General features: G+C 37.3%; 54 protein-coding genes, 2 tRNA genes and 1 pseudogene (2 of these 57 cut by a window edge). 35 read left to right on the top strand and 22 right to left on the bottom strand.

Annotated features, from left to right (window positions below):
• From CDL10_RS10030 to CDL10_RS09985, 10 genes are all read left to right on the top strand, one after another.
• On the top strand, nucleotides 1–606 hold the 3' portion of the coding sequence (locus CDL10_RS10030) for a beta-ketoacyl-[acyl-carrier-protein] synthase family protein (protein WP_100678400.1). 585 nt of this gene lie to the left of the window's left edge; only the last 606 of its 1,191 coding nucleotides appear in the window; its start codon lies off the left edge, out of view; its stop codon occupies nucleotides 604–606.
• A 4-nt stretch (nucleotides 607–610) separates the two neighbouring features.
• Entirely contained in the window at nucleotides 611–1,675 is a 1,065-nt protein-coding gene (locus CDL10_RS10025) for a beta-ketoacyl synthase N-terminal-like domain-containing protein (RefSeq protein ID WP_100678399.1), read from the top strand.
• 17 nt (nucleotides 1,676–1,692) lie between these two features.
• On the top strand, nucleotides 1,693–2,034 hold the full coding sequence (locus CDL10_RS10020) for a hypothetical protein (RefSeq protein ID WP_100678398.1): 342 nt from the start codon (nucleotides 1,693–1,695) through the stop codon (nucleotides 2,032–2,034).
• A 48-nt stretch (nucleotides 2,035–2,082) separates the two neighbouring features.
• Complete coding sequence (locus CDL10_RS10015; RefSeq protein ID WP_243389332.1) at nucleotides 2,083–2,826, top strand: polysaccharide deacetylase family protein; 744 nt, start codon at nucleotides 2,083–2,085, stop codon at nucleotides 2,824–2,826.
• On the top strand, nucleotides 2,819–3,460 hold the full coding sequence (locus CDL10_RS10010; RefSeq protein ID WP_100678396.1) for a LolA family protein: 642 nt from the start codon (nucleotides 2,819–2,821) through the stop codon (nucleotides 3,458–3,460). The genes CDL10_RS10015 and CDL10_RS10010 overlap by 8 nt, the downstream gene beginning before the upstream one ends.
• Nucleotides 3,426–4,049 carry a hypothetical protein gene (locus tag CDL10_RS10005; protein ID WP_133119485.1) on the top strand — a complete coding sequence of 208 codons (624 nt, stop codon included), beginning with the start codon at nucleotides 3,426–3,428 and terminating at the stop codon, nucleotides 4,047–4,049. Before CDL10_RS10010 ends, CDL10_RS10005 begins: the two co-directional genes overlap by 35 nt.
• 4 nt (nucleotides 4,050–4,053) lie before the next feature.
• Nucleotides 4,054–4,665: an outer membrane beta-barrel protein gene (locus tag CDL10_RS10000; RefSeq protein WP_100678394.1), complete on the top strand. Its 612-nt coding sequence runs from the start codon at nucleotides 4,054–4,056 to the stop codon at nucleotides 4,663–4,665.
• A gap of 2 nt (nucleotides 4,666–4,667) precedes the next feature.
• The gene (locus CDL10_RS09995; protein ID WP_100678393.1) at nucleotides 4,668–5,036 is read left to right on the top strand and encodes a 3-hydroxyacyl-ACP dehydratase; all 369 of its coding nucleotides are present in this window, start codon (nucleotides 4,668–4,670) and stop codon (nucleotides 5,034–5,036) included.
• Between the two features lie 175 nt (nucleotides 5,037–5,211).
• Nucleotides 5,212–5,667, top strand: coding sequence for a hypothetical protein (locus CDL10_RS09990; protein ID WP_100678392.1), 456 nt, complete (start codon nucleotides 5,212–5,214; stop codon nucleotides 5,665–5,667).
• A gap of 7 nt (nucleotides 5,668–5,674) precedes the next feature.
• On the top strand, nucleotides 5,675–6,844 hold the full coding sequence (locus tag CDL10_RS09985) for a DUF2062 domain-containing protein (RefSeq protein ID WP_100678391.1): 1,170 nt from the start codon (nucleotides 5,675–5,677) through the stop codon (nucleotides 6,842–6,844).
• A 34-nt stretch (nucleotides 6,845–6,878) separates the two neighbouring features.
• Here the strand turns inward: CDL10_RS09985 and CDL10_RS09980 are convergent, their stop codons facing one another.
• Together CDL10_RS09980 and map are read right to left on the bottom strand one after the other, a co-directional pair.
• Entirely contained in the window at nucleotides 6,879–7,355 is a 477-nt protein-coding gene (locus CDL10_RS09980; protein WP_100678390.1) for an SRPBCC family protein, read from the bottom strand.
• Nucleotides 7,356–7,506: 151 nt separating this feature from the next.
• Nucleotides 7,507–8,271, bottom strand: coding sequence for a type I methionyl aminopeptidase (gene map / locus CDL10_RS09975; protein ID WP_100678722.1), 765 nt, complete (start codon nucleotides 8,269–8,271; stop codon nucleotides 7,507–7,509).
• A 153-nt stretch (nucleotides 8,272–8,424) separates the two neighbouring features.
• Here map and CDL10_RS09970 point away from each other — a divergent pair, with 153 nt between their 5' ends.
• Genes CDL10_RS09970 through CDL10_RS09955 form a run of 4 tightly spaced genes read left to right on the top strand, consistent with a single transcriptional unit; the run spans nucleotide 8,425 to nucleotide 16,729 of the window.
• The gene (locus CDL10_RS09970) at nucleotides 8,425–12,099 is read left to right on the top strand and encodes a 1-acyl-sn-glycerol-3-phosphate acyltransferase (RefSeq protein WP_100678389.1); all 3,675 of its coding nucleotides are present in this window, start codon (nucleotides 8,425–8,427) and stop codon (nucleotides 12,097–12,099) included.
• Complete coding sequence (locus tag CDL10_RS09965; RefSeq protein ID WP_100678388.1) at nucleotides 12,092–13,648, top strand: phytoene desaturase family protein; 1,557 nt, start codon at nucleotides 12,092–12,094, stop codon at nucleotides 13,646–13,648. Before CDL10_RS09970 ends, CDL10_RS09965 begins: the two co-directional genes overlap by 8 nt.
• Entirely contained in the window at nucleotides 13,635–15,440 is a 1,806-nt protein-coding gene (locus CDL10_RS09960) for a C45 family autoproteolytic acyltransferase/hydolase (RefSeq protein WP_100678387.1), read from the top strand. Before CDL10_RS09965 ends, CDL10_RS09960 begins: the two co-directional genes overlap by 14 nt.
• Nucleotides 15,437–16,729, top strand: coding sequence for a phenylacetate--CoA ligase family protein (locus CDL10_RS09955; RefSeq protein WP_100678386.1), 1,293 nt, complete (start codon nucleotides 15,437–15,439; stop codon nucleotides 16,727–16,729). Before CDL10_RS09960 ends, CDL10_RS09955 begins: the two co-directional genes overlap by 4 nt.
• Nucleotides 16,730–16,764: 35 nt before the next feature.
• Here CDL10_RS09955 and CDL10_RS09950 read toward each other — a convergent pair.
• Both CDL10_RS09950 and CDL10_RS09945 read right to left on the bottom strand, forming a co-directional pair.
• Nucleotides 16,765–16,837: transfer RNA gene (locus CDL10_RS09950), tRNA-Lys, on the bottom strand.
• A 30-nt stretch (nucleotides 16,838–16,867) separates the two neighbouring features.
• A tRNA-Lys gene (locus CDL10_RS09945) sits at nucleotides 16,868–16,940 on the bottom strand.
• A 116-nt stretch (nucleotides 16,941–17,056) separates the two neighbouring features.
• On the opposite strand from CDL10_RS09945, the gene CDL10_RS09940 reads away from it, so the two are divergent.
• Nucleotides 17,057–17,572 carry a shikimate kinase gene (locus CDL10_RS09940; RefSeq protein ID WP_243389331.1) on the top strand — a complete coding sequence of 172 codons (516 nt, stop codon included), beginning with the start codon at nucleotides 17,057–17,059 and terminating at the stop codon, nucleotides 17,570–17,572.
• Between the two features lie 54 nt (nucleotides 17,573–17,626).
• On the opposite strand, the gene CDL10_RS09935 is transcribed toward CDL10_RS09940, so the two are convergent.
• Nucleotides 17,627–18,136 (bottom strand): ferritin, encoded by a 510-nt coding sequence (locus CDL10_RS09935; protein WP_100678720.1) that lies wholly within the window; start codon nucleotides 18,134–18,136, stop codon nucleotides 17,627–17,629.
• A 1-nt stretch (nucleotide 18,137) separates the two neighbouring features.
• On the bottom strand, nucleotides 18,138–19,022 hold the full coding sequence (gene dapA, locus CDL10_RS09930) for a 4-hydroxy-tetrahydrodipicolinate synthase (RefSeq protein WP_100678385.1): 885 nt from the start codon (nucleotides 19,020–19,022) through the stop codon (nucleotides 18,138–18,140).
• A 99-nt stretch (nucleotides 19,023–19,121) separates the two neighbouring features.
• Between dapA and CDL10_RS09925 the strand changes: the two genes are divergently transcribed.
• Both CDL10_RS09925 and CDL10_RS09920 read left to right on the top strand, forming a co-directional pair.
• Nucleotides 19,122–19,904 carry a 5'-nucleotidase C-terminal domain-containing protein gene (locus CDL10_RS09925; RefSeq protein WP_100678384.1) on the top strand — a complete coding sequence of 261 codons (783 nt, stop codon included), beginning with the start codon at nucleotides 19,122–19,124 and terminating at the stop codon, nucleotides 19,902–19,904.
• Nucleotides 19,901–20,818, top strand: a complete 918-nt coding sequence (locus tag CDL10_RS09920; protein WP_100678383.1) for a bifunctional metallophosphatase/5'-nucleotidase — start codon at nucleotides 19,901–19,903, stop codon at nucleotides 20,816–20,818. Before CDL10_RS09925 ends, CDL10_RS09920 begins: the two co-directional genes overlap by 4 nt.
• Before the next feature lie 268 nt (nucleotides 20,819–21,086).
• On the opposite strand, the gene CDL10_RS09915 is transcribed toward CDL10_RS09920, so the two are convergent.
• The 6 genes from CDL10_RS09915 to CDL10_RS09890 all read right to left on the bottom strand — a co-directional run bounded on the left by CDL10_RS09915 (nucleotide 21,087) and on the right by CDL10_RS09890 (nucleotide 25,263).
• The gene (locus CDL10_RS09915) at nucleotides 21,087–21,311 is read right to left on the bottom strand and encodes a hypothetical protein (RefSeq protein ID WP_100678382.1); all 225 of its coding nucleotides are present in this window, start codon (nucleotides 21,309–21,311) and stop codon (nucleotides 21,087–21,089) included.
• Entirely contained in the window at nucleotides 21,311–22,189 is an 879-nt protein-coding gene (locus tag CDL10_RS09910; protein ID WP_100678381.1) for an energy transducer TonB, read from the bottom strand. Before CDL10_RS09910 ends, CDL10_RS09915 begins: the two co-directional genes overlap by 1 nt.
• A gap of 24 nt (nucleotides 22,190–22,213) precedes the next feature.
• Nucleotides 22,214–22,750, bottom strand: coding sequence for an ExbD/TolR family protein (locus tag CDL10_RS09905; RefSeq protein WP_100678380.1), 537 nt, complete (start codon nucleotides 22,748–22,750; stop codon nucleotides 22,214–22,216).
• Between the two features lie 21 nt (nucleotides 22,751–22,771).
• Entirely contained in the window at nucleotides 22,772–23,380 is a 609-nt protein-coding gene (locus CDL10_RS09900; protein ID WP_243389330.1) for an ExbD/TolR family protein, read from the bottom strand.
• Between the two features lie 78 nt (nucleotides 23,381–23,458).
• Nucleotides 23,459–24,289: a MotA/TolQ/ExbB proton channel family protein gene (locus CDL10_RS09895; protein ID WP_100678378.1), complete on the bottom strand. Its 831-nt coding sequence runs from the start codon at nucleotides 24,287–24,289 to the stop codon at nucleotides 23,459–23,461.
• A gap of 224 nt (nucleotides 24,290–24,513) precedes the next feature.
• Nucleotides 24,514–25,263: a CDP-alcohol phosphatidyltransferase family protein gene (locus tag CDL10_RS09890; RefSeq protein WP_100678377.1), complete on the bottom strand. Its 750-nt coding sequence runs from the start codon at nucleotides 25,261–25,263 to the stop codon at nucleotides 24,514–24,516.
• Nucleotides 25,264–25,377: 114 nt separating this feature from the next.
• On the opposite strand from CDL10_RS09890, the gene CDL10_RS09885 reads away from it, so the two are divergent.
• The 3 genes from CDL10_RS09885 to CDL10_RS09875 all read left to right on the top strand — a co-directional run bounded on the left by CDL10_RS09885 (nucleotide 25,378) and on the right by CDL10_RS09875 (nucleotide 28,387).
• Nucleotides 25,378–26,445, top strand: coding sequence for a putative type IX sorting system protein PorV2 (locus tag CDL10_RS09885; protein WP_455423238.1), 1,068 nt, complete (start codon nucleotides 25,378–25,380; stop codon nucleotides 26,443–26,445).
• An 87-nt stretch (nucleotides 26,446–26,532) separates the two neighbouring features.
• The gene (locus tag CDL10_RS09880; RefSeq protein WP_100678376.1) at nucleotides 26,533–27,636 is read left to right on the top strand and encodes a lipoprotein N-acyltransferase Lnb domain-containing protein; all 1,104 of its coding nucleotides are present in this window, start codon (nucleotides 26,533–26,535) and stop codon (nucleotides 27,634–27,636) included.
• A gap of 16 nt (nucleotides 27,637–27,652) precedes the next feature.
• The gene (locus CDL10_RS09875) at nucleotides 27,653–28,387 is read left to right on the top strand and encodes a tyrosine-protein phosphatase (protein ID WP_100678375.1); all 735 of its coding nucleotides are present in this window, start codon (nucleotides 27,653–27,655) and stop codon (nucleotides 28,385–28,387) included.
• 44 nt (nucleotides 28,388–28,431) lie between these two features.
• On the opposite strand, the gene CDL10_RS09870 is transcribed toward CDL10_RS09875, so the two are convergent.
• Genes CDL10_RS09870 through def form a run of 4 tightly spaced genes read right to left on the bottom strand, consistent with a single transcriptional unit; the run spans nucleotide 28,432 to nucleotide 32,065 of the window.
• The gene (locus CDL10_RS09870) at nucleotides 28,432–29,961 is read right to left on the bottom strand and encodes a SulP family inorganic anion transporter (RefSeq protein ID WP_100678374.1); all 1,530 of its coding nucleotides are present in this window, start codon (nucleotides 29,959–29,961) and stop codon (nucleotides 28,432–28,434) included.
• A 25-nt stretch (nucleotides 29,962–29,986) separates the two neighbouring features.
• Nucleotides 29,987–30,772, bottom strand: coding sequence for a nucleoside triphosphate pyrophosphohydrolase (mazG, locus tag CDL10_RS09865; protein WP_100678373.1), 786 nt, complete (start codon nucleotides 30,770–30,772; stop codon nucleotides 29,987–29,989).
• Between the two features lie 53 nt (nucleotides 30,773–30,825).
• Nucleotides 30,826–31,419 carry a DUF5606 family protein gene (locus CDL10_RS09860; RefSeq protein WP_100678372.1) on the bottom strand — a complete coding sequence of 198 codons (594 nt, stop codon included), beginning with the start codon at nucleotides 31,417–31,419 and terminating at the stop codon, nucleotides 30,826–30,828.
• A 58-nt stretch (nucleotides 31,420–31,477) separates the two neighbouring features.
• Complete coding sequence (gene def, locus CDL10_RS09855) at nucleotides 31,478–32,065, bottom strand: peptide deformylase (RefSeq protein ID WP_100678371.1); 588 nt, start codon at nucleotides 32,063–32,065, stop codon at nucleotides 31,478–31,480.
• 138 nt (nucleotides 32,066–32,203) lie between these two features.
• Between def and CDL10_RS09850 the strand changes: the two genes are divergently transcribed.
• Nucleotides 32,204–34,462: an FUSC family protein gene (locus CDL10_RS09850; protein WP_100678370.1), complete on the top strand. Its 2,259-nt coding sequence runs from the start codon at nucleotides 32,204–32,206 to the stop codon at nucleotides 34,460–34,462.
• A 262-nt stretch (nucleotides 34,463–34,724) separates the two neighbouring features.
• Here the strand turns inward: CDL10_RS09850 and CDL10_RS09845 are convergent, their stop codons facing one another.
• Complete coding sequence (locus CDL10_RS09845) at nucleotides 34,725–35,318, bottom strand: acyl carrier protein phosphodiesterase (protein WP_100678369.1); 594 nt, start codon at nucleotides 35,316–35,318, stop codon at nucleotides 34,725–34,727.
• A 140-nt stretch (nucleotides 35,319–35,458) separates the two neighbouring features.
• On the opposite strand from CDL10_RS09845, the gene CDL10_RS09840 reads away from it, so the two are divergent.
• On the top strand, nucleotides 35,459–35,698 hold the full coding sequence (locus CDL10_RS09840; RefSeq protein ID WP_100678368.1) for a ribbon-helix-helix domain-containing protein: 240 nt from the start codon (nucleotides 35,459–35,461) through the stop codon (nucleotides 35,696–35,698).
• A gap of 126 nt (nucleotides 35,699–35,824) precedes the next feature.
• Nucleotides 35,825–37,213, top strand: coding sequence for a phosphoglucosamine mutase (gene glmM, locus CDL10_RS09835; protein ID WP_100678367.1), 1,389 nt, complete (start codon nucleotides 35,825–35,827; stop codon nucleotides 37,211–37,213).
• Between the two features lie 74 nt (nucleotides 37,214–37,287).
• Here the strand turns inward: glmM and CDL10_RS09830 are convergent, their stop codons facing one another.
• The gene (locus CDL10_RS09830) at nucleotides 37,288–39,147 is read right to left on the bottom strand and encodes an ABC-F family ATP-binding cassette domain-containing protein (RefSeq protein WP_100678366.1); all 1,860 of its coding nucleotides are present in this window, start codon (nucleotides 39,145–39,147) and stop codon (nucleotides 37,288–37,290) included.
• A gap of 176 nt (nucleotides 39,148–39,323) precedes the next feature.
• Between CDL10_RS09830 and CDL10_RS09825 the strand changes: the two genes are divergently transcribed.
• A complete protein-coding gene (locus tag CDL10_RS09825) occupies nucleotides 39,324–39,965 on the top strand; it encodes a DUF47 domain-containing protein (RefSeq protein WP_100678364.1) in 642 nt (213 codons plus the stop codon).
• A gap of 6 nt (nucleotides 39,966–39,971) precedes the next feature.
• The gene (locus CDL10_RS09820; protein WP_100678363.1) at nucleotides 39,972–41,066 is read left to right on the top strand and encodes an inorganic phosphate transporter; all 1,095 of its coding nucleotides are present in this window, start codon (nucleotides 39,972–39,974) and stop codon (nucleotides 41,064–41,066) included.
• Nucleotides 41,067–41,117: 51 nt separating this feature from the next.
• Here CDL10_RS09820 and CDL10_RS09815 read toward each other — a convergent pair whose 3' ends face one another.
• From CDL10_RS09815 to tsaD, 3 genes are read right to left on the bottom strand one after another with little or no spacing between them, the layout of a single operon-like run.
• Nucleotides 41,118–42,299 (bottom strand): class I SAM-dependent methyltransferase, encoded by a 1,182-nt coding sequence (locus CDL10_RS09815; protein WP_100678362.1) that lies wholly within the window; start codon nucleotides 42,297–42,299, stop codon nucleotides 41,118–41,120.
• Nucleotides 42,289–43,008, bottom strand: coding sequence for a 16S rRNA (uracil(1498)-N(3))-methyltransferase (locus CDL10_RS09810; protein ID WP_100678361.1), 720 nt, complete (start codon nucleotides 43,006–43,008; stop codon nucleotides 42,289–42,291). Before CDL10_RS09810 ends, CDL10_RS09815 begins: the two co-directional genes overlap by 11 nt.
• A 2-nt stretch (nucleotides 43,009–43,010) precedes the next feature.
• A complete protein-coding gene (gene tsaD / locus CDL10_RS09805; RefSeq protein WP_100678360.1) occupies nucleotides 43,011–44,027 on the bottom strand; it encodes a tRNA (adenosine(37)-N6)-threonylcarbamoyltransferase complex transferase subunit TsaD in 1,017 nt (338 codons plus the stop codon).
• 167 nt (nucleotides 44,028–44,194) lie between these two features.
• Here tsaD and CDL10_RS09800 point away from each other — a divergent pair, with 167 nt between their 5' ends.
• From CDL10_RS09800 to CDL10_RS11645, 8 genes and pseudogenes are all read left to right on the top strand, one after another.
• Nucleotides 44,195–48,661, top strand: coding sequence for a translocation/assembly module TamB domain-containing protein (locus tag CDL10_RS09800; RefSeq protein ID WP_100678359.1), 4,467 nt, complete (start codon nucleotides 44,195–44,197; stop codon nucleotides 48,659–48,661).
• A gap of 3 nt (nucleotides 48,662–48,664) precedes the next feature.
• Complete coding sequence (gene pfkA / locus CDL10_RS09795) at nucleotides 48,665–49,654, top strand: 6-phosphofructokinase (RefSeq protein ID WP_100678358.1); 990 nt, start codon at nucleotides 48,665–48,667, stop codon at nucleotides 49,652–49,654.
• Between the two features lie 9 nt (nucleotides 49,655–49,663).
• Nucleotides 49,664–50,671, top strand: coding sequence for a type I glyceraldehyde-3-phosphate dehydrogenase (gene gap / locus CDL10_RS09790; RefSeq protein ID WP_100678356.1), 1,008 nt, complete (start codon nucleotides 49,664–49,666; stop codon nucleotides 50,669–50,671).
• Nucleotides 50,671–51,522 (top strand): N-acetylglucosamine kinase, encoded by an 852-nt coding sequence (locus tag CDL10_RS09785; protein ID WP_100678355.1) that lies wholly within the window; start codon nucleotides 50,671–50,673, stop codon nucleotides 51,520–51,522. The genes gap and CDL10_RS09785 overlap by 1 nt, the downstream gene beginning before the upstream one ends.
• Complete coding sequence (locus CDL10_RS09780; protein WP_100678354.1) at nucleotides 51,507–51,857, top strand: translation initiation factor; 351 nt, start codon at nucleotides 51,507–51,509, stop codon at nucleotides 51,855–51,857. The genes CDL10_RS09785 and CDL10_RS09780 overlap by 16 nt, the downstream gene beginning before the upstream one ends.
• A gap of 3 nt (nucleotides 51,858–51,860) precedes the next feature.
• Nucleotides 51,861–52,706, top strand: coding sequence for a substrate-binding domain-containing protein (locus CDL10_RS09775; RefSeq protein ID WP_100678353.1), 846 nt, complete (start codon nucleotides 51,861–51,863; stop codon nucleotides 52,704–52,706).
• 6 nt (nucleotides 52,707–52,712) lie between these two features.
• Nucleotides 52,713–53,648, top strand: a complete 936-nt coding sequence (locus CDL10_RS09770; RefSeq protein ID WP_100678352.1) for a transglutaminase domain-containing protein — start codon at nucleotides 52,713–52,715, stop codon at nucleotides 53,646–53,648.
• Between the two features lie 153 nt (nucleotides 53,649–53,801).
• Nucleotides 53,802–54,074, top strand: a pseudogene (locus CDL10_RS11645) (IS1/IS1595 family N-terminal zinc-binding domain-containing protein); the annotation flags it as partial.
• Here CDL10_RS11645 and CDL10_RS09765 read toward each other — a convergent pair.
• Nucleotides 54,014–55,948, bottom strand: coding sequence for a choice-of-anchor L domain-containing protein (locus CDL10_RS09765; RefSeq protein WP_455423241.1), 1,935 nt, complete (start codon nucleotides 55,946–55,948; stop codon nucleotides 54,014–54,016). The pseudogene CDL10_RS11645 and the gene CDL10_RS09765 overlap by 61 nt on opposite strands.
• 431 nt (nucleotides 55,949–56,379) lie before the next feature.
• On the opposite strand from CDL10_RS09765, the gene CDL10_RS09760 reads away from it, so the two are divergent.
• Together CDL10_RS09760 and CDL10_RS09755 are read left to right on the top strand one after the other, a co-directional pair.
• The gene (locus CDL10_RS09760; RefSeq protein ID WP_100678350.1) at nucleotides 56,380–57,279 is read left to right on the top strand and encodes a NifU family protein; all 900 of its coding nucleotides are present in this window, start codon (nucleotides 56,380–56,382) and stop codon (nucleotides 57,277–57,279) included.
• Nucleotides 57,280–57,377: 98 nt separating this feature from the next.
• Nucleotides 57,378–57,671, top strand: the 5' portion of a protein-coding gene (locus CDL10_RS09755) for a hypothetical protein (protein ID WP_100678349.1). The gene runs 381 nt beyond the window's last position; only the first 294 of its 675 coding nucleotides appear in the window; the start codon lies at nucleotides 57,378–57,380; its stop codon lies off the right edge, out of view.

The following is a 57,671-nucleotide window of genomic DNA, read 5'->3' as shown; positions in this document are numbered from 1 at the left end:
TTTAATACGTTAATGATTTTGACCGATTCGTACAATACTCCGTTTGATAATAACCGAAAAGGACTGAATTTGGGAGAGGCAGCGGCTTATCTGATTTTGGAATCGGATAAGGTTGTCAAAGAGCAGAATCGGGAAGTTCTGGCTTATCTTTCGGGATTCGGAAATGCCAATGATGCTTATCATCAGACTGCCTCGTCAGAAGACGGGGAGGGAGCGTTTTTGGCTATGGAAAAAGCCTTAAAAATGGCAGGAATTTCTCCCGAAAATATAGATTATATCAACGTTCACGGAACAGCAACTCCGAATAATGATTTGTCGGAGGGGCGGGCTTTACAGCGAATCTTCGGTCAAAACATTCCACTTTTCAGCTCTACCAAACCTTATACGGGACATACTTTGGCTGCAGCTGCGGCTATTGAGGCAGTTTACAGCATATTGGCATTACGTCATAATGTGATTTATCCGAATCTGAACTTTAAAGATAAAATGGAAGAATTTGATTTGATTCCGACAACCGAGCTTACCGAAAAAGAAATCCATACGGTTTTGTCAAACTCTTTCGGTTTCGGAGGAAATTGTTCGTCTTTAATCTTTTCAAAATCTTAAGCAGATGAAGAATTGTTATATCAACGGAATTTCGGCTATATCTGCACAAGATACTTTTGAAACGGATTTTTTAGATTCGGCAGAGCTCAATCAGACAGAAAACACGTTAAAAGCTGTTGAGCCTGATTACAAAGCGTTTATTCCGCCTGCCGCTATCAGACGAATGGCAAAAGGGATAAAAATGGGAGTAGCTGCATCAGTTCAGGCACTTCAAAAAGCGGAATTGGAACAGGTTGATGCCATTATTACGGGTACGGGAATGGGCTGTTCACAGGATTCGGAAAAGTTCCTGAAAAGCATTTTGGACAACAACGAACAGTTTTTAACTCCGACTTCGTTTATACAATCTACTCACAATACGGTTGCAGCTCAAATCGCTTTAAGGCTTTCCTGCAAAGGCTATAATTTTACGTATGTAAACGGAGCTATTTCGTTTGAATCGGCTTTGCTCGATGCGTGTATGCAAATCACTTCCGAAGAAGCGAAAAGCATTTTGGTTGGAGGAATTGATGAATATGCCAATCATACTTTTTCGTTGTATAAGCTTATCGGACTTATTAAACCTGAAGAAGAAAAACCTTTTTCGGTGTTAGAATCCAAATCCAAAGGAGCTGTTTTTTCGGAGGGAGCAACATTTTTTGCTTTGGAAAATATTCGTAAAGATTCAACGTATGCAGAAGTTGTTGATATTCAAATCAAAAACAAAGTAAGTAGAGAACAATTACCTGATTTGTTTGATGCTTTTCTAAAGAAAAACAACCTCAATACCTCTGAAATAGATGTGGTTGTTTTAGGAAATAACGGAGATATGGAATTTGATGATTACTTTGCAAAAGCATCGGATTATTTCGCTGAATCCGTTTCCGTTTATTACAAGCATTTGAGTGGGGAATACAATACAGCTTCGGCTTTCGGGCTTTGGGTTGCTGCGAATATGCTGAAAAAACAGCAAATTCCTGATGTTATAAGAATTAATTCCGTTGAAAAACAGCAATATAAAACTATTTTGTTGTACAACCAATACAGAGGATTAGACCATAGTCTGGTACTTTTGAGAGGTGCTTTGTAAAATTATACATGTTAGAAATGAAAGTAATTAGAATTATATTAGGTGTTTTTATCGGGATAATTCTATTATGGATTATTTGGATAAATTTACCTGTTAAATATAATCGAGTTACTGAAATTAAACTTGGAAATCAGATAATTGAAAAAATAGAAAGTTCCAAAGAAGAGTTACCAGAAAATAATGATTGGGAAAAATTGAATGAATATGGAATATATCAGGAGTATGAAATTGGAAAGCCGGAATATAAAAAAATCAATGATAATGAGTTTGAAATAATTTTTGTTGAAGGTTTTGACCCTCCATATTTAATATGGAATTCGAGTGAAAGAAAATGGAAGAAGGGAAGGCCGACATTATAAGATAATAGGTTTATTTTTACACAAAATTATAGCTAATAAAATCTAATTGTGAAACACAAAATCATATCTACACTTTGTATCGTATCGGCTATAATACTAATATTTTCCGGTTATTATTTATTGTTATTCTTGGTGGGAATTCTTTGGTTTGGCTTTACGATTTGGGGAGCATTTGACATTCGGTTGGGGTATTTTATTCCTGTTATTTATCGGAAAAAAACGAATAAAAAAATAATTGCTATAACTTTTGATGACGGGCCTACGGATTTTACACCAAAAGTTCTCGATTTATTAGAGAAATACAACGCAAAAGCGACATTTTTCTGTATCGGAAAGCAAATTGAAAAACACCCTGATATTTGTAGAAGAATTTATTCCGAAAAACATCAATTAGGTAATCATTCATACAGCCACAGTAATTCGTTTGGCTTTTTTTCAGCCGAAAAAGTTCGGGAAGAATTGCAAAAAACCGCCTTGCTTTTACAGGAAATCACAGGAGAAAAAAATCATTATTTCAGACCGCCTTTCGGAGTTACGAATCCGCATATAGCTAAAGCGATAAAAGAGTTAAAACATCAGGTAATCGGTTGGGATATCCGTTCGCTCGATACGGTAATTGGGGACGAAAACAAAATTTTAAAACGCATTACAAACAAGCTCAAACCCGGAAGTATAATTCTGTTGCACGATACTTCCGACAAAACAATTCGCGTTTTGGAACAGTTATTGCTAACTTTGCAAAAGGAAAATTATCAAATGATTACTATCAATAAATTGTTAGAAAATGAATAAAATCCGAAATGTATTTTTTAGTCTGATTGCGGTTTTTGCAGTAATATCGAGTTCTTTTGCACAGCAACAGAAGCTTTCGGCAAATGAACTAACTCAATTCAAAAGCGGAGTAACAGAAAAATCTAAAAAAATCAAAAGCCTGAAAACCGATTTTGTTCAACATAAACATATGAGCTTTTTGTCTAATGATATCGAAACTTCCGGAAATATGGTTTTTCAGGCCTCCGATTTACTGAATTGGAGATATACCAAGCCGTATCAATACAGCATTGTTTTCAAAAAAGGAAAAATCCACATCAACGACCAAGGCAATAAATCGAGCTTTGATGCTTCGGGCAACAAGATGTTTGAGAAAATCAACAAGCTGATTATCGGAAGTGTAAGCGGAAATATGTTTGACGACAACGAATTTTCAATCAGCTATTACAAAAACAAAACACATTATGTGGCTAAATTTATCCCGAAATCTAAAGATTTGAAAAAGGTTATTGCAGAAATCGAGCTGTATTTTCCGTTTGACACATTCGTGGTTTCGGAAGTAAAACTCAATGAATCTTCAGGCGATTATACCAGAATAGTTTTCAAAAATCAACAACTGAATGCAAAAGTCAGTCCTTCGGATTTTACTAATTAGTCTCACGCTGATATGGACAGGTTGTGGTGTTTATCAACCTGAAAACGCTGAGCTCACAACGACTACCATTTCGGAATATAGCAACCCATATTTTTCAGACACTACGAAGGATTATGTCTATAAAGCCAATATGGAAATTTATGGAAGAAATCTGGGCGGAATCGTAGTTATAAAAAAGATAAACGAAGATATTCACAGAGTTGTTTTTGCTACCGATTTCGGAAATAAATTACTCGATTTTGAAATATCTTCCGATAGCTTTAAAGTGAATTTTTTCGTCGATGGCATGGATAATAAAAGGTTTTTGAAAGCATTGGAAGACGATTTCAGAATGTTGCTTCAGCCGGTTTATGCGATAGACAAGACCTTTGTTGGGAAAAATGAAATTATCTATGGTTCTGAGCAAAACAGCGGAAATATCTATCTTTTTGAGAACAAAGAAGATAAGTTTTTATATAAAATGATTTTTGCCAGAAAATCAAAAGAAAAGATTACATTTGAATTTCAAAACAAAAAAGATACTTTTGCAGAGCATATCGGGATTATTCATCACAATATGCCGTTTACGATACAATTAATTAAAATATAAATTTATGAAAAAGATTATTATTGCCATAGCATTGACTTTCGCCGGAATAACCACCGCAGAGGCACAAGTTAGCTTTAAACCCGGAATCAGGGGAGGAGCAAATTTTTCTAAAATTACACAAACCGAATCAGATTTTAAGCCTGATTTTTATGCCGGAATCTTCGGGGAGCTGAAACTCGGACGGTTTTATTCTATGCAGCCCGAACTTACATATACCAGTCAGGGTGGAGCAGGAATTCCGGTAGGTTATTATGATTATAATTTACAACGAGATGTGTATGAGAAAAAAGATATAACATTTTCGTATATTTCGTTTAGCTTGATAAATAAACTGAATCTTCCGAGCGGAATTAACTTTCAGTTAGGACCTACTTTTGATATTGAAGCCAATTCAAACCACTACTCGAATGCAGGAGTAGATTTAGCTTTTGTTTTTGGGTTAGGTTACAGTATTACTGATAATTTAACCATAGAAGCCAGAGTGAAAAAAGGGATTGTCGATGTGTTTGAATCGGATTATTACTATAACGACGGAAATTATTTTTACGACGATTATAACACCAACTTTTTGTTTCAGGTAGGCGTGGCTTACTCGTTTGATTTAACCACGGAGTAACCATGTTATTACAAGATTTTTACAAAGTAAATTCGTTGGAAAAAGTATCTGACCAATCCTATCAGGTTGATTTGACACTTAATGCCAGGCACGAAGTATTTAAAGGACATTTTCCGGGTAATCCGGTTACGCCGGGAGTGGGAATGATGCAGATTATCAAAGAGTTGACAGAGGAAATCACAGGAAAAAAACTGTTTTTAACTAATGCGTCAAACGTGAAATTTATGGCTCTTATCAATCCGGAAGTAACTCCTGATTTAAAATTAGAATTGGATATGACATTGACAGACAACGAAGTAAAAGTCAAAAATATAACTTCGTTTGGCGAAACAACAGCTCTGAAACTGACTAATACGTATAAGATTGTGTAATGTAGGATTGTATATTGTATAACCTGTTCTGTCACTTCGAGTGATTTTTTGTAGTGAAACGGAGAAAAATTGTATCGAGAAGTTCTCGATATGCTCCGTTACACTTCGCTACTCGAACTGACAAAATTAATTTAAGTTGTTTAAAGTGTATAATCTAATGTAAAATAACCTTAAAATGATGAAACTTATTATGTTCTTTTTTGTTCTGTCTTTGTCGGGAAACCTTACAGAGATACGAAACCTGTACAGTAATGTATCATCTTCAAAAGAAAAACAGCAAGATTTTATAACGTATATGCAAAAGGCAGATACCAAAAAACCTGTTTTTCAGGCTTATAAAGGAGCAGCTTTGATTTTGCAATCCAAAAATACAACGGTCAAAAATGACAGAAAGCAACTTTTTGTCAATGGGGCGGGGCTTATTGACAAATCAGTAAATAAAGAACCCGAAAACATTGAGATTCGTTTGATTCGCCTAAGTATTCAGGAAAATATTCCTAAAGCATTGAAATACAATTCGAATATTCAGGAAGACGTTACTTTTATCAACAAAAATTTAAACCATATAAAAGATTCTGAACTGAAATCATACGTACAACGATACGTTAAGCAGTCGAAATCTTTTAAATAAATGAACAATGTCATTTGAAAAATCCGATATAGACAACCTTCAAACAATCGTTATAGTTCCTACGTATAACAACGAAAGAACACTAAAACGAGTGCTTGACGGAGTGCTGGAATATACTGATTCTGTATTGGTTGTGAATGACGGCTCAACGGATTCTACTTCCGGAATCCTGGAAAATTATCCTCAAATTATTCAAATTCATTTACCCGAAAACAAAGGAAAGGGAAATGCACTTGCCATTGGTTTTAAAGTTGCAAAAGAAAAAGGGTTTAAAAATGCAATAACGATAGATTCGGACGGACAGCATTATCCTGATGATATTCCGAATTTTATTGAGGCTCTGAAATCGGAATCGGCTCCTGTTTTGCTAATCGGAAACCGAAATATGAACCAAGACGGAATCCCGAAAAAAAGCAGTTTCGGAAACCGATTTTCCAATTTTTGGTTTTGGTTTGAAACGGGAATAAAACTCGAAGATACACAATCGGGTTATCGGTTATATCCGTTGGATTATTTACCTGAAAAATTTTACACCAAGAAATTCGAGTTTGAAATAGAGGTAATCGTAAGAACAGCTTGGAAAGGCGTAAAAGTCAAAAATATTCCGGTAAAAGTGCTGTATGATATGAACGAAAGGGTGTCGCATTTCAGACCTTTCAGGGACTTTACCCGAATCAGCATTTTGAATACGGTTTTGGTTACGATTACGTTGCTTTATATTATTCCGAGAAATTTTTTACGGAATTTCAAAAAAAAAAGTTTTAAACAGTTTATAAAAGAAGACGTTTTAGGGAGTAAGGATTCCAACAAAATTAAATCTTTGTCGATTGCTTTGGGAGTGCTTTTCGGAATACTTCCTGTTTGGGGTTTTCAGACTTTCCTGACGATATTTTTTGCGGTTACATTCCGCTGGAACAAGGTTTTGGCGTTTGCTTTTTCCAATATCAGCATTCCTCCTATGATTCCTTTGATTATTTGGCTTTCGCTTAAAATAGGAGGTTTTGTAGTTCCGGGTTTATCGACTTTCAGTTTTGATAAAGAAATGACTTTTTCAATGATTCAAGACCACTTTTTGCAATACCTTATCGGAAGTGTTATTTTGGCTGTATCTTCCGCTTTTCTTTTTGGAATCGGAAGTTATTTTTTGCTTTCGGTTTTTGGGAAAAAAGAGGGTTGATAGCTGTGTTGTTTTGCTAAATTGTTATTTATTATCAGTCTTTCAAAATTTCTTTCCAACCTTCGGTTTCAGCTACTTTTTTTAATTCTTGATTCTTTGTTAGTAAGAACTTGGTCATATATTTTTTCAGAAAAATCATATTTGCTATTTTTCCTAAAATTCCCAACGGAGATTTAAACTCAAATATATCTATCATTTTTGTCCCGGTAGTTATTACTTCAAACTTATGAGTATGTTGCATTTTTGAAAACGCTCCTTTAACCATTTTGTCTTCAAACAGATGAGGCTTTTCAAGTTTTGTAACAATAACTGTTAGTTTTTGGTAAATTCCTAAATGTTTCGCTCTCCAAGTTACTGTTTCATTAAGATTTATAAGTCCAGATGTTCTTCCTGCAATAGCTTCTTCTTTAGTTCCTTTTGTCGATATTTTATGTAAATCAATACTTCTTGATAAGTCGAAAACTCTTTCTATAGGAGCTTTTATATAAGTTTCTAAATGTATTTTTTCCATATTTTATGATTAGTCACATTAGTCTCAAGTCAGCACGAACTATGTTGAACATAACGGAAAACGCATTGGCGACATACGAAGACGAAACTTTCAACTTAGCCGTAACTCCACTCTTTTGCCAATGCGATGTTAGCGGAAGGTGTTATGCTTTTTAGTTTAAAATTCCGTTTGCCTCAGTTAGTATTATAGGTTTTCCGTCTGTTACGACAATAGTATGTTCGTGTTGAGCCATATAACCACCTTTATTACCAACCATTGTCCAACCGTCATTTAATTCTGTTGCGTAAGTCGAAGTCGTAGAAATAAAAGTTTCAATAGCAACAACTGAATTTTTTTTAAATCGTCTTTGGTCAAAACGGTTTTTGTAATTCATAATTTCATCAGGTTGTTCGTGTAGGCTTCTTCCGATCCCGTGTCCGCCAAGATTTTTTATAACCTTGAAACCTCGTTTTTTTGCTTCGGTTTCCATTATATAGCCAATGTCTGCTATTTTTACTCCTCCTTTTATGTTGTTAAGAGCTTTCTGCAAAATTTCTTTTGAAGCATCTACTAACTTTTGATGTTGGTTAATATCTTTTCCAATAATGAATGAAGCTCCGTTGTCTGCCCAGAATCCGTCTAATTCGGCAGAAACATCAATATTTATTAAGTCACCTTCTTTTAAAATTCTCTTTTCAGAGGGAATGCCGTGACAAAATTCGTTGTCCACACTTATACAGTTCCAACCTGGAAATCCGTAAGTTAAATGAGGCGCAGATTTTGCCCCAAAGTCTGATAAAATTTTGGCTCCGTATTCGTCCAATTCTTTTGTGGTCATTCCAGCCTGAGCGTATTTTATCATTTCTCTTAATGTATATGCAACCGCTTTACTCGCTTTTTGCATTCCTAATAATTCTGATTCTTTTGATATTGACATAATTTCCTTTTTTGACGGATTGTTGTGTTTGCACTTTCCGCTAACTCCCAAAGTTACGAAACTCTTCCAAATATCCAAATAACATTCGGTAACTTCACAGTCTTTATTTTTATATCTTTGCAGGGTTTTAACAAATAAAATAATACTACTTTAATGTCCGCTTTTTTTATAAAAATTTACTACTTTATCAGCAGAAACAAACGGCTATCGGCTGTGTTGTCGTTGCTTTTACTTTTGGTATTCGGATATTTTGCGTCTAAAATTACTTTTGAAGAAGACATTACCAAAGTTATTCCGAAAAGTGAGCAGGGAGATATTACCACCAGAGTTGTGCAGCAGCTTAAATTTTCGGATAAAATTACGGTTTTGATTTCCAAATCGGAAAACGGAACTCTCGAAGATATGACTGAAACTGCCTCTTTGTTTTTGAATAAGCTCGAATGTTGTGATGAGTATATCAAAAACGTCCAGGGAAAGGTTGATGACAGCAATATTCAGGAGACTTTTGACTTTGTTTATGAGCATTTACCACTTTTTCTCGATGAGGAAGATTATCAGAAAATCGGGAATAAATTATCCAAAGACAGCATTGCTGTTCAGGTCGAAAACAATCTGAAAACGCTGATTTCTCCTACAGGAATTGTAGCCAAAGATTTTATTTTGGCTGACCCTTTAGGCATTTCGTTTATGGCTTTACAGAAATTACAAAAACTCAATCTTTCTGATGATTTTAAGTTGGTTAACGGATATGTGGTAACTAAAGACGAGCAGTCGCTTTTGCTGTTTATAGACCCTGTTTTGTCGGGAAGTGAAACCGAAAAAAATACCGATTTTACAGAGCGGTTAAACCAAATAAAAACCGAAATTAATGCCGAATTTTCAGAGAAAACAAATCTGGATTATTTTGGGTCGTCATTTATTGCAGTGGCTAATGCCAAACAGATTAAAACCGATATTTTGACTACTGTTTTGGTGTCAATGGGAGTGCTAATGCTTTTGTTGATAATGTATTACCGAAAAATTTATGTTCCTGTAATCATCTTTATTCCGTCGGTTTTCGGAGGATTCTTTGCATTGATGTGTATGTATTTTTTGCGGGACAGTATTTCGGCTATTTCAATAAGTATCGGAGCAGTTTTGCTCGGAATTACCATTGATTATTCACTTCATATTCTCACGCATTACAGGAACAATTCGAGTGTGGAATTGCTTTTCAAAGACATTGTCAAACCGTTGATAATGAGTAGTACCACAACGGCTGTTGCGTTTTTGTGTTTGCTTTTTGTCAAATCGGAAGCCTTGCAGGATTTGGGAATTTTTGCCTCGATTGCGGTCGTGATGTCGGCTGTTTTTTCGATAATTATTATTCCACATTTGTACAGACCGAAAAGTGTGGAGGGTATAACCCGAAAATCCATTTTGGACAGATTAGCTTCTTATTCATTTGAAAAGAATAAAGTACTGATTTTTGGTAGTTTATTGCTTATCGGAATTAGTCTTTTTACGTATCAGAAAGTAACTTTTGATGATGATTTGTCCAAACTGAATTTCATTCCCGATGAACTCAAACAGGTCGAAAAACAGTTGGAAAACTCTACCAATCTGACTTCAAAATCATTGTATTTGGTTTTGTACGGAAACGATAAAGAGGAAGTTTTACAGAAAAATGCTCAACTGAAAAAAATCCTCAAAGAATACCAAGAAAACAACGAAATTTTTGATTTCAGCTCCCTTTCGGGAATTGTTTTATCACAAGAACAGCAACAGCAGAAAATCGAAAAATGGAATCGCTTTTGGACGGATAACAAGAAAGAAAACCTGCAACAAAACCTGATAGAATCAGGAGAAAAGATTGGTTTTAAACCCGAAACGCATAACCGATTTTACGAGTTATTAGATAAAATTCCTCAAACGGTTTCTTTGAATGAATATTCAAAAATCCCTGCTTTTTTTACGGAGGAATTCACAAGCGAAAAAGACGGATTGTTTACCATTACTTCGGTAGTGAAAGTTGATGATGACAAAAGAGCCGAGTTTGTAAAATCCATTTCCGAAAAGGAAAAAGAAGTGCTTGTCATCGACCGAAAACAGCTCAACGAAACCTTTCTCGGACATCTCAAAGCCGATTTTAACCGATTGATAAATTATTCGTTTATAGCGGTTATTTTGATTTTGTGGTATTTCTTCAGACGATTGGAATTGGTGCTTATCAGCCTTGTCCCGATAACCATTACAGGGTTTATCACAATGGGATTGATGGGATTGTTTGACATTCAGCTGAATATTTTCAGTATGATTGTTACCACACTTATTTTCGGACACGGAATTGACTTTACAATTTTTATGACAAGTGCCTTGCAAAAGGAACATTCCTACGGAAAAAGTGAGCTGACGACGTACAGAACTTCGATTTTATTGGCTGTTTTGACAACGATTCTGGCAATCGGAGCTTTGGTTTTTGCCAAGCACCCTGCCCTGAAATCCATTTCGACTTTGTCGCTTATCGGGGTGTTTTCGGCATTGATTATTACATTTGTTTTTTATCCGATTGTGTTTAAAATCTGTATAACAAACAGGGTAAAATGCCATAAATCCCCGATTACGTTAAGGCTGTTTCTGCACTCATTTGTTTCGTTTTTTTATTACGGAATCGGGTGTGTTTTACTTTCTTTAATCGGACGATTTTTTATACTTATTCCTATCGGAAATAAAGAAAATAAAATGCGGAATTTAAGGAAGTTGATGTCAAAATTCCTTACTTCGGTTTTGTATTCCAATCCTTTTGTTAAAAAAGAAATTCTCAACCCGAATCAGGAAGATTTTTCCAAACCGTCTGTTATCATTTCAAACCACACGTCGTTTTTAGATTCGCTGACATTGGGTATGGTCAGCCCGAATATTATTTTTCTGGTAAATGATTGGGTGTATAATTCGCCTGTTTTTGGCAGATTTGTGAAAATGGCTGGTTTTTACCCTGTTTCGCAGGGAGTTGATGGCAGTGTGGAGCATTTGCGTGAAAAGGTAGAGCAAGGTTATTCACTGATGGTTTTTCCGGAGGGAACACGTTCGGAAGACAATCATATCAAGCGTTTTCATAAAGGGGCGTTTTATCTGGCAGAGCAATTTAATTTGGATATTTTACCTGTTTACGTTCACGGAAATTCTGAAGTACAACCAAAAAATGATTTTACGATTTATGACGGAAGTATGACCGTCAAAATAGGAAAGCGGATTGCTCCTGAAAATACTGATTTCGGCAAAAGCTATTCCGAAAAAACCAAGAAAATAAACCGTTTTTTCAGAGCAGAATTCACGGAATTACGAAAACAGATAGAAAATGAAGATTATTTTGAAAAGAAACTATATCTGACTTATTTGTATAAAGATACAGAGATTATTCAATCCGTAAAATCGGATTTTAATCAGAACAAATCAGCTTATTACGCTTTGTTTATCCTGATTAATAGCAAGGCAAAAATCTATCATATAGCTGATAATTTCGGACAGATTGATTTACTTTTGACTTGGCAATATCCTTTACGGAAAATCGTTACATTCATCGAAAATGAAGAAAAACGAGAAGTTGCTAAAGTGAATTATCCTGTCGGAAAAAGAAATATAACGTACAGAAATACATTAACTTTGCCCGAAGAAGACGTTGATACGCTTTTGATTTCCACGGAAATAAATAATATGATAACAATTCCTAATACTGTAAAAAAAATATTTTTGATTGGAAATGTAAAGTTCTCCAATATCGGAAACTTCAATGAATTTACGGAGTTCGTTAATGAAAATGGAGTAAAAGGATTTAGCCGGAATGAATAACACAAAAAAATACGATGTCGTAATTGTCGGGAGCGGTCTTGGAGGGCTTGTTTCCGCTATTATTTTGGCTAAAGAAGGCAAAAAAGTCTGTGTACTCGAAAAAAATCAACAGTTTGGAGGAAATTTACAGACTTTTTCCCGTGACAAACGCATTTTTGATACGGGAGTTCATTATATTGGTGCTTTGGATAAGGGGCAGAATCTCTATAAATATTTCAGCTATATCGGGATAATGGACAGTCTGAAACTTTCCCGAATGGACAAAAATGCCTATGATGTAATTTCATTTGGAGACGACCCGACAGAATATCCGCACGCACAGGGTTACAAAAATTTCACCAAACAACTACTCAAATATTTTCCTGAAGAAAAAGAGGCTATTGAGGAATATTGCAGGAAAATTCAGGAAATCTGTGACGCTTTTCCGTTGTATAATCTGAATTATGGAGAAGGACACCCAGCCGAAGTTTTATCGATAAATGCTCAACGATATTTTATCGAACTGACCAAAAACGAGAAATTGAGAGCCGTTTTGGCAGGCTCAAACTTTTTGTACGCGGGAATTCCGGAAAAAACTCCGTTGTATGTTCACGCACTTTCGGTAAACTCTTATATTCAGAGTGCCTGGAGATGTCTGAACGGAGGAAGTCAGATAACCAAACAGTTGATAAAACAACTCAAAAAATACGGAGGGGAAGTCTATAAACGCAAGGAAGTAATCAATTTTAGTTCCGAAGAAAATCGGATTATTAGTGCCAATACCAAAGATGGGGAAACCTATTTCGGGGATATTTTCATTTCTAATATTGAACCGAAAACCACTTTGGATATGGTAGGGAGCGATAAGTTCCGGAAATCCTATTATTCACGGATTAAAGGATTGGAAGTTTTACCTGCTGCTTTGAGCGTTTATATTGTTTTTGAACCGAATTCGGTGGAATATATGAACTATAATAATTACCATTTTCGGGATAGCAAAAGGGTTTGGAATGCCAACGAATATACGCCCGAATCGTGGCCGGAGGCTTTTATGCTTTCGATGAATGTTTCGGAAGAAAATCAGCAATGGGCAGAAAGTATGACAGGAATTACCTACCTGCATTTTTCCGAATTTGAAAAGTGGAAAGAAACGCAGAATACGGTTGCCAATCCTTCGGAAAGAGGGGCAGATTACGAGGCTTTCAAACAGGAAAAAGCCAATGTTTTTATGCGGGAAATCGAAAAAAGATACCCGCACATTAAAGGAAAAGTCAAGTCAGTTCACGTTTCCACACCTTTGTCGTACCGGGATTATATCGGAGGATTTAACGGAAATCTATACGGTTATATTAAAGACTCCGAAAATCCGTTAAAGACATTTATTTCGCCTAAAACCAAACTCGATAATCTGTTTCTGACAGGGCAGAGTATCAATATGCACGGAGTTTTGGGAGTAACTATCGGAGCTGTTCAGACTTGTACCGAAATTGTCGGAAAACAATATCTGGTCGATAAGATAAACAACGAAATTTCAGCTTTAGAAAAACAGAAAGAAAATGAAATGGTTTAGAAGCTGTTTAAAGTTTAATAAAAATGTTTTTTGTCATTCCGACAAAGGAGGAATCTCTTTAAAAATCAACGATTTGAGACTCTTCATTCCATTTTATTCCATTCAGAATGACAGAAAATTAAAAGGGTTAACCAATTTTAGACAAGTCATTAGTTTTTTTTCCTTGTTTATTCTCGTTTCGCTTACTTCTTGCGGAATATCGAAATCTGTTCGTCATCAACCGATTACGGACTATAACCACGAAATTCCCAAAGTCATAAAACATTCGGATTCGCTTTTTTCTTCGGAAGAGAATTTTTTAGTACAAAATAAATTCGGACAATGGGAACTCTATGTTTCGGGAAACCCGTTGGAAAGAGGATTGATTATGGGGGCTTTATACGAGCCTTTATACCATTATCAGGAAGATGTTTTTTTCGGAAAAGTAAAAGAAATCGTTCCCTCAAAATTCAAACAGTCGTTACTTCGTCAATTTCTAAAATGGTACAATCGAGAAATGTATCTACATATTCCTGAAGAATATAAAACCGAAATTTACGGAGTATCTCGCTATGCTACAAATAAATATGACGATATAGCTCCGAAATATTTGCGAAGTCTATATTTGCACGGAGCTCACGATATCGGACACGCTATGCAGGATTTGGCTTTGGTAGGCTGTTCATCGGTTGCTTTGTGGAATGACAAGACAGAGGATGGAAAATTGCTTTTGGGGCGGAATTTTGATTTTTATGCAGGAGATGATTTTGCCAAAAATAAAATCATAACTTTTGTTAATCCCGATGAAGGTTATCCGTTTGCAACGGTTACTTGGGCAGGAATGATTGGAGTGGTTTCGGGAATGAACAAAGCGGGTTTGACCATTACGATGAATGCAGGAAAATCGGATATTCCTGTGGTCGCCAAAACGCCGATTTCGATTGTAGCAAGGGAAATTCTGCAATATGCCACAACCATTGATGAGGCTGTAAGCATTGCCCGAAAAAGGGAAGTTTTCGTATCGGAAGCCTTAATGGTCAGCAGTGCGAAAGACCGAAAAGCAGTATTGATTGAAATGTCGCCTGAAAATTTCGGAGTGTTTGAAGTTGCTAATAATGAGCTTGTTTGTACCAATCATTTCAGAAGTGAGGCTTATGCGAATGATGAAAATAACAAGCAGCACATTTTAGAAAGCCATTCGCAATATCGATTTGACAGAATGGAAGAAATCTTGTCGGAACAACCTAAGATGAATCCTCAAAAAATAGCCGGTTTATTGCGAAATCGAGGGGGACTGAAAGACGAACTTATCGGTTACGGAAACGAAAAAGCACTGAATCAGCTTTTGGCACATCATTCGGTAATTTTTCAGCCCGAAGATTTATTGATGTGGGTTTCGTCAAGTCCGTATCAGTTGGGGGAATTTGTCGCTTATGATTTGAAAGAGATTTTTTCTTCTGAGAAAAAGGAATTTGCTTCACAACACAAAAAAGAATTGACTATTCCCAAAGATGATTTTTTGGAATCAGACGAATATAAAAACTACGAATTATACCGAATTGAAGACCGAAAAATAGACAAAGCCATTTCCGATAAGTCAGATTTATCTTCGGAAGAAATCCGAAAATATCAGCAATTAAACCCTGATTTATGGTCTGTTTATTACAAAATAGGGAAATATTATTACGAAAAAGGCTATTACAAAGCCTCTCAAACCGAATTTGAAAAGGCACTTTCCAAAGAAATCACTACCTTGCCCGACCAAAGAAACGTCGAAAAATATTTAAAGAAAATCAATCGAAAATTAAGATGACTCCAAATATAGAATTAGCAGAAACACAGGAAATAAAGGCTTTTCAGGAGCAAAAGCTCAAAGAGCTTATGCTTTATCTAAAAGAAAAATCGCCTTTTTATCAGGATATGTTTTCTAAGCACAATATTGATGTTTCTCAGATAAAAACTTTGGAAGATTTACAGCAAATTCCTGTTACGACCAAAACGGATTTGCAGTTGCATAACAAAGATTTCTTTTGTGTTCCGATGAGTGAAATTATTGATTATGCCGCGACTTCGGGAACGCTTGGAAGACCCGTTTCGTTCGGATTGACGGATAATGATTTGGAACGATTGGCTTACAATGAGGCGATTTCATTGACCTGTTCGGGAATCCGAAAAGGTGATGTCGTTCAGCTGATGACGACCATTGACAGACGTTTTGTGGCAGGATTGGCTTATTTCCTAGGACTTCGAAAACTCGGAGCAGGAGTTGTCAGAATTGGAGCGGGAACCCCGCAATTACAATGGGACTCTATTTTTGAAAACAACCCAAAATATCTGATTACTGTTCCCTCTTTTTTGCTTAAAATGCTCGAATATGCGGAGGCAAACGGAATAGATTACCATACTTCTGGAGTAAAAGGTGTGGTTTGTATTGGAGAATCTTTGAGAAATCAGGATTTATCAAATAGTATTTTGTCTGACAAGATTTTATCCAAATGGAATATTGAGTTGTATTCTACTTATGCCTCAACCGAAATGAGTACTGCTTTTACCGAATGTGAGTTTCAAAACGGAGGACACCATCACCCCGAACTGATTATTATTGAGGTTTTGGACGAAAATAACAATCCTGTAAAAGCGGGAAAATCAGGCGAATTAACCGTAACCACTTTGGGAGTTGAGGCAATGCCTTTGCTACGATTTAAAACAGGGGATATTGTTCAGGTTTTTTCAGAAAAATGCCAATGCGGAAGAAATACCCAAAGAATAGGACCTGTTTTGGGTAGAAAGGAACAGATGATAAAGTACAAAGGCACAACGATTTATCCTCCTGCCATTTATGATCTGCTGAAATTCTTTGACCAGATTCAACTGTATCTGATTGAACTTTATATTAATGAAGCAGGAAATGATGATATTTTGATTCGGGTTGCCTCAACCGATACTTCGTATGAATTTCTGAATCAGATAAAAGAGTACCTGCAATCTAAATTAAGAGTAACTCCAAAGGTTGAATTTGCTGATTTGGAAGAGTTAAACAAAATTGTTTTTGATCCGAAAAGTAGAAAACCGATATATCTGGTGGATAGAAGAATAAAATAAAAAAGACAAACCTTATAGATTTGTCTTTTGCTTTGTGACCCGACTGGGGCTCGAACCCAGGACCCCAACATTAAAAGTGTTGTGCTCTACCAACTGAGCTATCGAGTCTGTAATGATTAACCGCAATAAAAAAATATGTGACCCGACTGGGGCTCGAACCCAGGACCCCAACATTAAAAGTGTTGTGCTCTACCAACTGAGCTATCGAGTCTTGCAACAAACTTGCGGGTGCAAATATAGCGGACTTTTTTGTAAATACAATAGATTTTTTAATTAATTTCGAAGCTTTATTCATTTTGATTTATTAATGCTTTAACAAACAAACATTTGGACAGAAAAAAAATTTTATTAACCGGTTATATGGCAAGCGGAAAATCGGTTGTCGGCAAGGTTTTGGCAGATGAATTAGGAGTTGAATACTTCGATTTAGATAAGCTCATCGAGCAGAAAAATCACAAATCTGTACAGGAAATATTTGAGCAAAACGGCGAAATATTTTTTCGTAAACAAGAATATCTGTTGTTGAATGAATGGATAGAACAACCTCAGTCTTTTGTTTTGAGTTTGGGTGGCGGAACACCTTGTTATGCTAACAATCATTTGGTTTTTCAGCGGGAAGATGTGCTATCGGTGTACCTGAAAGCGAAAGTAACTACTTTGGTGGACAGGATTGAAGCAGACGAAGATAATCGCCCTTTATTGAGCAATATCAGCGATAAAAAAGGCTATATCGGGCAACATTTGCTGGAACGCTCTTTTTACTATAATCAGGCAAAATTTTCAGTAAATACGGACGATAAAACAATTGAAGAAATTGTAACTGAAATAAAATCGTTTTTGTAAGGAATTATATTTCCGACGTCACAAGGTCATCGTGACGTCGAAATAAATTGTGTTTTAAGCCAATTCAGCGTTTTGTGCCGGAAAGTTTTTCATATCGTTATCAAACAGATACAAACCGCCTTTGTCGTCGCCGATAAGGTTGATTTTGTCTAAAATCGTTCTTGCTGTGGCTTCTTCTTCGATTTGCTCAGAAACATACCATTGCAGGAAGTTGTGCGTAGCATAATCTCTTTCTTCCAGCGAAATATGAACCAAATCATTAATGCTTTTTGATACAAAAACCTCATGTTCAAATAATTGTGTAAAAAGTGTTTTGAACGACGTATGGTCCAGTTCCGGTTTTGCTACTTCCGGAATAATCGCTTCGCCACCACGTTGGTTGATGTATTTAATCAGTTTGAGCATGTGCATACGCTCTTCGTCAGATTGGGCGTACATGAAAGTAGCTATGCCTTCAAATCCTTGATTTTCAGCCCATGAAGCCATTGATAAATATATCTGTGAAGAATCGCCCTCAATTTTTACCTGTTGGTTTAATGCTTTTTCTAAATTTTTCGATAACATATTATTTGTTTTTAAATTGTTGAATGAATTGTTTGATTCGTGCTGATAAATCGGCATCAACAGGGACTAACGGTAACCGAACGGTATTTTCGCAAAGCTCTAAATGACTGAAAACTTCTTTGATTCCTGCCGGATTACCTTGTTCAAAAATCATATTTGTAATATCCATCAGGTTATAATGAATGGTGTAAGCCTCGTCAACTTTTCGTTCCAATCCAAGCTTGATCATAGCAGAAAATTCTTTTGGAAAACCTTCGCCAATCACAGATATTACACCAGCTCCGCCAGCCAAAACCATTGGCAACGTAATCATATCGTCACCAGAAATAACCAAAAAATCTTTTGGTTTATCTTTGATAATATCCATTGCCTGAACGATATCGCCCGAAGCTTCTTTAATTCCGATGATGTTGGAAAAATCACGAGCAAGCCTCAGCACAGTTTTAGGCAGAATATTACTTGATGTTCGCCCCGGAACATTGTATAAAATAATCGGCAGCGGGGAATTTTCCGCCAGCATTTTGTAATGTTGGTAAATTCCTTCCTGGGTAGGTTTGTTATAATAAGGCGAAACGGATAACACCGCATCAAATTTTGACAAATCCGTATTTTTTAACTGGTAAACAACATCGGCAGTATTATTTCCGCCTATGCCCAAAACCAATGGTAATCTGCCGTTATTGACGTTTATGATGGTTTCTTTGACCAGCTCTTTTTCCTCTGTGGTTAGCGTGGCAGATTCGCCCGTTGTGCCCAAAACGACGAGATAATCAATGCCGGAAGAGATATTGTATTCTACAATTTTTTTTAATGCCTCGACATCAACCGAATAATCTTTTTTGAAAGGTGTAATCAGTGCGACACCCGTACCCACAAACTGCTGCATTGACGTAATGTTTAAATTAAATTAATATTTGTTTCGACGAAATCAACGGTTTTAGCCGTATTTTTGTACAAAACAAAGATATTAATAATTATAAGTCGTATGCTTAAGAAATCATTAAAATCGTGTGTTTCGGGGTTATTTTTTCTCAGTCTAATTTTGCTTACCGCCTGCAAATCGGCGGTGGATAAAGTTTATACTTCTTACACCTTACACGAAAACGCTGTGGTCGATTCTTCCGGCGAAGAAAATATTATTATCCGTGATTTTATTGTTCCGTATAAAAACCATGTCGATGAGGAAATGAATAAAATCTTGTCTTATGCACCGGAAACGATGGACAAAACCCAGGGCGTTTGGGAAACCACAATCGGGAATCTTCTGGCAGAATCGGCGGTGGAAATGGTCGAACCTGTTTTTTATCAGCGTACGGGGCAACATATCGATGCGTGTATGTTCAATCATGGCGGTATTCGTGCAGTGATTTCGGAAGGAAATGTTTACACCCGGACGGCTTACGAAGTGATGCCTTTTGAAAACGAAGCTGTGGTACTGAAATTATCTTCTGATGCAGTTAGAAGTATGGCACAATATGTTATCAATAAAAAAAGGGCACACCCATTGGCAAATGTCGAAATTGAAATTGATAAAAATCAGGAAATTAATCAGATAACAATTAATGGAAAACTTTTGCAGGAGGATAGAGATTATTATATTTTAACCAGCGATTATCTGGCTAATGGTGGGGACGAAATGTATTTTTTTACGCAGGCAAAGGAAAGAATTGACATGAATTATAAGCTCAGAAATGTGCTGATAGATTATTTTGCCCGACAAGATACATTACCTGTAATAAAAACCCAAAGAGTAATCAGAAAGCCATGAAAAGAAGAGAATTTATTGTAAAATCTGCTTCGGCAGGAACGTTTATTACTTTATTTGGTTCGCAGCTGCTTGATTTTAGCTTAAGTAAACCAAAGAAAATCACAATTCTGCATACCAATGACACACATAGTCACATTGAACCGTTTGATGCCTCGCACGCCAAATACCCCAACCAAGGCGGTGTGGCAAGAAGGGCAAAAATGATTGAGGATATCCGAACAGAAAACCCGAATGTATTGCTGCTCGATGCCGGGGATATGTTCCAGGGAACGCCTTATTTTAATTTTTATGGTGGCGAACTGGAAATTAAGCTCATGAATATGCTCAAATATGATGCGGCGACTATCGGAAATCACGAGTTTGACAACGGGGTAAACAGTATGGCTGAGCAGTTGTACAAAGCAAATTTCGATATTCTGTCGGCTAATTATGATTTTTCAGACACACCGATGAATGGTGTTGCTAAGCCGTATAAAATTTTCTCGATTGACGGAATAAAAATTGGTGTATTCGGTTTGGGTATCGAGTTGAACGGTTTGGTCAATAAGCGGGAATACGGCGAAACTAAATATCTCTCACCAGTAGAAATTACACAAGATATGGTGCGGATTCTCAAAAAAGAAAACCATTGTGATTTGGTTATTTGTCTTTCGCATTTGGGCTATGACTATAATAATATTTCGAAGATAAGCGATGTGGTTCTGGCACAACAAACCCAGGATATTGACCTGATTATCGGAGGGCACACGCATACATTTCTGGATAAGCCCAAAGTATTGAAAAACAAAATCGGTAAAAACGTTATTGTTAATCAGGTAGGTTGTTTTGGTTTGCGTTTGGGCAGAATTGATTTTTATCTGGACGAAAACCAAATCGAAAGTAATAGTGGCAATAATGCAATAGTAGTAGAGTAGGGGTGCCCTGTTTGTTATGGCAGAAAGCATCTGATATAGATTCCTCCTTGCGTCGGAATGACAAGTTTGTGCAAAAATAAACACAGTTCATGCTGAACTTGTTTAACTTCGTTCAGTTAGTTCGTAAGCTCGTGTCAGCATCTCTTTTTGAGATTCCTCGTCGTTCGTTCCTCTCTCTCTGTCGGAATCAAAGATTAAGTTCAGAAATAACAAAATGTAGCTATGGGTTGATTAGCAAATTCACGAATGTGCTTATGTATTCTTAAACTTATTTCCTGATAATCCTGAAAAAACGTATGCCGGCATACACCAACAGGATAATGCCGAATATTATCCGGTTTTTGTAAGGGATAGTTACAGGCATATCTTTCCAAACGATAAAGCCGATACCTAATATCACATACAGCAATAAAAATATAATACCGAGAAAGAACAAAAACCGCCTTATGAGCGATTTTTGTTTTTCATTGTTATTGTACTGAGTGTTACGCATTAGTTTACAGCTAAGGTAATTGTCCATGTAAAACTTGAACGTACTACGTTTCCACCCTGCTTTGCAGGTTTCCACTTCGGCATCGATTTTAATACCCGGATAGCCTCATCACCTACACCGTATTTGTTGTCTAAGGCTTTGATGTCAGTCAAAGAGCCGTCTTTTTCTACAACAAATCTCAGTTTGATAGATACTTTTTTTACATTTGAAGGTACGTCAGGAGTTCTAAATTTACGAGAGAAATCTCTGCGGAAATTTTCCATTCCGTTCATAGGATCAGCTTTTTGCTGTACAAAACGATAGATTTTGTTTGGGTCTTCTGAGAATTTATCGCTTCGGTCATTCCCCTGAGAACCTTTGGAAGCATTTCCTGTATTGCTATTCTTCTCATCTTTTAAATCTCCGTCTTCTTTGTCTCCTTCTTGGTCTTTTTGTCCGGAAGTTGTTTCATCATCAAAGTCATCTTGAGATGTTTTTAACTCATTAATTACTTTGTCATCTTCTTTAACTTCTACTTCCTTGAACTCCAATTCATCTTGAACGTTTTTTGAAGCACCTGCTGGCTCTTCTTCTGGTGGCTCTGGTGGTTCCGGCTCTTCGATGATTTCCTCCACAGGTGGTTCAACCTCTTCAAAAGGCATAACTTCTATTACTTCAATGGTCTCATCGTTAGTTCTTTTCTTAGCGATTAAATCGCCGTATTGGTCGTATAATAATTTACTACCAAAGGCTAAACCGATAAAGAAAACTCCTAAAATCAATGCCAGCAAAGTGTGTTTGCCACTCTTCTTACGTAGTTCATAGGCTCCGTACTGCTTGTTTCGACCTTTGAATATTAAATCCGTCCAGTCTTTTCCGAAAATGTTCATATTAGCCATTTTGTTTGTGTTTTAGTACAGCTTTTACTGCATTATTTCTTGTTCTGCGTCAGACATATCTTGGATAGAATACATTGTTTGTCCAACAATAGCCATTTCATCAAGAATGTCAATCATATCTGCATAAGTTGCATCATCAGTTGCTTTAATTAACACAACTAATCCTTCTTTACCTTCTAAACCTCTGGCTTTCAAATCTGCCATTTTTTGAAGGATAACCTTTCTGATTCCATTACCACCGTAATCTTCATCTGTTGGACCTTCTCCGTTATAGGGAGCATCAAACCTGCCCATGTAATATTTCAAAGTCCTGTCTTTGCCTAACAAAATAGTCATGGTTTTTGATTCTTTTGTATCTATTGGAGGCAAAGGTTGATCGCTTTTGTCAGGCATTGTCAACTCCATAGATTGTGGTTTTGCTAATGAGGTAGTCAACATAAAGAAAGTAATCAATAAGAATGCCAAATCTACCATCGCGGTCAAATCTACGCCGGCATTTTGTTTTTTACTTCGTACTTTTTTGCCTCCTCCGTCGTTAGAACCTGTATTTAATTCTGCCATTCGTTTGCTTCTTTATAACTATTAAAAATTTTCATCTCTTAATCCGGTTACCAGGTAAAATCTGTTTTGTCTTTGTCTTTGCATGATTTGAATTACTTCTTTTATCGTGCCAAAACTTTCTTCCTTGTCTCCTTTGATGGCTACTTTCAAGAAAGTTTCTTTTCTTTCCCATGATGATTGTCGAGCCATTTGTACCCAAACGGAGAGTTGATTGTTTAAAGAATCTTTATAAGGGATTCCGTCCGGGTGGTTATCCGGTCTCATCAATTCGGCTGCCGATTTTGTTGCCAAAAGTTGTTTGAGTTGTCGGATATCCAATCCGAAATTTTCCATTCCGGCAAACTTATTTAACTCTTCTTCAGTAAAAGAGATGTCATATTCAGCACCAACTCTTTTTAATACGTCTTTTTTGTCTTCTCTGCTTGCTAAACCGAAATATACTTTATCATCGTCTATTGAGATAGTTACAATATCGTCAGTAGGTATTTTGGTTTCTTTTGTCGAGTCAGGCAAATCTACCGGGTGTACTTCCGGTACTTTTGCCGTAGAAGTCAAAACGAAGAAAGTGAGTAACAAGAATGATACATCGCACATGGCGGTCATATCAATTCTTGTACTGGTTTTTTTCATTTTTTTTGCCATAATCTTTTTTGTTTACCCGATTTCCGGGGTTAGGTTAATACTCTTTGTCTTACTTATCCGGAAAAATTAGTTTCCGAATTTTCTTTTGTAAGACTGAGTGATGGCGAAACCTGCTTCGTCAATAAAGTGCGTTAGTTTATCAATTTTCGTAGTGAAAATGTTATAGAACACAATTGCCAAAGTAGATGTTAAGATACCTGTTGCCGTACACATCAAAGCCTCAGAAATACCTGTTGCTAATGCTGTTGAATCAGGTGATCCGGACGTTGCCAATGCCGAGAATGCTTTAATCATACCGGTTACTGTACCTAATAGACCAACTAATGTACCGATAGATACTAATGTTGCCAAAACAATCATGTTTTTCTCCAACATAGGCATCTCTAATACCGTTGCTTCCTCGATTTCGTTATGGATAGCCTCGATAGCCTCTGTAGTGTTGATATTCTCACCTTGTACGTTTTGGTATTTAACTAAAGCGGCTCTGATTACGTTAGCTACTGAACCTTTTTGTGAGTCACAACGGTCGATAGCTTCATTGATTTGGTTAGCGCTTACTAAGCTTTCAATTTCTGCAACGAATGCTTTATTGTTTCCTTTTCCTGCAGCTTTATTGATAGCGATAAATCTCTCGATGGCAAAAACGATGGTGGTAGTTAATAACCCAATCAATACGGCAACAACGGGTCCACCTTTATACATCATTCCTAATAAACTACCGTTTAGTGGGTCCCCTTCTGGATCTCCATTTTCAAAGTTGCCCGGCGACCCTAAAATAAATTTCCAAATTACGAAACCAATAATTAGACACGCTGCTATAGCTACGCCTGCCATTACGTTTGATAAACCAGAACCTGATTGTTTGTTCTCTACTGCTTCGTTAGATACGTTTGTCATTTTTCTTTTTAATTTAATTTAAATGTTTACTTAATTACTTTTTGAATTCGCGATAGCAAATTTAGGTTTTTCATCGAATAAAAAAAATTTTTTTTGCTTTCACAGCCCACGAAGATATAAAATTAATATACGCAAAACTTTATTTTTACATTTTTTTTACATCTAAGTGTGCTGTATTAATACAACGTAAAGTGTGTTGTTTTTATTGTGTGATGCGGGATTGATTATGAATTTATTTTCTCTTTACTTTGTTTATTAACCAATAAGGAAATGAATATATACATTATTATAATAACAGGAACCGCCTCAAATTGTATCAGTAATAAGAGTAACGCAGATATACCCAGAAATAGTAAGCCTACTTTGTTGTCTTTTAGTGTTTTATTCTTTGTTTTTAATGAAAATAAACGAATGTTAGCATTCATAATGAAAGCACTGAACAAGCTGATTCCTACTAAAACATAAGGATTACTGAGCCAATTAAGCAATGTTTCACTGGCAGTATTGAACGTAATCATAGGAATGCTTAGAATAAATAAAGCGTTTGCCGGAGTAGGTAATCCGATAAAACTATCTGTTTGTCGGTTATCAACATTGAATTTCGCCAGTCGCATAGCTGACCCTAAGGTAATGATAAACCCGAGATAAGGCACTAATTTCATATAAAAAGTATCATCAGTAACCATATATTGCTCATTATTTATCTGAATTTCAGCAATCATTTTGTACATGACTAAACCAGGAACGACGCCCGAGGTAACCATATCAGCCAAGGAATCAAGTTGCAAGCCGATTTCGCTGGAAACTTTGAGCACACGAGCGGCAAAGCCGTCCCAAAAATCAAAAAATATCCCCATACAAACCCAAAAAAAGGCCATAGGGAGGTTGTCATTAAAAACATAAACCAAGGCAATTACTCCTGACATCAGATTTAGCAATGTGATAGCATTCGGAATGTGTTGTTTTAGCTGCATAAATTGAATTTTATAAAAAATGTTATGTGTTTATACAAATGTAAGCAATAAGTTAGATAAAAAATGAGTTTACTAATTAAGATTTTTATTTCATCTTTGTAAAAAAATAACCAAGTGAAGAAAATTTTATTTTATACAATATTATTAGCACCGGCAATTTTGATGGCTCAGTCCAGAAAATATTCCAATGAATTCATGAATATAGGTGTGGACGCTGATGCTATGGGAATGGGAAAAACTGTTATTGCCCAAACCAATGATGTAAATGCCCAATACTGGAATCCGGCGGGGCTTACCCGTTTGCAGGACAGGCAGGTGTCGCTGATGCATGCCAGTTATTTTGCGAATATTGCCCAATATGATTATGCAGCTTTCGCGATGCCTATTGATGAAAAAAGTGCGGTAGGTATCTCGGCAATGCGTTTTGGTGTGGACGATATACTAAACACTACCGAGTTGATTGACAAAGACGGAAACATAGATTACAGTCGTATTTCCAAGTTTTCTACAGCCGACTATGCGTTTTCTGTGAGCTATGCCCGTGAGTTGAATATAGAAGGCTTATCAGTGGGGGCAAATGCAAAAGTGGTTCGCAGAATCATCGGGAAATTTGCCAATTCCTGGGGGTTCGGTTTTGACATCGGTGCACAATATCAGAAAAACGGCTGGCAGTTTGGTTTGATGGCAAGAGATATTACCACCACTTATAATACCTGGAGCATCAATGCGGCAGAATATGAAAAAATAAAAGATGCGGTAGAAGGACAAAATCAAACTATGCCGGAAACGACCGAGATTACTCTGCCAAAATTGCAGTTGGGTGTAGCGAGAGATTTCTTTTGGAAAGAAGATTTCCGTTTTACACCGGCGTTGGCTTTGCATACCGAATTTTATCAAACTAATGCGTTGATTTCATCAGATGGAATAAGCGTTCAGCCGTCAATCGGTTTTGAGGCAAGCTATACCGAAATGGTTTTCCTGCGTGCCGGATTAGGTAATTTCCAGAATCAGATGCAAATCGACGGCGATGAGAAAGTAACTTTTGAACCGAATATCGGTATCGGGTTTAATTATAAAGGTATCCAGATTGATTACGCACTCACAAATATCGGTAGTCAGGGAGCGTCGTTGTATTCCAACATTTTTTCTGTAAAAGTAGATTTAAGTATTTTTGATAAATAGGTTGTTACTGAAGATTAAAAGAGATTTCTCCTTTAGCCCGTACTGAGCTTGTCGAAGTATCAGAATGACAACAAAACTTGAAACTTAATGAAAATATCAAATATTGTATTTAGCTTATTGTTTTTACTGTCCGGAATGCAGTTATCTGCCCAGCCGGAGCGTTTGTCTGAAGATGCAAAAGTGAGCGTGATTACTTGTGGAACAGGAGATGAGCTATACAGTATTTTCGGGCACACCGCTATTCGGTTCAGCGACAAGCAGCAACAAGTTGATGTTGTATTTAATTATGGTACTTTCGATTTCGACACGCCCAATTTCTATTCCAAATTTATCAAAGGCGATTTACTGTATTATTTGTCAGTTAGTGATTATAATTCTTTTGTCCGGCATTATCAAACAGATAACCGTTCGGTAGATGAACAGACTTTGCGGTTGACAAACGAACAGAAACAACAGCTGTGGCAGAATGTTTTACAGCAATTTCGCGGCTCGGAAAAATATTATACCTACCGGTTTATTGACAACAACTGCACAACCAAAGTGGCTGATTTGCTGAATGAGGTGTTGCCGAATCCGTTGGAAACTGATTTTGAGGAAAATAACCATACTTATCGAGAGATTCTCAATAGTTATTTAACATATAATTATTTTGAAAAATTAGGTATAAATACATTATTCGGTCGTAAAACTGATTTGATGAATGAACATATTTTTATGCCCGACAGACTTTTTAAAAGTATTGAAATTTCCCAAAACGGAACGGATAATCTGGCTCAAGAAACACAGCACGTATTTACTGCTCGTGAAGTAACACCAAATCCACTGAACAGTTGGTGGTTTGCGTGTGTATTGGCGGTAGTTTTTGCAGGATTGAGCTATTTCAAGGCAGTTCGGTATTTGCTTTTTACGATAAGTGGTCTGTTGGGAGTGTTATTGGTTTTTATTCAGTTATATTCTAATCACCCGGAGCTTTTGAACAATAATACGGTCATGTTATTCAATCCGCTTTATCTGGTTTATCTGTTTGTCAGAAATCGAAATGCAAAAAAATATTTTTGTTATATGTTTTTGGCTATCAGTATGCTATTTGTTTTTTTATGTGGGTGGGATAAATTTATTATCTTTTTACCTGTTTTAGGCATATATATTGTTACACTACTTTTTGAAAACAAAAATTTAAAGATTACATAACAAAAAACTACACACGATGTTCAATTTTTTTAAAAGTAAGCCACAACTGAAAGAGCTTATACCTGCTGATTCCTTTGATTTTCATTCTCATATTTTATATGGACTGGACGATGGAGCTAAAACGATAGAAGATACTCAATTTTTGATTAATTCATTAACAGATATTGGTTTTGATGAGCTATCTGCATCGCCCCACACGACACCTTTGGTTTGGGAAAACACCAAAGACGGAATTCTTGCACAATATGAAAAAGTAAAAATAGAAATTCCGGAATTGGCTCAACAGGTAAAACTGCGAACCGCTTCTGAATATTTAATGGACGAAAGTTTTTTGCAGCGAATGCAATCGGAAAAACTATTAACCATTAAAGATGATTATGTGTTGGTTGAAATGTCATACATCAATCCGCCGATGGGATTATATGACATATTATTTCAATTAAAATCAGAAGGTTATCAACCGGTTTTAGCACACCCGGAGCGTTATAATTTCTATAAAAACGATTTTGCGTCATTCCAGCGATTGAAAAAAGCAGGCTGTTTATTTCAGCTGAATGTTCTTTCAGTTACCGGATATTACGGCGATGGTATTGCTGAAGTTTCCGATTATTTGCTGAAAGAAAATATGTATGATTTTGCAGCTACCGACGTACATCATCATAAACATATCGAGGCTTTTCAGTCAAAAGTAAAAGTGAAAAATTATCAGGCAATAGAAAAACTGTTTGAAAATAATAATATTTTGAGGTAGTTTTTTGCCGGGTGTCAGATGTTTTGTTATTGGATATACAAAATCTACTTTTCATGTAATGAATCCGGGTTATCGATAATATTAACCTGAACTACATTTCCGGCATTCTTTATCATTCTCTGGCAGCGTAAACTCAGGTAAGTGAGATAAATTTTCTTGTCTTGTTTGCGGTAACGTTCCGTAATTTTGCTCAGGCATTCAATGGCTGACATATCAAGCACACTACTTTCCCTGAAACTGATAACGACAATGTCAGGGTCATTTACTGCGTCAAATTTTTCGGAAAATATAGTAGTTGAACCGAAAAAAAGCGGGCCGTAAATATCATAATGTTTGATGCCGTTATCATCGATATAACGTCTTGCCCGAATGCGTTTGGCACTTTCCCATGCAAATACCAGTGCAGAAATAATCACACCGATTAATACCGCCAAAGCTAAATTGTGCAGGAATATCGTAACTAACGTAACCAAAACCATAACGAGTATATCGGCTTTGGGCATTTTGTTGAAAATCCGAAAGCTTACCCATTCAAAAGTACCAATTGCCACCATCATCATTACGCCAACTAATGCCGCCATCGGAATTTGCTCTATCACAGGACCTCCGACCAAAATAATGATTAGAATAGTTATGGCACCAACTACTGCAGAAAATCGGGTTCTTCCGCCGGCACCAATATTAACCAAGGTTTGTGCTACCATGGCACAACCTCCCATTCCACCGAAAAAACCATTGGTAATATTCGCAATTCCCTGAGCTGTAGCTTCCCGGTTAGATTTTCCTTTGGTATTGGTAATTTCATCAACCATATTCAAAGTCAGCAAACTTTCTATTAATCCTACGCCTGCCATAATCAAGGCATAAGGAAAGATAATTTGCAATGTTTTTAATGTCCACGGGATTCCAGGAATATGAAACGATGGTAATGAACCGCTGACAGAAGCAATATCAAGCACTTTTTTGGTATCTATGTCGAAGAAATATACAATCCCGAACACCACGATAATGGCGACCAAAGACGCAGGAATAGCTTTGGTAATTTTAGGTAAAAGGATAACTATCAAAATAGTAAGTAGAGTTAATCCTGCCATAAGGTATAATGCAGAACCTTGAATCCAGTTTGTTGTTCCGTTTTCTGTAATTTTAAACTGAGCAATTTGTGCCATAAAAATAATTACGGCAAGACCATTCAGAAAACCATACATCACAGGTTGAGGAATTAAGCGAACAAATTTTCCAAGTTTGAAAATTCCAACTAGCAATTGTAAAATCCCTGCCAGGACCACAGCAGCAAAAAGATATTCCACACCATGTGAAGCGGCTAAAGCAATCAGAACGACGATTGTTGCTCCGGCACCACCGGAAACCATTCCGGGTCTGCCACCCAAAATCGCTGTGACCAATCCCATCAAAAAAGCAGCATAAAGTCCGGTTAAAGGAGAAAGTCCTGCCAGAATAGCAAACGACAGCGATTCCGGAATCATTGTCATCGCAACAGTTAATCCTGCTAAAACTTCATTTTTATAATTGATCTCCCGTTTTAAGTCAAACAGGTTTAAAATCTTTTGCATAGTCTAAGAAACGATATGGGAAATATTACAAGTTTTCTGTGGCTTTCGCTTTAGCCCAATATTCATCTAATTGCTGAAGAGATAAATCACTGATGTTTTTGTGGTCAGATTGTATAGCTTTTTCCATTTGCTGGAATCTGCTGATGAATTTCCGATTGGTTTTTTCCAAAGCATCTTCCGGGTGAATGTTCATAAAACGGGCATAATTAATCAATGAGAAAAACACATCGCCCAGTTCAGATTCCATTTTGTCGTGATTGTTTTGCTTTACTTCGGCTTTGAATTCTTCCATTTCTTCTTCCACTTTTTCCCAAACTTGTTTGGCATTATCCCAATCAAAACCAACACCTTTGACTTTGTCCTGTATCCGGGTAGCCTTGACCATCGCAGGCAGGCTTTTCGGTACGCCCGAAAGTACAGATTTATTACCTTCTTTCAGTTTGAGCTTTTCCCAGTTTTTCTTGACGTCTTCTTCATTTTCGACCTGAACGTCGCCGTAAATGTGTGGGTGACGAGCAATCAATTTATCACAAATGCTGTTGCAAACATCTGCCATATCGAAAGTGTTGGTTTCTGAGCCCATTTTTGCATAAAACACAATGTGCAACAGTACGTCGCCCAGTTCTTTCCTGATTTCCTCCATGTCATTTTCAACAATAGCATCGCCGAGCTCATAGACTTCTTCAATGGTCAGATTCCGAAGACTTTGAAAGGTTTGTTTTTTATCCCACGGACATTTTTCCCGCAGGTCGTCCATAATGTCTAAAAGTCTTTCAAACGCTTGTAATTGCTGTGTTCTGTTGTTGGGCATGTCTTTATAAGGAAAAAAATCCTGCCGGTTAAGCAGGATTGAGTAAATAATTATCAGTCTTCTTTTTTTGCTTTTGCCGTTGTTTTCTTTGCGGTAGTTGTTTTTGGTTTTGCAGCTGTTTTTTTCTCTTCGTTTGCCTTCTTGGTTTCTTTTTTTTCTGCTGTTTTTTTGGTTTCAGTTGCTTTTTTAGAAGCAGGTTTCTTTTTTTCTGTTTCCTTATTTTCCTCCTGGGCTTTTTCTTCTGCTTGTTTCAACGCAGTGCTGAAAACACCTGCTAAGCCGGATTTTTGGATAACATTGTACCAGTTTAATACTTTTCGAATATCAGAAATATACACGCGGTCTGTGTCGTAATCTGGCACGATTTCAGTAAAATAAGTAGAGAGCGTGCTTTCACTTTCTTTGTGGGAAACGGCTTCCTGGTCGTTTTCTTTTTTGGCAATACGGGCAAAAATTTCAAATAATTTGATTTCGCCTGTATTGGTATATATCGAAATTTCAGAAAGCAAACTTACGTTGCTTCTCAATCCTACATTAATTTTTTTCTTGTCGGCAAGCGACTCTGCTACGAATCCTGTTCTTGTTTGAATTTTCAATTCGTATAATCCCGGCTTGCCTGATATGGCTAAAATTTTTTCTACGTTCATGATTTTTTTATTTTTAAAGACAGCAAATATCTTAATAAGAAATTAATATACAAAAAAATTATTTACTCCTTTTGTTGGCTAATTTCATTTTGTAGTCGGTAAAGACTTTTCCGTCCATGATATTTTGCAATTTCTTGTTGTTTAGCTTTTTTTTCAATCCAGATAATTTATCGGTAAAAAGTACGCCTTCAATATGGTCATATTCATGCTGAACCACTCTGGCGGCATATCCGTCTAATGTTTCGGTATGTTTTTTGAAATTTTCGTCCAGATATTCGATGGTTACAACAGGCTTACGTTTGACGTTTTCCCGCACACCCGGTATGCTCAGGCAACCTTCGTTAAAGCTCCATTCTTTGCCTTCTTCTTTTGTGATTCTGGCATTGATAAAAGTACGTTGAAAAGTACGCAGGTAATCCTGTTCTTCGGGCGATAAATCATCATCTTCTCCGAAAGGACTGCAATCTACCACAAACAACCTGATGCCTAACCCGACCTGAGGTGCTGCCAATCCCACACCCGAAGCGTGTCGCATGGTTTCAAACATATCATCAACAAGTGCATTGATATTCGGATAATCTGCATCAATATCTTCACATTTTTTTCTGAGGATAGGGTCGCCGTAGCCGACAATAGGTAAAATCATCTTTCGTTGTATTTAAAAATCAGACGACAAAAGTAGTGATTTTATACGACTTAGTGGGGGTATAAATTTATTTTTGCTTACTGTGATTTTACTGTGTGTAATTTCATAGCTTTGTATATTGCTTAGTTAAAAACAGCTATGTATCAGGATTTAGTCAAAAAAGTCGGAGATAACCACCTTACCGATTCTGTCAAAATAACTTTGGCGGCGGCTTTGCCGTTTTTTATCTTTGTGAATACCGACGGATACAGCATACCGTTTGCCATTTCGATGGGTGTTTTGCTGACTTCTGCAACAGATGTAGTTGGTAGCTTCGGTCACAAGTTTAAAGGATTATTGCTCGGTAGTGTGCTCATTGCGTTAGTCACTTTTCTATTATGCAGCATGGTGCCTTATCGGTGGATTTTTTATCCGTTTTTTGCTCTTTTGCTTTTTTCTGCAAGTATAATTACGGTATATGGTTATCGTGCCAGCTTGCTATCCTTCAGTATTTTGCTGACAATCAGTTTAGCTTTTGTGTATGATTATACGGGCTGGGAATTATTTTATTATTGTGCATATTTATTAGGCGGCGGATTGTTATACACATTGATTTCACTTTTGTTTTACCTCGTAAAACCTAAACGATATGTCAATCTGGAATTGGCAAATTGTATCGACAAAACCGGCGATTACCTTGATATCCGAACCAAATTGTGGTCGGAAGATGCAGATACGGAGGAGTTAACCAAACAACAGCTCGATTTGCAAATTCAGTTGAATGAGTTGCATGAAAATATTCGTAATTTTCTGGTACACAACAAAAGCCATATTAAAGATACGAGCAACAACCGCAAATTGCTCATCGCCTTGTCCTCGTTGGTTGAAATGATGGAGCTGTCGAGCACCAATGTCTTTAACCACGCACAAATCAGGGAAATGTATGCAGATGAACCCGGGTTGATTACGGAATACCAGAATATGGCACGGCACATGGCACTCACATTGCATGAGTTGTCCTATCATATTAAAGCTAATAAAAGATACCATTCGCCCGTCAATCTGATTGGAGATTTCAAATCGTTGAAAAATCGTTTTGAAGAATATGTAGCCAAAAATAATCTGACGCCGACTTCTAATAAGTACATCGTTTTTTCCAACGTATTACATTATGCGGAAAAGCAGATACAAAAGGTAAAAGGATTGGAACGGGTGTACAAACAGCGGGTAAATGCCGACCAGCTGCGAGGGAAATACAAAGATTTAGAAAAGTTCCTGAGTCCGCAGCATTATAGGGTGGAATCTATCAAGGAAAATTTGAATTTCAATTCGAGTATATTCCGTCATTCGCTTCGGCTGACGATTACCATTATTGCCGGTTACGCTTTGGGCGAGATATTACTTTTACAGAAAGAATACTGGATATTGATGACCATTATCGTGATTATGCGACCGGGTTACGGGCTGACCAAGCAACGCTCGAAAGACCGGGTTTTGGGTACGATTCTGGGCTGTTTGATAGCGTTTGGTGTTTTGTATTTTATTAAAAATGATACAATTATCATATTGCTTACATTGGTTTCTATGATTTTAGGTTATTGGATGGCGTATTCTAAATATTCGCTTGGAGTAACTTTTATCACTTTGTGCGTAGCTTTGTTGTACGGTTTTATAACGCCCAATGTTGAAGATATGGTCGTTTACCGTATTACAGACACGGTTATCGGTGCTATTCTGGCATTTGCTGCGACTCATTTGCTTTGGCCATCGTGGGAATTTCTGAAAATCAGGTATCATCTGAAAGAAACGCTTACGGCAAATAAGAATTTTGTTACTGAAATAAAAACTTATTACAACGTAAAAGGCGAACCGACAACGGCTTATAAAATCGCCCGGAAATATGCCTATACCGAAGTAGGAAACCTGATGTCATCTTTTCAGCGAATGGTTCAGGAACCGAAATCTAAACAAAAATACCGGGCAGAGCTATACGAAATGGTAGTGCTGAATCAGGCGTTGCTTTCGGCAAATGCGAGTATAGGAACCTACATTCAGTCGCACACGACTACCAAAGCGTCTAATGCGTTTAACATCGTAATGGACCAAATCGTTGATAACCTGAACAAAACTTCTGAATTATTGGAGGAAAATCCGAGAGAAAATATCAAAATAGAAATTACCAAAGATTTTGAAACCGGTTTTTCTACTTTGAAAAAAATTAAACGGGAAGAATTGGAATCTACCGTTGACGACCCCGAAAAAAGAATACAGCTGTTGGAAGAATCTCAGTTAGTTATCGACCAGTTAGTCTGGATGATTAGTTTATCGGAAAAGCTATTCAATACTGCACAGAAAATTGAAGAAAAACGCAAGGAACTCAGAGAAAACAAAAAAAGGAAAAAAGCTATTTTCGGATAGTTTTTAGCCACAGATGCACAGATTTTATACAAGTAATTGAAATTCGTATGGCAAAAACAGGAGACATCAAATAATTATACATTTTTAAATCCTGCTATAAACCCTTTAAACAAGACGTATGTCATTCTATTCAAATTTGTCATTGATTTCGTCGAATCTTCGATTTCTGATAGGAATCTACTAAAGATACTTACAGCATGGCGAGCATAACGTTAATTTTAATTACAGTGTTGTATTCAATATTTAAGAATAACATTTAAATTTATTCTGAACGCAGATTTTCTAACTTTCTCTGTGCAAACGTAGATAACTCAGTAAAGAAAATGGTAAATTCTTCTTCAAACTCAGTGTAATATTCCCTTAGTTCCCGCACCGATTGATGCATATTGGACGAGTGCGAAAAACGGTTTTCCATTTGTTGCAGAATTTTCTCTAAATAGTCAATATATTGGTAGTTATACAACCAGTTGTTTTTGGTCATATGAGGAATAAGATATTTGGTTTTGTCATTCAAATCGTCGTAATGGCACAGCAAAGCTCCGTAAAACTGATTGGTAAAAGTGAGCAAAGGAACATTACTGTATTTTGCCCAATTCTTCGCCAAAAAATGGTCGTAAAACATATCGACGATAATTCCCGAAAAGTGATTGTAAACAGGCACTAACCGATGCTTTGATTGCCGGAAAACTGGGTGTGCATCGGTAAAAGTATCAATCTGTCGATGAAGTAAAACCCCTGTTTGAATATCGGAATGAAAACGCAGATAATCTTTCCCGCGAATGCCGTCGCCCATAAAATTGCCGATTTGTATGCGAGGATTGTCGCCCGAAAGATAAATATGTGCCAGAAAATTCATAATAAATTAAGTCTTAATGTCTTAAAGTCAAAAGTAAGTAACATTATGGGCAATCGCTAATAAAACCCTTTGCTTTTTTATTTTAAGGGTTTATTTTTCAATTATTTTGGTGTATATTTACACCAATAAACTATTAAATTATGACACGACAAAGTATAACATTAGCACAAAAAAATGATGAGTGGCTAAAAGATCAGGTTAAAAATGAAGAGTTTAGCAGTAAAAGCGAAGCCGTAAACTATTTGATTAAACAAGCACGCGAACAAGAGGCTTACTATGACTATGTGCGAATGAAAATTAAAAAAGGAGAGGAAAGTGGCTTAAGTACCAAAACCCAAGAAGAGTTTTCAGCTGAAATAAAAAGCAAGCTCAATGTATAGATATAAGTTATCTGTTTTAACTTTTTCGTAAAAACAATTTCTTTGGGTAAATATTTTTCAACCTACCTTTTACTTTAATTCACAAAGGAATTTTTATATTTGTTTTCAAACAAAATTTAAAAATAAATGACCCTAATAAAATCTATATCCGGAATTCGCGGAACTATCGGTGGAAACGTTGGCGATAATTTAACCCCTATTGATGCGGTAAAATTTGCCTCGGCTTACGGAACGTTCTTAAAAAATAGTTTACAAAAAGATAAATTAACCATTGTAATTGGTCGCGATGCCCGTATTTCTGGTCCTATGATTCATCAGTTGGTCATGCAAACCTTGATTGGTTTAGGAATTAATGTAATTGATTTAGGATTATCAACCACCCCAACTGTGGAAGTTGCCGTACCGATGGAAAAAGCCGATGGCGGAATCATTTTAACTGCGTCGCACAACCCTAAACAATGGAATGCTTTAAAATTATTGAACAACAAAGGCGAATTTTTAAGCGGTGCTGAAGGAGCTTTGATTTTAGAAATTGCCGAATCAGATAATTTCAATTTTGCAGAAGTTGATAACTTAGGAAAAATCACAGAAATCAACGATTATATGGACAGACACATTGACGAGGTTTTAAATTTAAAGTTAGTTGATGTGGAAGCTGTAAAAAGTAAGAAGTTTAAAGTAGTTGTTGATGGAGTAAATTCATCGGGTGGTATTGTTATTCCTGCTTTGTTAAAGAAAATGGGTGTTGAAGTGGTAGAACTCTATTGCGAACCCAACGGACATTTTCCGCATAATCCCGAACCGCTGAAAGAACATCTACAAGACATTTGCGAACTGGTTGTCAAAGAACAAGCCGATTTCGGAATTGTTGTAGACCCTGATGTGGATCGCTTGGCGTTTATCAGCAACGACGGCGAAATGTTTGGCGAAGAATATACCTTGGTTGCCGTTGCCGATTACGTTTTGAGTAAAACACCGGGCAATACGGTTTCCAATATGTCTTCGTCACGTGCGTTAAAAGATGTTACTGAAAGACACGGCGGAATGTACGAAGCATCGGCTGTGGGCGAAGTAAATGTGGTGGAATTGATGAAGAAAAACAACGCAATCATTGGTGGCGAAGGAAACGGCGGAATCATTTATCCTGAAATTCATTACGGTAGAGATGCCTTAGTGGGCGTAGCTTTGTTTTTGACCCATTTGGCAAAACAAGATTTAGATGTTGCGAGTTTGCGTGCAAGCTATCCGCAGTATTTTATGAGTAAAAACAAAATTGAGTTGACTCCCGAAATTGATGTAGATGCGATTTTAGATGCGATGCAAAAACGATATGCTAACGAAAAAATCACCACGATTGACGGCGTAAAAATTGATTTGGCTGATAGTTGGGTTCATTTACGAAAATCAAATACCGAACCGATTATTCGCATTTATACCGAAGCTCCATCGCAACAACAAGCCGATGAATTGGCTGAAAAAATCATGAATGAAATGAAAGGAATAGCAAAGATTTAATATCTTATCTTTTTAGCCACAGATTATATGGATTGTACGGATTTGTGAATCCGTATAATCCGTGGCTAATAATTTTAACCCTCCGATTTTTCCAATAACTCAAACCAACGTTCTTCTTTGCTTTCCATTTTTTGGATAATATGCTGAAGCTCATTAGATTTTTTCTCAATATCTTCAGGTTGAACAAGGTTTTCAACAAATTCCTGTTCGATTTTCTTTTTAGAGAGTTCTAAATCTTTCAATTCTCGCTCAATTTTCTGCAACTCTTTCTGCTCCTGATAAGTCAAACCGTTTTGCACCTGTTTCTCTTTCCAGTTTGATTTTTCTTTAGGTGTGTCGTCTTTTTCAGGTTCGATAGAATCTTCGTAAGTTCTGAAATCAGAATAATTTCCCGGAAAATCTTCCACTACGCCGTTTCCTCGGAACACAAAAAGATGATCAACAATTTTGTCCATAAAATAACGGTCGTGAGAAACCACAATCAGGCAGCCGGGATAATCCAACAAGAAACTTTCCAGCACATTGAGCGTCACGATGTCTAAATCGTTCGTCGGCTCATCTAAAATCAAAAAGTTAGGATTCTGAATCAGCACCGTACACAAATAAAGTCTTTTCAGCTCGCCACCACTCAGCTTTTCGACGTAATCATATTGTTTTTTGCGGTCAAACAAAAACCGCTCAAGCAACTGTGCTGCCGATAGCATTCTGCCTTTTGCAAGCGGAATATAATCGCCGAATTCCCTAATCACATCAATTACTTTTTGTTCCGGTTTCACATTGATACCAGCTTGGGTATAATAGCCGGTTTTTATCGTTTCGCCAGTAATAACTTTTCCGTTGTCCGGCTGGATTTTTTGCGTGAGAATATTCAGAAAAGTCGTTTTTCCCGTACCGTTTTTTCCGATGACACCGATGCGTTCGCCGGGCAAAAAATTGTATGAATATTTGTCCAAAATCACTTTGTCATTAAATGATTTAGAAACGTTGTGTAGTTCAATTACTTTATTTCCAAGACGTTCCATGTTTATTTCCAGTTCCACCTGATGTTCTTTTCGTCGGGCGTGAGCCTTTTCTTTAATCACATAGAAATCGTCAATTCTCGATTTAGATTTGGTTGTTCGTGCTTTAGGTTGCCGACGCATCCAGTCCAATTCTTTGACATACAGGTTTTTTGCTTTCTCAACCGATGCTTGTTCTGCTAATAACCGCTCTTCTTTTTTTTGTAAATAATAGGAATAATTTCCTTTGTAACCATAAATTTTTTCGTGGTCTAACTCAATGATTTCGTTACAAACCCGCTCAAGAAAATAACGGTCGTGCGTGACCATAAACAAAGTAATATTTTCTTTGGCAAAATAATCTTCCAACCATTCAATCATTTCTAAATCGAGGTGGTTGGTCGGTTCGTCCAAGATAAGCAAATCGGGCTTGTTCAGCAAAACAATAGCAAGTGCGAGCCGTTTTTTCTGTCCGCCCGACAGATTATTGACCGTTTGTTTGAGATTATCCAGTTTGAGTTTGGACAAAATCTGTTTGTATTGCGTTTCAAAATCCCAAGCCTGGTGTCTGTCCATTGCCTCAAAAGCTTTTTGGTAAATCTCTATATCATCAGGATTTTCCAAAGCTTTTTCGTAATTTTCTATCACTTTGAGAATATCATTATCCGAAGCGAAAATGTTTTCTTCAATCGTCAAATCGCTTTGTAATTCCGGTTCTTGCGACAAAAACTCAATTTTAATATCTTTTCGCATAACCACTTGTCCGGTATCGGGCGTGTCTTTGCCGGCAATGATATTCAGAATGGTGGTTTTTCCGGAGCCGTTTTTGGCGATAAATGCAATTTTCTGGTCTTTATTGATGCCAAAAGACAGGTTCTCGAAAAGCGTACGTTCGCCATATGATTTGGAAATATTTTCGACTGAAAGATAATTCATGATATATGATGTATTTCCTGCAAATATACAGACTTTCCTTTACTTTGATTAATTTAATTGCGAGCCTATTATAACAACATTCTTAACAATAAGATAACATTGAGATAAAGTTTTGATAACAAACAAACAAAATACCTAATCGCTATCCTGACTACATTTGTAAAAAATTTAAAAAGATGGCTTCATTAAATAATATTTTCCAATATCTGGTACCAAAAGATAAAGTGTTTTACCCTTTGTTTGAGCGGGCTGCTGTTAAGTTAAAACTTTTATCGGAAACATTGCACGAGGCGGTTAATACCCCAAATCGCGATGGTTTATTGAAAGAAGTTGAAAAGCTGAAATCTGAAATAGAAAACATTGCTCAAACAACCAGAGTCGAGCTTGGAAAGAGTTTTATTACGCCGTTTGACCGTGAGGATATTCATGCGATTATCAGTGCGGTTGATGAGGTAGCAGACAATTTGAGCGATGCTGCCAGTCGTATGAGGCTGTATCAGATTGACAAAGTGACCAAACCTTTGCGTAAGTTGACAGAAGCTAATCTGGAAGCTTGTACCGAGGTGCATAATGCATTGCTGGGACTGAAAGATAATAAAAACCTGCCGCAGATAGCCGAGAGCTGTAAAGTGATTTATCGTCTGGAAAGAAAAGCGGATAAAGTTTTTGACAGGGCAGTGGCGGATATATTTGAGAACGAAACCAATATGATGGATATTATCCGTTACAAAGAAGTAATGATGGCGTTGGAGTCTGCTACAGACAGTTGCCGGAAAGTGGCCAATGTTTTGGAAACAGTAACCGTTAAATACGCATAGTCAGTTATGGATTTTTTCTTAGAAATGCTAGGCAATTCTCAAGGGATTTTGCTGATAGTTATCATCATTCTGGCTTTGGGATTCGACTATATCAACGGTTTCCATGATGCAGCAAATTCTATTGCTACTATCGTTACAACAAGAGTACTTTCGCCATTCATGGCAGTTTTGTGGGCAGCGATGTTTAATTTTGCCGCCTATTTCATTTCGCTTTATATTATTGGAGAATTCAAAATCGGAAACACGATTGCCAAATCAGTCAGCGAACAATTCATCACGCTCGAAGTGATATTAGCTGGTCTGATTGCTGCCATTATATGGAATCTGATGACTTGGAAATTAGGGATTCCTTCTTCGTCTTCGCACACACTAATCGGTGGTTTTATTGGTGCAGCTGTGGCACATGCTGGTGGTTTTTCTGCCGCTGGCGAGCACGTAATTGTTTATGCTAAAGTAATTCCGATATTTTTGTTCATATTCGCAGCACCTTTGCTGGGTATGATTTTGGCGTACCTTATTACCGTTGCTATACTTTGGATATGTCGGAAATCTAACCCGCATAAAGCAGATAAATGGTTTAAAAAATTGCAGCTGGTGTCGTCAGCATTGTTTAGTTTAGGGCACGGAGGTAATGATGCTCAGAAAGTGATGGGAATTATCGGAGCGGCAGTTATTTTTTACCATGTAAATGTAGATAAAGACCCGGCTTATCTGGCTGATAATGTAGATACATTTAAGTTGTTTGTAGAACATTGGTGGTGGGTGCCGTTGGCTTCATTCATTTTTATCGGATTAGGAACGATGAGTGGTGGCTGGAAAATCGTTAAAACCATGGGATCAAAAATTACCAAAGTGACTCCGCTGGAAGGAGTTGCCGCTGAAACTGCCGGAGCTATATCGCTTTACGTGACCGAACATTTGGGCGTACCGGTTTCGACCACACATACGATTTCCGGTTCAATTATCGGGGTAGGGATAACCAAACGTATTTCTGCTGTAAGATGGGGAGTAACCATTAGCTTATTGTGGGCGTGGATATTAACCATTCCGGTTTCGGCATTAATAGCGATGGGGATTTATTATATTATCAGCTTGTTTTAGAATCTATTTAAAGGATAAATCTGTATAATTCATGGTTGAATAATTTTTAAATCAGCTGAATTTCTCGCAAGCGATTATCAGTTTTTTTGCCCCGTTTTCTGCACTGGTAAAGAATAGATATTGTTCGCCACCGTCTTTAATTTTAAATTTTTTCCTGATTTCTTCAGGTTTCATCGGGAAGTTACGACAGCTAATATTTGCTTTTTTATTTGCCCAGAATTGCACCGCTTTTTTAGAAAAAGGCTCACAACTAATGATTTTGAATTGCCTTCCCCAAAAATCCTGTGGTTCATCACTGGTGTATAAATGCGTGTGCCGATCCAATTTTTCTACCTTAAATTTATTGCTGATAAAATTAAAGCAACCGCTTTTCAACAGTCCGGAAATTGGTTCATACAAAAAACTTTTCGGCAAGCTGTATGTGACATTTTCGTCGTCACTAACAGGAATTTGCATTGTTTTTTTATTTCCGGAAATATCATAATCTGTCACAAACAGCTCTGGTTCACTTTTATGGTTTTTGTTGAGATACCAAAGCAGTTCCCGCACTTCATTGTTGAGTGAAACAATGTCTATTTTTTCAACAAACTGTAATTCTTTTATACCTTGTGAAATATCCAGCAGTGGGGCGGTTTTGATTAAAATCCGGTCAGAGAATGTGAAATATTCGTCCATTAGATTGGTTACATCAGGTGTGCAATCAGCAAGACGGAAAACCTTTTTTTGTTGATTATCTCTGCGTGCGGGGTCAATGTATATCCAATCAAACTGTTTGTTTAGATTCTGTAAAATTTCCAAACCATCACCTTGGAAAACGTCAATGTTTTTTGCTCCTAAACACACGCTGTTATGCCGGACGATTTCAGATAATTCCGGATTAATTTCGACATGTACAACCTGCTCAAATTGCTTGGAAAAGTAGAAAGCATCTATGCCAAAGCCTCCGGTAAGGTCAATTAACTTTTCCCCGGTAATGGACTGACTTTTATGCTTTGCCAAAATTTCGGAAGAACTTTGTTCAATAGAAATTTTTGTCGGATATAAAATCATAGGTGCAGCAAACCATGTGGGAAGTTTTTCTCTGCATTTTTGTTTGGATTGAATCTGTTGTAAAATCAATCGCCAATCCACATCAGGAAAAGGATTTTGATGTAAAGCCAGTTGAGCTACATCTTCACTAAGATGTTGATTAATAAAACGCTGTACTTCTTCGCTTAAAATATTATCGCTCATAACTTTCGTTTTTTAAAGCGATAGTATGTACGGCGACCAAAGCCGCGGTTTCGGTTCGCAAACGGTTATGTCCGAGTGAAACAGGCTGGAAGTTTCCGGACTTTGCTAAAGTGATTTCTTTATCTGAAAAATCGCCTTCAGGACCAATCAATATCAGGTTTTTTGAATGTTCGGTAACCAAATCAAATAAGTGTTTTTTGTTTTTATCTTCTTCACAATGAGCAATATATAAATTAGTTCTTTCGAAATTTTGCTGCATAAATGCTTTGTAAGAAACCGGCTCGTTAATTTTCGGCAGATAATATTGTAGAGATTGTTTCATGGCAGCAGCAGCAATTTTATGTATTCGTTCCGTTTTCAATACTTTACGTTCCGAGTTGTCGCAGATAATAGGTGTGATTTCATGTACACCGATTTCCACTGCTTTTTCAACAAACCATTCCAATCGGTCATTCATTTTTGTCGGAGCGATGGCAATATGTGTCTGGAAAGAAGAAGGTTCAAAAAATGTTTTTTTAATAATTTTTACCTCGCAATTCCGGATATCATCAAGAATAACTTCGGCTTCAAATAAAAATCCTAACCCATTGGTAATATGTAATATATCTCCATTTTTTTTACGTAAAACTTTAATAATATGTGTACTTTCATTTTTGTCGAAACGGAAATGATTTTGGTCAGTGAGTTCAGCGTTATAAAATAATTGCATAATTAAACAGATAATCGGGCTTTTGACAAAGGTTGATGTGTGTCAAAAGATTGATGAATATATTTGAAATACCCCACAATACCAATCATCGCGGCATTATCGGTGGTATATTCGAGTTTAGGAATAAATACTTTCCAGTTTTTTTGTTTTTCTTGTTGTAGTAAAGCGTTTCGTATTCCCGAATTTGCCGACACGCCGCCGCCGATAGCGACTTGTTTGATACCGGTTTCTCTGACAGCTTTTTCAATCTTATCTATCAAAATATCAATAATTATTTTTTGTACCGATGCAGAAATATTATGGATATTTTCGTTTACAAATTCAGGATTTTTCTGCAGCTCTTTTTGTATAAAATACATGATTTGTGTTTTCAATCCGCTGAAACTGAAATTCAATCCATCAACTTTTGGTTTAGTAAACGGATAAATAGGTTCGCCTTGTTGGGCATATTTGTCAATCAACGGACCGCCGGGATAGGCAAGTCCGAGCAATTTTGCGGTTTTGTCAAAAGCCTCGCCGACAGCATCATCGGTGGTTTCGCCCAAAACAGTCATATTATCATAATTATCAACCCGGACAATTTGTGTGTGTCCGCCGCTGATGGTTAATGCCAAAAACGGGAATTCAGGTTTTTCATTTCCGGCATCATCAATAAAATGAGCCAGAATGTGAGCCTGCATGTGATTAACCGGAATCAAAGGTACGTGCAAAGCCATCGCCAAGGACTTGGCAAATGCACCGCCAACAAGCAAACTACCCATCAGTCCGGGACCTTGCGTGTAGGCAATAGCATCAATATCATTAATGGAAATATTAGCTTTTTTTAGTGCGATATCAACCACCGGAACAATGTTTTGCTGATGAGCCCGCGATGCCAGTTCAGGAACAACTCCGCCATATAAACCATGTATTTCCTGCCCGGCAATTACGTTAGACAACACCGTGTCATTGCACAAAACGGCAGCACCTGTGTCGTCACAAGAACTCTCAATCGCCAGCAGATAATGTTTTTTTGTCATAAAATAAGGAGTTGATAATATTGTAAATAAGTCTTAAATCCTATGGGAAAATCAATGAAAAAATGTATTTTTGTTTCTTTTATATTCAGGATAAAAACTAACGCAAATTTAAACATAATCGGCTTATCAAAAAATTATATAAAACACTAATTTATATCTTTCTGCTATTGTTAATTCTGATAGTAGGATTGGCTATTGCTTTGTCGTTACCTTCGGTGCAAACTTCACTGGCTCGTTTTGCGACCGGTAAAATCAATGAGAAATTTGATATAAAAACCAATATCAGTACGGTGTCTATCGACCTGAGCGGGACGGTTAAGCTTGGCGATGTCTGGGTTAAAGATGACCAGGATAGCATATTGATGAAAGTCGATAATTTGCAAACCAACATTCTGGACGTGAGGTCGTTAGTTGGTGGACAACTCTTTTTTGGAAATACGAAGGTAAACAATCTTGATTTTCATATTACGACTTATCAAAACGATACCATCAGTAACCTGGATAAATTTATTGCAGTTTTTGATGACGGTTCGGAGGGCGAAGGAAATTTCCTGATGAAAATTGACAATATTAAAGTCAGTAACGGAAATTTCAGTATAAAGGATTATAACAAACCGAATCCAGAATCGGTTGATTTTACGGGGATTAATGGGGAAGTAGAAGGTTTGCGTATCAAAGGCTCAAACATTGAGGCGAAAGTAAGAGGATTGGATTTGGTCGGTTTCGGCGGATTGTCGCTCGAAAATTCTTCCACCGATTTTGCGATGGATAATACCTATATGAAATTTAATAATCTGCTACTTAATACAGATGGAACCACGCTGAAAGGGCAAGTAAATATGACCTATGAAGAGGGTGGACTGAAAAATTTTACTGAGGAAGTGAACCTGTTGCTAGATATTAAACCCAGTAAATTATCGTCCAATGATATCAGATATTTTTACGATGGTGTGGGTGCAGACCAAACATTGTATTTACAGACGATTGCTAAAGGAACGCTTAACGATTTCGTTCTTGCCAACACGATTTTAAGCGACCAGGCAGGCTCTCAGATTATCGGACAATTTAAGTTTGAAAGTCTTCTGCAAGGCAACGATAAGTTGAAAATTACGACAAGTTTAGACAGGTTGTATATCAATCGGGAGCGGGCAACAGCTTTGCTTCCGGAGGTTCTCGGAGAAGCACTTCCTGCTGAATTCAGCAAGGTGGGCTGGCTGGATTTGTCCGGAAACCTGACTTATTCCAACTTTGACATCAGTGCCGATATTAAGGCTTTGTCGCAAATCGGCTATGCAGAAACGAACATTGAACTGACAAAAATTAACCAAAAAGACCAGGCTACTTATCGCGGGAATATTATTCTTGATGACTTTGATTTAGGTCAGATTTCCGGGCAAAAGCAATTCGGAAAAACAACCATAGATTTATTTGTGGACGGAAAAAGTTTTGATACCGATAAACTGCAAACAATATTGACCGGACAGATTTTTGCCCTGACCTTCAATGGTTATACTTATAGAAACATTCTGGTTGATGGAAATTTAAAACTACCTAAATATCAGGGTTTTGTGAGTAGTAAAGATCCAAATGCCCAATTAGATTTTGATGGAGAAATAGATTTTACGTCCAAACCTAATGAATATAATTTCGTGGCAAATATAGAAAGTCTTAACCTCAAGGCTTTAGGATTCGTTAAAGACAGTATCAGTAATTTCAAAGGACAGTTGCAGGTCAATGCCAAAGGAACCAATATTGATGATTTTGAAGGAACAGCTTTATTGGAAAATGCTGTTTACACAAATACACATGACACCTACGAATTTGCTAATTTTGAGGCAGATGCACGATTCCTGGAAGATGAAACACGGTTGATTTCTTTTAAATCTGAGGATATTGCAGAAGGTTATATCAACGGACGGTTTAAGGTCAATCAGTTGGCGAGCATTGTAGAAAATGCTTTGGGAAGTTTATATACCAATTATTCCCCGGTCGAACTGGAAGAAAACCAATATGTAGATTTTAATTTTGTTATCAATGATAAAATTGTAAACCTTTTTGCCCCGCAGGTAGAAATCAGTGAAGAAACACAAATCGAAGGAAAAATCAATGCTGATGAAGGAGATTTTAAGCTCAATTTTACCACGCCTTTTGTGAATGTTTCCGGCAACAGATTGGCAAATATCGATTTGCAGGTTGATAACCAAAACCCGCTTTACAATACCTATATTGCGATTGACTCCATCAGTCTTAAAAGCTATAATATTACTGATTTTAACTTTATTAATGTAACGCAAAACGATACCTTATTTGCCCGTACAGAATTTGTCGGGGGCAACGAAAAAGAAGATTTTTACAACCTCAATTTATACTATACCATTGATGAAGAAAACCGCTCAATCGTTGGTTTCAATAAGTCTGAAGTGAATTTCAAACAATTTATGTGGTATATCAACGAAGAGGAAAATGAAGAAAACAAAGTGGTCTTCAACAAAGAAATTAATGATTTTGAAGTCCATAATCTGACGCTTTCACATGAAGGGCAAAAGGTAGTGCTTGACGGAGGTCTGAAAGGCGATGATTACAAAGACTTCCTGCTTACATTCGATGAGGTTGATTTGAACAAAATTACACCTGCCTTGGAAGGTTTGTCTTTCAAAGGATTGATTAACGGAGAAGCAAAGCTGCATCAGGATAAAGAAGTTTTTGACCCGAGTACAGACATACATATTACCAATTTAGCAATAAACGATGTAGATTTGGGCGAATTTAATCTAGCTGTTCAGGGTAGTGAAACGTTGGAAGATTTTGATATTCAATCTACTATTACTAACGATCGTAAAAAGGTGTTTTACATAGACGGAAAACTAAAACTCTTAAATGAAAACAGCCGATTAAATGCCGAAGTCGGGTTGGACGAATTTGACATGAAAGTTCTCGCTCCGTTTTTACAATCCATTTTTTCAGATTTGAGAGGTAATGCCAGTGGAGTGCTGCAGGTCGGAGGTAGTCATAAAAATCCGAAAGTGGACGGAACGCTTTATTTGAACGATGCCGGTATGCGACCGGTTTTTACCGGAGTAGATTATGGTTTTGAACCCCAAACAGAACTGCATATCACAGAAAAAAGTTTTACGCTTAACCAGCAAAAGCTGATTGACACCAAAAATAAAACGGAAGGAATCATCAACGGAAGCATATCTCATCATAATTTTCAGAACTGGGCATTGGATTTATCCATAAATTCCGATAATCTGATGGTTTTAGATTTAGAACCCCAGGAAGAAGTTCCTTATTACGGAACGGCATTTATTGATGGAACAGCAACACTCAAAGGTCCGGCAGAAACTATGAATATCGCTGTGCAGGCAAGGTCAAAACCGGGTACGAAAATCAAAATTCCATTAGATGAAACCGGTGGTGTAGGTGATAATAATTTTATTCATTTTCTTACCGAAGAAGAAAAAAAACTGCGTGAGCAAGGTATTTTCGAGTCAGTAGAAAACGTACAAAACGGTGGTATTCAGCTTGATTTTGATTTGGTCATCACACCCGATGCTGAAGTAGAAGTGATTATCGACCAGGCAACCGGACACGGAATGAAAGGCAAAGGTTCCGGTTATATTAAAATGGCGATTAATACACTCGGAAGGTTCAATATGTGGGGAAATTATACCATACAGGAAGGAGAATATAACTATAAGTTTAATGTAATTATTGACAAAAAGTTAAATGTAAAAAGAGGCGGAACTATTGTGTGGGACGGTGATCCGATGAATGCTGTACTCAATTTGGAAGCAGTTTATCACACACAGGCGAATCCGGGCGTGATAGTAGAAAGTTCTATGATTAACAGAAAGATTGATACCGATGTTACGTTGGTTTTAACAGGAAATTTGACCAGTCCGAATTTTGATTTTCTGATAGATTTCCCGAACGTGAGTTCCACCATAAAATCAGAAATTGAATATACATTGGCTGATAATGATTTACGCAACGCACAAGCGATGGCATTACTGGCAACAGGTAATTTTATTGATGCTGAAAATGCGGGAACAGCTGCATACGGAAGTTTTTTCGAACGTGCCGGAAATATGGTTGGCGATATGTTTTCCGATGAAGATAGTAAAGTTAAGGTTGGGTTTAATTATACACAGAGAGAGAGAAATCCATATTCAGAATCAGACAGTGAATCGGCAAGGGTAGGAGTAAATGTATCTACCAATTTGAGTGATAGAGTGGTGTTTAATGGTAAATTAGGGGTTCCGGTCGGTGGTGAAGACAATGCCATTGTGGGCGATGTGGAAATACAGTTTTTACTGAATGAAGACGGCTCGCTCCGGGCACAGGTTTTCAACCGGGAAAACAATATTACTTATCTCGGAGAAGGGATCGGTTATACCCAAGGAGTTGGTTTGGCTTACGAGGTAGATTTTAACACATTCAGAGAATTGTGGCAAAAAATATTCCTTAAATCTGAAGAAAGAGCAAGAAGAGAACGCGAGCGTTTGGAAGAGGAGGAAAAGAAAAAACAAGAGCAATTGCCAGTGCAAAACGATACAGTAGAACAGACAAAATATTCAGAAAATCGTTTTGAAGAACAGAATCAAAACACGCTTTATCAGACAGAAAATTAGGCTATGAAGAACCAAACTATTACCAAAATTGCGGTGCTTACTTCCGGAGGCGATTCCCCCGGAATGAATGCGGCTATCAGAGCAGTTGTACGGGCTTGTGCCTTTTATGAGGTAGCTTGTTTCGGGGTTTACCGAGGTTTTCAAGGACTGATAGAAGGTGATTTCAAAGAACTCGGACCGAGAGATGTGAAATACACTATCAGTAAAGGCGGAACCATGTTGAAAACCGCCCGGTCTAAAGATTTTATGTCGGAAGAAGGACGAAAAAAAGCTTTTGAGCAAATTCAAAAACAAGGCATTCAGGCACTGATTGTAATTGGTGGCGACGGTAGCTTTACCGGAGCCTATCGGTTTTCTCGTGAGTTTAACTTTCCTGTAATCGGTGTTCCGGGAACCATTGACAACGATATTTACGGAACGTCACACACCATTGGTTTTGACACCGCATTAAACACAGTGATTGAAGTCGTGGATAAAATCCGGGATACGGCTACTTCGCACAAACGAATGTTTTTTGTAGAAGTAATGGGCAGAGATGCCGGACATATCGCATTGAACGCCGGTATCGGAGCAGGAGCAGAAGAAATTCTTATTCCGGAAGAAGACATTGGATTGCCTAAATTACTGGAAAAACTGAAACGAAGTAAAGCATCAGGAAAATCATCATGTATTGTATTGGTATCAGAAGGTGATAAAATTGGAAAAAACGTATTTGAATTAAGCGAATATGTACAGGAAAATTTACCTGAATATGATGTACGGGTTTCCGTCCTCGGACATTTGCAAAGAGGCGGTTCTCCTACTTGTTTTGACAGAGTTCTGGCAAGCCGTTTAGGCGTAAAAGCGGTAGAATTACTATTACAAAACAAAGAAGGAGTAATGGTTGGATTACAAAATCAGCAAGTGGTAACCGTTCCGCTCGAAAAAGCCATCAAAGGCTCATCAGCTATTGATGAAGAATTAATCAGAATTTCAGATATACTATCAATTTAATTAATCAATATGAAAAAGATAAAAATAGGAATAAATGGTTTCGGACGCATAGGCAGACTGGCATTCAGAGAAACGATAGAGAGAAATGATATAGAAGTTGTTGCTGTCAATGATTTAATGGATATTGAGCAATTGGCTTATTTATTGCGATACGATTCTGTTCACGGTAAATGGAACCACGAAGTAAATATTTTAGGCAATAAATTGATTATCAATGGAAAAACAATTCGGGTAACCGCAGAAAAAGACCCGTCAAAGCTGAGATGGAACGAAGTGGGAGTAGATGCCGTAGTGGATTGTACAGGTATATTCAAATCCAGGGAAACTGTTCAGGCTCACATTGATGCCGGAGGAAAAAAAGTAGTGATTTCTTCTCCGACGAGTGATATCCCAATGTACGTAATGGGGGTTAATCACGAGCAAATGTCGGCTGACGAAAACATGATTTCCAACGCATCTTGTACGACCAATTGTCTGGCACCGATGGTAAAAGTTCTGAATGATACTTATGGAATCAAAGAAGGTTTGATGACAACTGTTCACGCAGTTACAGCTTCGCAAGCAGTTGTTGACGGTGCGTCAAAAAAAGATTACAGAGGCGGAAGAGCATCGATGCAAAATATCATTCCAGCATCTACAGGAGCTGCGAAAGCCGTAGGGAAAGTAATTCCGGAACTGGAAGGCAAATTGACAGGTATGGCGTTTCGTGTGCCGGTACTGAATGTTTCCGCAGTAGATTTGACCGTAAAATTAGAAAAACCAACTACTTACGAGCATATTATGCAAACCTTTAAAACAGCTTCAGAAAATGAACTGAAAGGCATTATGGGCTTTACTGACGAAGCTGTTGTGTCTCAGGATTTTGTATCTGATACCCGAGTTTCTATCATTGATGCCGAGGCAGGAATTGCACTGAACGACACATTTTTCAAAATAGTAGGGTGGTATGATAACGAATATGGCTATGCCGCCAAATTATTAGATTTAACAGTTTATTTCTGTAATAAAATAGGCTGATGAAAGTAGTTGTGGACAGCGGTTCGACCAAAGCCGATTGGATAATCATGAAGTCTGAAACAGATTGCGAACTCACGAGCACATTAGGATTGAATCCCGAAGTACTCAGTCATGAGGATTTACTAAAAAGAATGAGGCAATCTGCTCAAATCGAAGCCATAAAAAATCAGGTGGAGGAATTGTATTTTTACGGTTCTGGCTGTGGCACACCACGCTCTGTCGATTATATGAAAACTGCTTTGGCTGCGGTTTTCCCGAATTTGAAAAAAATAGATGTCCGGGAAGATACTTATGCCGCAGTTTACGCCACCACGCAAGGTAATCCGGCAATTGTGTGCATCAATGGTACAGGGTCGAATTGTTCCTATTTTGATGGAGAAAAATTAATTCAGAAAGTCAATTCGCTGGGCTATATCGCTATGGACGATTGCAGCGGAAGTGATTTTGGCAAACAGCTGATTCGTTCTTATTATTTCAGGAAAATGCCTGAAGATTTACGGATTATTTTCGAAAATCAATATGATTTAGATGCAGACACGCTCAAAAATCATTTTTATAAAAAAGAAAATCCGAATGCTTTTCTGGCAGGATTTCTACCTTTTCTGATAGAAAATCAATCGCATGATTTTATGCGTCGGATTATTGAAAATACCGTCGATTTTTTCATGGAAAATTATATTTTACAATTTGAAGAAAGTCGCCGTGTTCCGGTACATTTTGTGGGGTCGGTGGCATATTTGTTGCAAGATTTTTTTAAATCATCATTGAATAAATATAATTTGCAGGCAGGAAAATTTGTACAAAAACCCATAGACGGATTAAAAGAATATCATTTATGGCAAAGAAATTAAACAGTTTGGAAGATTTGGGAGGATTCGTTTATTCTACCAACGACGATTTTGATTTAAACAACGAACCCGAAACAGAAGAAACACTTTCGCCCGAAGAACAACGGCTGGAAGCACATCTCGATAAGAAAAACCGGGGTGGGAAAGTAGTAACAATCATCAAAGGATTTGTTGGAAACAGTGACGATTTGAAAACGTTGTCCAAAGATTTAAAAACGTTGTGCGGAGTTGGAGGCTCAGTCAAAGACGGTGAAATTATCATTCAGGGTAATTTTCGGGATAAGATTATGAATTATATGAAAAACAAAGGTTATCAAGTAAAAAGAGTAGGAGGTTAAACGATGAAAAAAGTAAAGATTATTGGCGTTCCTGAGCATTTTAATTACCCTTGGAAAATGTGTATTGAATCGGGCGATTTTGCTCAGGCAGGCATTGACCTGGAATGGACAGATATTCCCGAAGGAACAGGGAAAATGTGCCAAATGCTCAGAGATAAAGAAACTGACCTGGCAATTATATTAACCGAAGGAATTTTGAAAGATATTTCGCTGGGCAACCCGACTTTGCTGGTGCAGGAATATGTTAGTTCGCCTTTGCAATGGGGAATTTTCGTTGCTCATCATTCGCCTTACCAAACTGTGGACGATTTACGCGGAAAAAAAGCGGCAATCAGCCGTTATGGCTCGGGTTCTCACTTGATGGCTTTGGTCAATGCCGGTCAGCAAGGCTGGTCGGAAGACGAAGTAGATTTTGAAGTAATTCACACACTGGAAGGAGCTATTGAAGCTTTACAAAATGATGTAGCAGATTATTTCATGTGGGACAGATTTATGACTCAACCCATTGTGGATAAAGGAATATTCCGCAGAGTAGGCGTATGTCCGACACCATGGCAGAGTTTTGTTTTGGTGGGACACCGTGATTTTGTGCAGAGCAACAAACCGCTTATTGAAAGTTTGTTGGAAATTATCAATACAACAACCGCTGAATTCAGGATTATTCCGAGTATTGACAGAACAATCAGTGAGGTTTTCGGACAAAAACCGGAAAATGTGCAAGAATGGCTGAGCGTTACCCGATGGTCTCAACAACAGATGAGCGAAAAGGTTTTTCAACAAACAGTTTCCGATTTGCAGAAGTATAAAATTATTGAACAACCGCTGAAATACGAAGATGTAATCGCATAATTCCGAATGGAAAAACAAGCCGGTACAAAAAAAAATCTGAACCCTGTTTCCCGATTTAGTATTCCTAAACCTTGGGACAACATTGTTATTTTTGTGCTGAACATGCTGATATTGGTTCCGGTTTTTATTATTCTTCATCAAAATCTGATAGACCCCGAATGGCCTTTTCATTTGGACAGGATTTTGCTGTTTCTGGCTATTATCGTTATCATGCAAATTTTGCTGATGTCACTGAAAAAATATGTTTTATTTGCCTTAATCTGTTATTTGATTTTTCTGATATGGGGAACACTTTTTCAGGGCTATGGTTTCAACGCTGTTTATGAAGATTATCGTTCGATGATATATGGAATGAGCGAAAACCCAAATCCGCAGGATATTATCATTTCCAAATTATTACCTTTTCCGAATAAATCCAAAGTGCTTAGAGCGATAGAATATGACAAGCCCGAAGTACGTAATTTTGCCTTAAAAGCGACGACCAAACATTTCAGGGACGTGAAAGGTTTCCGGGAACACCGGCAGCTGATTCAGTGTTTTGCTGTTTTCAAGGAAATACAAAGTAAATGGAATTATGTGAATGACCCGAAAAGTCGGGAATATATCGCCACAGCTTCCGAATCGTTACAGCATTTTTCAGGCGATTGCGATGACCACGCCATATTGATGGCGGCGGGAATCAGAGCGGTGGGAGGCACACCAAGGTTGATTCACACCAAAGCACACATGTATCCGGAAATGCTGATTGGCAGCAGGGCAGATTTAGAAATGGCTATATACTTAATCAAAGAAGTACTTTTTGTCGAAGAAAGCAAAGGAAAAGAAATTCATTATCATATTGACGAACGCGGAAATGTCTGGTTGAATCTGGATTATACAGCCAAATATCCGGGTGGACCTTTTATGTCCGAAGAAATTCTCGGTGCATTGACGTTGAATTAAGAGCCTGTTTAAAATTTAGGCATAATACTGAAAAATAGTTGGTAAAAACCTTTGTAAGTCTTATGAATAAAGGGCTGGGTAAAAGTTTTATGAAACGTGTTTCATAAAACTTTTTCTTTGTCTTAAAAATGGCAAAAAAAGCGATGTTGGTCTTGTAAAAGTTTAGATGTAATTGGCTGGGGAAAGCAGAATAATAAACAACGGTTTAAGTGTAAAAATTGTGGTTTATTGTTTACTAATAATCGACCTGAACAGAAAATCAAAAATCGTTTTATTTGGTTCAAAAAATGGGTACTTGAAAGACAAACCTACAAAACACTTTCCAGAGATAGTGGTTATTCCAAAGACACGCTTCAGAGGACTTTTTATGCCCTTTTAGAACAATCTCCNGGTCTTACTATCAACTCTTGCTCGGTTACTGTATAACAGCCTGTTTGTGTGTTTATCACACGTGCGTATATCGTACCACTTGGTCCTGTATAAACCGTCGGTAAGGCTACACTTGAATCGCCTAACTCCGCCGCTGCTTCGGTTAAGTAATATTCTACCTCTATATACGGCTCGTTCATCGTAATATTACCAATGTTCAGACTTAAATCAAACTCCCCTGATCCGCCTGTACCTATTACCTCACAACCATACAATGGCTGTTGTAATGGGTTGATGACAGGGTTGGCATGCACCCGGAGGGTGAAGCTCGTTATCTGATAATAATCAGGATTGGTATCATCTTGCACTCTTACCCAGATAACATCTTCATGTGTACCATCATAAGCACTAATATCTGCTTCCGGAATTGCATTTACTGCATCTTCCGCGTCTTCTTCCGAAGTATAATAAGTTACTGTATAACCTAAATTACCATTATATACTAAATTGGTATAATGAGAAAAATCAAATACTCCGGTATCTCCTTCTCCACAAATAATCAAATCTGGTAGTGGATTGAGTTCAAAATCACAGTTTTTAAATGAGATTTCAAAGTGTGTCAATTTATAACAAGGGTTTTCTGTACTTTGCAATCTTACCCATATCGTAACAGGCTGGGTAGTACTGTTAGCCAGTTCGTATTGGTAAGGATCCGCTATGGCATTTTCCTGATTTTCTGCATCTTCTTCAGACAAGTAATAAGTCGTATCTACATTAGGGTTATTATTTACCCCTTCCATGGCATACACCAGATTAAAGAAAGTAACATCTCCTGCTGACCTACATTCCCTTAAATTAGCCGGCGGGAAATTTTCTACTATCGAATTGTAAATCTCAATAGTTACCGGTTCTGGGTTTTCGTTACAACCAACACCTATAGGTACGATATCTACCGAATAAGTACCGGACTCGGTCACTTCTAACGAAGGACCATTTTCTCCAGGAATAGGCAACCCATCTCTGAACCAGTGAAAAACATAATCATCAGCACTTAGTTGTGTATCTAACACATAAGGCTCATCACTACAAAGAGCTGACTCATCAACAATTAATTTATCCCCACCAAGATCTGGTGCACCGATATCGAAACTTCCACCTTCAATAAAAATGGCAGAGTCAAAAGATTGGTCTCCTCTATCCGCTATTACCAATTTAATATGATAAATCACATTCGCCTCAACTTCAGAAGACGCCGTCATTTTAACTGTTTGTCCCTGAAAGTTAATAGCAGCCTGAGCCTGGGTAGTTGCATTTTCCGCATTATAGACTCCAAAATACTCTTCATTCATAGACGGAGGATTTCCATCGCCACATACTCCATTAAAACCGCCATTCCATTGTCCGTCTCTAATGGTTGTTACTGAAATAGGATCGTCTGTCCCTGGTACAAGAGCTAAATTAGTAGTAATACCCGTTTCTGTATTCGTTAAAAAGAAAGCAAACGCATCTGAAAAATTACATTGATGGGTTCCATACTCTTCAGACGCAAACAAGAAGTTAAAACTCATCTCTGGAGAATTTGCCCTAAAATCAAATTCTATTATGGTGGCATTATGATAATTCGATGGCGGAGCAATTCCATTCATATAGTTTTGTAATTCATCATCCCCAACCCACCCAGGTGCACCTCCATGCTGAGTACCATTAGCTCCTTGTTTAGGTCCTGGAGCACTATTTACATCTCCAGTAGAAAGGACAATCCCACTTTCCATAGGAAAAAGTGGATTCGTATTTTCAAAATAAGCTATACCATTAGGTCCACCGAAATTGACACCAGTACTCCAAGTTATATTATCCACAAAAGCACAAGGTGAATCAATCAACACATCTTCCACTAATTCTTCTACCGTATATTGTGTTGTAGAAACCATAATTGCCGGATAATCCAAAGTTACTGTGATTGCCAAAGGAGCACTCTCACATGCACTGGTGGTTTGCGTCACATAATAGGTTACTCCGTTTACCGCTTCAGTATCTTCTGCCAATTCAGTGGCCAAACTTGGCTCTGCATACCAAGTCAGATTATTTCCTTCTACTTCAAGGTCGGCAAGTGTATAGGTCACAACCAATGTTTGATTTGCATTGCCCACCGGTGGGTCGCACTGTGCCTGCATCGTTACACTATAACTCAACAATAAAAAAGGTATTACAACTAACCTGAAAAAATGTTTAAATCTCATCATATTTTATACATATTTACAGCCTTTAACAAAGACCATCCAAATGTTAATTTTACGTTTAAATTTCAAATATAAATAATCAAACGATATTTCTTTGTTAATTTTGAAAAAAAATAAAAAAAATGTTTACAGTCACTATAAAACCCACTCAGAATCCGAGTGTTGTAAAGTTCGAATTCCCAGATTTCATCAGCTATGGGACGAATTATGAATTCAAAAACATTGACGAAGCAAAAAATTCGCCTTTAGCACAACGATTATTTTATCTTCCGTTCGTCAAAACGGTGTACATTTCCGGGAATTTTGTCGCTATCGAACGTTTTTCTATCGTTGAATGGTCCGATGTACAGCACGAAGTTAAGACAGAAATCGAGAATTTCATCAAAAACGGCGGAAAAGTTTTGATTGACACAGATGATGCAAACACGAAAAAATCGCCAGTGAGTGTTTATGCCGAATCAACACCGAATCCGGGTGTAATGAAATTTGTTGCGAACAAGTTACTCAGCAAAAATACGCTGGAGTACAAAAACATTGACGAAACTGTTTCGTCAGACATCGCTAAAGCCTTGTTTAATTTTCCTTTTGTTAAAGAAGTATTTATCGACGAAAACTATATTTCTATCACTAAATACGAAAGTTTTGACTGGAATGATATCGTGATGGAAGTCCGCTCTTTTATTAAGGAGTATATAGAAAATGGTGGAAGCATCGTTGATGAATCCAAAATACCGAACGAAATGCAGGAAGAAACTAAGGAAGCTCATTTCGAGTCATTGGACACTACCTCGCAGCAAATCGTTAATATTATTGAAGAATATATCAAACCGGCAGTGGCGGGCGATGGTGGAAATATCGCTTTTCAAGGTTTTAATCCGGAAACGAAACAGGTTAAAGTTATTTTGCAAGGTGCATGCAGCGGTTGTCCTTCTTCTACTTTTACATTGAAAAACGGTATTGAAAATATGCTCCGTCAAATGTTGAATGACAACGGAATTGTGGTAGATGCCATGAACGGATAACGCTACAACAAATTCCTTTTAACAGTTTGATAGTATATAATGGTATATTAATTTTATATATTAGCCCCTCTAAATTTTTAAAGTAAAGAACAATTATTATGAAAAGATTAATTTTAACATTCGCCATACTTGGTTTTATCGCAACAGATGAGGCAACCGCTCAGGTAGTGATGCAAAGAGGTGGCGATATGCTTACTTTTTCCAAAAGAGACGATTCTCCCGAAGTTACTGCCGGCTCACAGTACATCAACGACCGTTTTTTGTCTGCACGCGTGAACGAAGGTACTGATTTATTTAGAATCCGTTTTAATCCGTACCTCGGGATTATGGAATATGACAAAGACGGCGAAATATACCACCTGACTAAAGACGTAAATACTGTTGTTGAATTT

It is taken from the genome of Avrilella dinanensis (assembly GCF_002807015.1).
GTDB lineage: Bacteria > Bacteroidota > Bacteroidia > Flavobacteriales > Flavobacteriaceae > Flavobacterium > Flavobacterium dinanensis.
The sequence above is the reverse complement of the archived record's forward strand: the minus strand, read 5'-3'. Positions and strand labels throughout refer to the sequence as shown.

Coding starts and splice junctions, on each gene's coding strand:
- CDL10_RS10020 (WP_100678398.1), top strand. CDS start 1,693: ATGAAAGTAATTAGAATTATATTAGGTGTTTTTATCGGGATAATTCTA.
- CDL10_RS09915 (WP_100678382.1), bottom strand. CDS start 21,311: ATGCGTAACACTCAGTACAATAACAATGAAAAACAAAAATCGCTCATA.
- CDL10_RS09875 (WP_100678375.1), top strand. CDS start 27,653: ATGTTCAATTTTTTTAAAAGTAAGCCACAACTGAAAGAGCTTATACCT.
- CDL10_RS09830 (WP_100678366.1), bottom strand. CDS start 39,147: ATGAATTATCTTTCAGTCGAAAATATTTCCAAATCATATGGCGAACGT.
- CDL10_RS09880 (WP_100678376.1), top strand. CDS start 26,533: ATGAAAATATCAAATATTGTATTTAGCTTATTGTTTTTACTGTCCGGA.
- tsaD (WP_100678360.1), bottom strand. CDS start 44,027: ATGACAAAAAAACATTATCTGCTGGCGATTGAGAGTTCTTGTGACGAC.
- pfkA (WP_100678358.1), top strand. CDS start 48,665: ATGAAGAACCAAACTATTACCAAAATTGCGGTGCTTACTTCCGGAGGC.
- CDL10_RS09935 (WP_100678720.1), bottom strand. CDS start 18,136: ATGTTATCGAAAAATTTAGAAAAAGCATTAAACCAACAGGTAAAAATT.
- CDL10_RS09845 (WP_100678369.1), bottom strand. CDS start 35,318: ATGAATTTTCTGGCACATATTTATCTTTCGGGCGACAATCCTCGCATA.
- CDL10_RS09990 (WP_100678392.1), top strand. CDS start 5,212: ATGATGAAACTTATTATGTTCTTTTTTGTTCTGTCTTTGTCGGGAAAC.
- map (WP_100678722.1), bottom strand. CDS start 8,271: ATGTCAATATCAAAAGAATCAGAATTATTAGGAATGCAAAAAGCGAGT.
- CDL10_RS09890 (WP_100678377.1), bottom strand. CDS start 25,263: ATGCAGCTAAAACAACACATTCCGAATGCTATCACATTGCTAAATCTG.
- CDL10_RS09775 (WP_100678353.1), top strand. CDS start 51,861: ATGAAAAAAGTAAAGATTATTGGCGTTCCTGAGCATTTTAATTACCCT.
- CDL10_RS09910 (WP_100678381.1), bottom strand. CDS start 22,189: ATGGCTAATATGAACATTTTCGGAAAAGACTGGACGGATTTAATATTC.
- CDL10_RS09980 (WP_100678390.1), bottom strand. CDS start 7,355: ATGGAAAAAATACATTTAGAAACTTATATAAAAGCTCCTATAGAAAGA.
- mazG (WP_100678373.1), bottom strand. CDS start 30,772: ATGCCCAACAACAGAACACAGCAATTACAAGCGTTTGAAAGACTTTTA.
- CDL10_RS09995 (WP_100678393.1), top strand. CDS start 4,668: ATGTTATTACAAGATTTTTACAAAGTAAATTCGTTGGAAAAAGTATCT.
- CDL10_RS09985 (WP_100678391.1), top strand. CDS start 5,675: ATGTCATTTGAAAAATCCGATATAGACAACCTTCAAACAATCGTTATA.
- CDL10_RS09870 (WP_100678374.1), bottom strand. CDS start 29,961: ATGCAAAAGATTTTAAACCTGTTTGACTTAAAACGGGAGATCAATTAT.
- CDL10_RS10000 (WP_100678394.1), top strand. CDS start 4,054: ATGAAAAAGATTATTATTGCCATAGCATTGACTTTCGCCGGAATAACC.
- CDL10_RS09840 (WP_100678368.1), top strand. CDS start 35,459: ATGACACGACAAAGTATAACATTAGCACAAAAAAATGATGAGTGGCTA.
- CDL10_RS09815 (WP_100678362.1), bottom strand. CDS start 42,299: ATGAGCGATAATATTTTAAGCGAAGAAGTACAGCGTTTTATTAATCAA.
- CDL10_RS09955 (WP_100678386.1), top strand. CDS start 15,437: ATGACTCCAAATATAGAATTAGCAGAAACACAGGAAATAAAGGCTTTT.
- CDL10_RS09895 (WP_100678378.1), bottom strand. CDS start 24,289: ATGACAAACGTATCTAACGAAGCAGTAGAGAACAAACAATCAGGTTCT.
- CDL10_RS09760 (WP_100678350.1), top strand. CDS start 56,380: ATGTTTACAGTCACTATAAAACCCACTCAGAATCCGAGTGTTGTAAAG.
- CDL10_RS09900 (WP_243389330.1), bottom strand. CDS start 23,380: ATGAAAAAAACCAGTACAAGAATTGATATGACCGCCATGTGCGATGTA.
- def (WP_100678371.1), bottom strand. CDS start 32,065: ATGATTTTACCTATTGTCGGCTACGGCGACCCTATCCTCAGAAAAAAA.
- CDL10_RS09970 (WP_100678389.1), top strand. CDS start 8,425: ATGTCCGCTTTTTTTATAAAAATTTACTACTTTATCAGCAGAAACAAA.
- CDL10_RS09785 (WP_100678355.1), top strand. CDS start 50,671: ATGAAAGTAGTTGTGGACAGCGGTTCGACCAAAGCCGATTGGATAATC.
- CDL10_RS09920 (WP_100678383.1), top strand. CDS start 19,901: ATGAAAAGAAGAGAATTTATTGTAAAATCTGCTTCGGCAGGAACGTTT.
- gap (WP_100678356.1), top strand. CDS start 49,664: ATGAAAAAGATAAAAATAGGAATAAATGGTTTCGGACGCATAGGCAGA.
- CDL10_RS09925 (WP_100678384.1), top strand. CDS start 19,122: ATGCTTAAGAAATCATTAAAATCGTGTGTTTCGGGGTTATTTTTTCTC.
- CDL10_RS09905 (WP_100678380.1), bottom strand. CDS start 22,750: ATGGCAGAATTAAATACAGGTTCTAACGACGGAGGAGGCAAAAAAGTA.
- CDL10_RS09860 (WP_100678372.1), bottom strand. CDS start 31,419: ATGAACGTAGAAAAAATTTTAGCCATATCAGGCAAGCCGGGATTATAC.
- CDL10_RS09770 (WP_100678352.1), top strand. CDS start 52,713: ATGGAAAAACAAGCCGGTACAAAAAAAAATCTGAACCCTGTTTCCCGA.
- CDL10_RS09810 (WP_100678361.1), bottom strand. CDS start 43,008: ATGCAATTATTTTATAACGCTGAACTCACTGACCAAAATCATTTCCGT.
- CDL10_RS09850 (WP_100678370.1), top strand. CDS start 32,204: ATGTATCAGGATTTAGTCAAAAAAGTCGGAGATAACCACCTTACCGAT.
- glmM (WP_100678367.1), top strand. CDS start 35,825: ATGACCCTAATAAAATCTATATCCGGAATTCGCGGAACTATCGGTGGA.
- CDL10_RS10025 (WP_100678399.1), top strand. CDS start 611: ATGAAGAATTGTTATATCAACGGAATTTCGGCTATATCTGCACAAGAT.
- CDL10_RS09820 (WP_100678363.1), top strand. CDS start 39,972: ATGGATTTTTTCTTAGAAATGCTAGGCAATTCTCAAGGGATTTTGCTG.
- CDL10_RS10010 (WP_100678396.1), top strand. CDS start 2,819: ATGAATAAAATCCGAAATGTATTTTTTAGTCTGATTGCGGTTTTTGCA.
- CDL10_RS09825 (WP_100678364.1), top strand. CDS start 39,324: ATGGCTTCATTAAATAATATTTTCCAATATCTGGTACCAAAAGATAAA.
- CDL10_RS09965 (WP_100678388.1), top strand. CDS start 12,092: ATGAATAACACAAAAAAATACGATGTCGTAATTGTCGGGAGCGGTCTT.
- dapA (WP_100678385.1), bottom strand. CDS start 19,022: ATGCAGCAGTTTGTGGGTACGGGTGTCGCACTGATTACACCTTTCAAA.
- CDL10_RS09960 (WP_100678387.1), top strand. CDS start 13,635: ATGAAATGGTTTAGAAGCTGTTTAAAGTTTAATAAAAATGTTTTTTGT.
- CDL10_RS10005 (WP_133119485.1), top strand. CDS start 3,426: ATGCAAAAGTCAGTCCTTCGGATTTTACTAATTAGTCTCACGCTGATA.
- CDL10_RS09780 (WP_100678354.1), top strand. CDS start 51,507: ATGGCAAAGAAATTAAACAGTTTGGAAGATTTGGGAGGATTCGTTTAT.